General features: G+C 37.8%; 43 protein-coding genes, 1 tRNA gene and 1 pseudogene (1 of these 45 running past the window's edge). 21 read left to right on the top strand and 24 right to left on the bottom strand.

The features are described 5' to 3' along the window. Nucleotides 1-12: 12 nt before the first annotated feature. The 3 genes from pgi to ACFINH_RS03575 form a co-directional block, all read right to left on the bottom strand. A complete protein-coding gene (pgi, locus tag ACFINH_RS03585) occupies nt 13-1,677 on the bottom strand; it encodes a glucose-6-phosphate isomerase (RefSeq protein ID WP_375612841.1) in 1,665 nt (554 codons plus the stop codon). Nucleotides 1,678-1,866: 189 nt separating this feature from the next. Continuing rightward, entirely contained in the window at nt 1,867-5,001 is a 3,135-nt protein-coding gene (locus tag ACFINH_RS03580) for an efflux RND transporter permease subunit (protein WP_375632166.1), read from the bottom strand. Next, on the bottom strand, nt 4,998-6,137 hold the full coding sequence (locus ACFINH_RS03575) for an efflux RND transporter periplasmic adaptor subunit (protein ID WP_375612839.1): 1,140 nt from the start codon (nt 6,135-6,137) through the stop codon (nt 4,998-5,000). The genes ACFINH_RS03580 and ACFINH_RS03575 overlap by 4 nt, the downstream gene beginning before the upstream one ends. A gap of 368 nt (nt 6,138-6,505) precedes the next feature. On the opposite strand from ACFINH_RS03575, the gene ACFINH_RS03570 reads away from it, so the two are divergent. The 4 genes from ACFINH_RS03570 (at nt 6,506) to ACFINH_RS03555 (ending at nt 11,610) form a co-directional block, all read left to right on the top strand. Next, nucleotides 6,506-6,582: transfer RNA gene (locus ACFINH_RS03570), tRNA-Arg, on the top strand. A gap of 754 nt (nt 6,583-7,336) precedes the next feature. Then, nucleotides 7,337-9,010 (top strand): formate--tetrahydrofolate ligase, encoded by a 1,674-nt coding sequence (locus ACFINH_RS03565; protein WP_375632165.1) that lies wholly within the window; start codon nt 7,337-7,339, stop codon nt 9,008-9,010. 185 nt (nt 9,011-9,195) lie between these two features. Beyond that, the gene (gene rpsU / locus ACFINH_RS03560; protein ID WP_012754552.1) at nt 9,196-9,429 is read left to right on the top strand and encodes a 30S ribosomal protein S21; all 234 of its coding nucleotides are present in this window, start codon (nt 9,196-9,198) and stop codon (nt 9,427-9,429) included. 1,620 nt (nt 9,430-11,049) lie between these two features. Beyond that, nucleotides 11,050-11,610, top strand: a complete 561-nt coding sequence (locus tag ACFINH_RS03555; RefSeq protein WP_375632164.1) for an SH3 domain-containing protein — start codon at nt 11,050-11,052, stop codon at nt 11,608-11,610. A gap of 46 nt (nt 11,611-11,656) precedes the next feature. Here the strand turns inward: ACFINH_RS03555 and irrA are convergent, their stop codons facing one another. After that, nucleotides 11,657-12,169 (bottom strand): iron response transcriptional regulator IrrA, encoded by a 513-nt coding sequence (gene irrA, locus ACFINH_RS03550; RefSeq protein WP_375612837.1) that lies wholly within the window; start codon nt 12,167-12,169, stop codon nt 11,657-11,659. A gap of 232 nt (nt 12,170-12,401) precedes the next feature. On the opposite strand from irrA, the gene fabA reads away from it, so the two are divergent. From fabA to fabI, 3 genes are read left to right on the top strand one after another with little or no spacing between them, the layout of a single operon-like run. After that, a complete protein-coding gene (gene fabA / locus ACFINH_RS03545) occupies nt 12,402-12,911 on the top strand; it encodes a 3-hydroxyacyl-[acyl-carrier-protein] dehydratase FabA (protein WP_375612836.1) in 510 nt (169 codons plus the stop codon). Between the two features lie 57 nt (nt 12,912-12,968). Beyond that, entirely contained in the window at nt 12,969-14,189 is a 1,221-nt protein-coding gene (gene fabB / locus ACFINH_RS03540) for a beta-ketoacyl-ACP synthase I (protein WP_375628420.1), read from the top strand. Nucleotides 14,190-14,237: 48 nt separating this feature from the next. Next, a complete protein-coding gene (gene fabI, locus ACFINH_RS03535) occupies nt 14,238-15,056 on the top strand; it encodes an enoyl-ACP reductase FabI (protein WP_375610038.1) in 819 nt (272 codons plus the stop codon). Nucleotides 15,057-16,903: 1,847 nt separating this feature from the next. On the opposite strand, the gene gpsA is transcribed toward fabI, so the two are convergent. The 11 genes from gpsA to acnA form a co-directional block, all read right to left on the bottom strand. After that, the gene (gene gpsA / locus ACFINH_RS03530; protein ID WP_375632163.1) at nt 16,904-17,911 is read right to left on the bottom strand and encodes an NAD(P)H-dependent glycerol-3-phosphate dehydrogenase; all 1,008 of its coding nucleotides are present in this window, start codon (nt 17,909-17,911) and stop codon (nt 16,904-16,906) included. Nucleotides 17,912-18,309: 398 nt separating this feature from the next. Next, nucleotides 18,310-19,098 carry a cytochrome o ubiquinol oxidase subunit IV gene (gene cyoD / locus ACFINH_RS03525; RefSeq protein ID WP_375632162.1) on the bottom strand — a complete coding sequence of 263 codons (789 nt, stop codon included), beginning with the start codon at nt 19,096-19,098 and terminating at the stop codon, nt 18,310-18,312. Further along, entirely contained in the window at nt 19,098-19,766 is a 669-nt protein-coding gene (locus tag ACFINH_RS03520; protein WP_375632161.1) for a cytochrome (ubi)quinol oxidase subunit III, read from the bottom strand. The genes cyoD and ACFINH_RS03520 overlap by 1 nt, the downstream gene beginning before the upstream one ends. After that, nucleotides 19,763-21,781, bottom strand: a complete 2,019-nt coding sequence (gene cyoB / locus ACFINH_RS03515) for a cytochrome o ubiquinol oxidase subunit I (RefSeq protein WP_375611433.1) — start codon at nt 21,779-21,781, stop codon at nt 19,763-19,765. Before cyoB ends, ACFINH_RS03520 begins: the two co-directional genes overlap by 4 nt. 76 nt (nt 21,782-21,857) lie before the next feature. Continuing rightward, nucleotides 21,858-22,829, bottom strand: coding sequence for a ubiquinol oxidase subunit II (gene cyoA, locus ACFINH_RS03510; protein WP_375611432.1), 972 nt, complete (start codon nt 22,827-22,829; stop codon nt 21,858-21,860). 130 nt (nt 22,830-22,959) lie between these two features. Further along, on the bottom strand, nt 22,960-23,412 hold the full coding sequence (aroQ, locus tag ACFINH_RS03505) for a type II 3-dehydroquinate dehydratase (RefSeq protein WP_375632160.1): 453 nt from the start codon (nt 23,410-23,412) through the stop codon (nt 22,960-22,962). Between the two features lie 53 nt (nt 23,413-23,465). Beyond that, nucleotides 23,466-24,599, bottom strand: coding sequence for a DNA replication/repair protein RecF (recF, locus tag ACFINH_RS03500; RefSeq protein ID WP_375632159.1), 1,134 nt, complete (start codon nt 24,597-24,599; stop codon nt 23,466-23,468). A 20-nt stretch (nt 24,600-24,619) separates the two neighbouring features. Then, a complete protein-coding gene (gene dnaN, locus ACFINH_RS03495) occupies nt 24,620-25,741 on the bottom strand; it encodes a DNA polymerase III subunit beta (protein ID WP_375612831.1) in 1,122 nt (373 codons plus the stop codon). A 186-nt stretch (nt 25,742-25,927) separates the two neighbouring features. Beyond that, nucleotides 25,928-27,499, bottom strand: coding sequence for a chromosomal replication initiator protein DnaA (gene dnaA / locus ACFINH_RS03490; protein WP_375632158.1), 1,572 nt, complete (start codon nt 27,497-27,499; stop codon nt 25,928-25,930). Nucleotides 27,500-28,202: 703 nt separating this feature from the next. Continuing rightward, entirely contained in the window at nt 28,203-28,469 is a 267-nt protein-coding gene (rpsT, locus tag ACFINH_RS03485) for a 30S ribosomal protein S20 (RefSeq protein ID WP_273790272.1), read from the bottom strand. Between the two features lie 237 nt (nt 28,470-28,706). Beyond that, complete coding sequence (gene acnA, locus ACFINH_RS03480) at nt 28,707-31,394, bottom strand: aconitate hydratase AcnA (RefSeq protein WP_375632157.1); 2,688 nt, start codon at nt 31,392-31,394, stop codon at nt 28,707-28,709. Nucleotides 31,395-31,689: 295 nt separating this feature from the next. Here acnA and ccmA point away from each other — a divergent pair, with 295 nt between their 5' ends. The 4 genes from ccmA (at nt 31,690) to ACFINH_RS03460 (ending at nt 34,610) form a co-directional block, all read left to right on the top strand. Further along, complete coding sequence (gene ccmA / locus ACFINH_RS03475; RefSeq protein WP_375611428.1) at nt 31,690-32,301, top strand: heme ABC exporter ATP-binding protein CcmA; 612 nt, start codon at nt 31,690-31,692, stop codon at nt 32,299-32,301. Between the two features lie 11 nt (nt 32,302-32,312). Next, complete coding sequence (ccmB, locus tag ACFINH_RS03470) at nt 32,313-32,978, top strand: heme exporter protein CcmB (protein ID WP_375611427.1); 666 nt, start codon at nt 32,313-32,315, stop codon at nt 32,976-32,978. A 46-nt stretch (nt 32,979-33,024) separates the two neighbouring features. Then, nucleotides 33,025-33,804: a heme ABC transporter permease gene (locus ACFINH_RS03465; RefSeq protein ID WP_375611426.1), complete on the top strand. Its 780-nt coding sequence runs from the start codon at nt 33,025-33,027 to the stop codon at nt 33,802-33,804. Between the two features lie 191 nt (nt 33,805-33,995). Continuing rightward, on the top strand, nt 33,996-34,610 hold the full coding sequence (locus ACFINH_RS03460) for a DsbE family thiol:disulfide interchange protein (RefSeq protein ID WP_375632173.1): 615 nt from the start codon (nt 33,996-33,998) through the stop codon (nt 34,608-34,610). Nucleotides 34,611-35,521: 911 nt separating this feature from the next. Here the strand turns inward: ACFINH_RS03460 and ACFINH_RS03455 are convergent. The 3 genes from ACFINH_RS03455 to ACFINH_RS03445 are packed head-to-tail and all read right to left on the bottom strand — an operon-like array spanning nt 35,522 to nt 38,706. Next, nucleotides 35,522-36,523: an Hsp33 family molecular chaperone gene (locus tag ACFINH_RS03455; RefSeq protein ID WP_375632156.1), complete on the bottom strand. Its 1,002-nt coding sequence runs from the start codon at nt 36,521-36,523 to the stop codon at nt 35,522-35,524. A gap of 36 nt (nt 36,524-36,559) precedes the next feature. Continuing rightward, nucleotides 36,560-37,495, bottom strand: a complete 936-nt coding sequence (gene argF / locus ACFINH_RS03450; RefSeq protein ID WP_375629244.1) for an ornithine carbamoyltransferase — start codon at nt 37,493-37,495, stop codon at nt 36,560-36,562. Further along, nucleotides 37,492-38,706, bottom strand: coding sequence for an aspartate aminotransferase family protein (locus tag ACFINH_RS03445; protein ID WP_375632172.1), 1,215 nt, complete (start codon nt 38,704-38,706; stop codon nt 37,492-37,494). Before ACFINH_RS03445 ends, argF begins: the two co-directional genes overlap by 4 nt. 488 nt (nt 38,707-39,194) lie before the next feature. Here ACFINH_RS03445 and ACFINH_RS03440 point away from each other — a divergent pair, with 488 nt between their 5' ends. Further along, entirely contained in the window at nt 39,195-39,731 is a 537-nt protein-coding gene (locus ACFINH_RS03440; RefSeq protein ID WP_375617530.1) for a GcrA family cell cycle regulator, read from the top strand. Between the two features lie 538 nt (nt 39,732-40,269). Further along, nucleotides 40,270-40,518 (top strand): annotated as a pseudogene (locus ACFINH_RS03435) (Arm DNA-binding domain-containing protein); the annotation flags it as partial. Between the two features lie 135 nt (nt 40,519-40,653). Here ACFINH_RS03435 and ACFINH_RS03430 read toward each other — a convergent pair. Then, nucleotides 40,654-41,244, bottom strand: coding sequence for a Smr/MutS family protein (locus ACFINH_RS03430; RefSeq protein WP_375632155.1), 591 nt, complete (start codon nt 41,242-41,244; stop codon nt 40,654-40,656). A gap of 52 nt (nt 41,245-41,296) precedes the next feature. Beyond that, nucleotides 41,297-41,989 (bottom strand): Tim44/TimA family putative adaptor protein, encoded by a 693-nt coding sequence (locus tag ACFINH_RS03425; RefSeq protein ID WP_375612823.1) that lies wholly within the window; start codon nt 41,987-41,989, stop codon nt 41,297-41,299. 175 nt (nt 41,990-42,164) lie between these two features. Here ACFINH_RS03425 and ACFINH_RS03420 point away from each other — a divergent pair, with 175 nt between their 5' ends. Both ACFINH_RS03420 and secB read left to right on the top strand, forming a co-directional pair. Continuing rightward, entirely contained in the window at nt 42,165-42,659 is a 495-nt protein-coding gene (locus tag ACFINH_RS03420) for an FxsA family protein (RefSeq protein WP_375632154.1), read from the top strand. 142 nt (nt 42,660-42,801) lie between these two features. Then, nucleotides 42,802-43,278: a protein-export chaperone SecB gene (secB, locus tag ACFINH_RS03415; protein ID WP_375632153.1), complete on the top strand. Its 477-nt coding sequence runs from the start codon at nt 42,802-42,804 to the stop codon at nt 43,276-43,278. A 68-nt stretch (nt 43,279-43,346) separates the two neighbouring features. Here secB and ACFINH_RS03410 read toward each other — a convergent pair whose 3' ends face one another. Further along, nucleotides 43,347-45,647 carry an NADP-dependent malic enzyme gene (locus ACFINH_RS03410; protein WP_375632152.1) on the bottom strand — a complete coding sequence of 767 codons (2,301 nt, stop codon included), beginning with the start codon at nt 45,645-45,647 and terminating at the stop codon, nt 43,347-43,349. A 195-nt stretch (nt 45,648-45,842) separates the two neighbouring features. Here ACFINH_RS03410 and mutS point away from each other — a divergent pair, with 195 nt between their 5' ends. Continuing rightward, nucleotides 45,843-48,587 (top strand): DNA mismatch repair protein MutS, encoded by a 2,745-nt coding sequence (gene mutS / locus ACFINH_RS03405; RefSeq protein WP_375632151.1) that lies wholly within the window; start codon nt 45,843-45,845, stop codon nt 48,585-48,587. Nucleotides 48,588-49,635: 1,048 nt separating this feature from the next. Here the strand turns inward: mutS and ilvD are convergent. The 3 genes from ilvD to ACFINH_RS03390 all read right to left on the bottom strand — a co-directional run bounded on the left by ilvD (nt 49,636) and on the right by ACFINH_RS03390 (nt 53,155). Continuing rightward, the gene (gene ilvD / locus ACFINH_RS03400; protein ID WP_375611414.1) at nt 49,636-51,474 is read right to left on the bottom strand and encodes a dihydroxy-acid dehydratase; all 1,839 of its coding nucleotides are present in this window, start codon (nt 51,472-51,474) and stop codon (nt 49,636-49,638) included. A 971-nt stretch (nt 51,475-52,445) separates the two neighbouring features. Beyond that, nucleotides 52,446-52,697 (bottom strand): DUF1150 domain-containing protein, encoded by a 252-nt coding sequence (locus ACFINH_RS03395; protein ID WP_012754519.1) that lies wholly within the window; start codon nt 52,695-52,697, stop codon nt 52,446-52,448. Between the two features lie 26 nt (nt 52,698-52,723). Next, nucleotides 52,724-53,155, bottom strand: a complete 432-nt coding sequence (locus ACFINH_RS03390) for an Hsp20 family protein (RefSeq protein WP_375632150.1) — start codon at nt 53,153-53,155, stop codon at nt 52,724-52,726. 120 nt (nt 53,156-53,275) lie between these two features. Here ACFINH_RS03390 and nth point away from each other — a divergent pair, with 120 nt between their 5' ends. The 5 genes from nth to pheT form a co-directional block, all read left to right on the top strand. After that, nucleotides 53,276-54,016 (top strand): endonuclease III, encoded by a 741-nt coding sequence (gene nth, locus ACFINH_RS03385; RefSeq protein ID WP_375612818.1) that lies wholly within the window; start codon nt 53,276-53,278, stop codon nt 54,014-54,016. 155 nt (nt 54,017-54,171) lie between these two features. After that, nucleotides 54,172-54,375: a 50S ribosomal protein L35 gene (gene rpmI, locus ACFINH_RS03380; protein ID WP_183193590.1), complete on the top strand. Its 204-nt coding sequence runs from the start codon at nt 54,172-54,174 to the stop codon at nt 54,373-54,375. Between the two features lie 33 nt (nt 54,376-54,408). Continuing rightward, complete coding sequence (gene rplT / locus ACFINH_RS03375; RefSeq protein ID WP_375632149.1) at nt 54,409-54,810, top strand: 50S ribosomal protein L20; 402 nt, start codon at nt 54,409-54,411, stop codon at nt 54,808-54,810. Between the two features lie 94 nt (nt 54,811-54,904). Continuing rightward, a complete protein-coding gene (gene pheS, locus ACFINH_RS03370) occupies nt 54,905-55,987 on the top strand; it encodes a phenylalanine--tRNA ligase subunit alpha (protein ID WP_375632148.1) in 1,083 nt (360 codons plus the stop codon). A gap of 32 nt (nt 55,988-56,019) precedes the next feature. Continuing rightward, nucleotides 56,020-57,671, top strand: partial view of a phenylalanine--tRNA ligase subunit beta gene (pheT, locus tag ACFINH_RS03365; protein ID WP_375632147.1) — the 5' portion only. Its footprint extends 763 nt past the window's final position; the window shows 1,652 of its 2,415 coding nt (coding positions 1-1,652); its start codon is at nt 56,020-56,022; its stop codon lies off the right edge, out of view.

Below are 57,671 nucleotides of genomic sequence, written 5' to 3'. Positions count from 1 at the left end.
TGTAAAATTATATTATTTTGCACGTCTTGCTTGAATATGTGCTAGCAACCCTAATGTTGAACTATCACGATTATCCGCTTTACTTTCTCCACGAAGAATTGGTAGTAACTCGTTTGCTAATTCTTTACCAAGTTCAACACCCCATTGATCAAATGAATTAATATTCATTAAAATCCCTTCAACAAAAGTGCGATGTTCATAAAGCGCAATAAGACGACCGAGTGCAAAAGGTGTTAATGAATCTTGAACCAGCGTAATGCTGGGACGGTTTCCTTTAAAACTTCTATGACGTGCTAAATGGTCTGCTTCACCCTCATCAACTCCATTTTTTATCAAGATATGCCGAGCATCTTCAAGACTACGCCCCTTCATCAAGGCTTTTGATTGTGCTAAACCGTTTGCTAGCAACATCTCATACATAGAATGTAATTTTTTCTCATGCCCTTTTATAAATAAAATAAATTCTACAGGAATAATATCTGTTCCTTGATGCAGAAGCTGAAAAAAAGCATGTTGACTATTTGTTCCTGAATCCCCCCAAACAATTGGACCACTTGAAAAACTTAATGGTTTTCCATCCAGCGAGACTTGTTTACCATTTGATTCCATATCAAGCTGTTGTAAATAAGCTGGAAAATGTATTAAACGCTGTGCATAAGGAATGATCGAACGTGATGAATAACCACAAATAACACGATGCCAGAATCCTAAAAGAGCAAAACGAATAGGAATATTTTTATGCAAAGGCATAGTTTTAAAATGTTGATCCATTTGCAAAGCACCATTGAGAAATTGGCGAAAATTTCCACCACCTATTGCAAACATAACAACAAGTCCAATGGCTGACCAAATTGAATAACGTCCTCCAACCCAATTCCAAAATTTAAAAACTCTTGTGGAATCTATGCCAAATTCTGCCACTTTATCAAGCGCACTTGAAACAGCAACAAAATGCGTACAAACGGCTTCTTCTCCTAAATGTGAACAAATCCACTGACGTGCAACTTGAGCATTGACCATTGTTTCAGCCGTTGTAAAAGTTTTAGAAGCAATGACAAACAGCGTTGTTGCTGGATTCAAAATAGAGAGAGTATCAGAAATATGGGCACTGTCAGCATTCGAAACAAAATGACACTGTGGACCATCATGATAAGGTTTTAAAGCATATGTGACCATTGCAGGACCAAGATCAGAACCACCAATACCAATATTGACAATATCACTTATTCTCTCGCCACTGCTTCCCTTATAGCTTCCATCACGCACCTTTTCAGAAAATCTTTCCATATCTTCAAGGACGTCTTGAATATCGCGAATAAGATTATGACCATCCAACATGAAAATTTCATCAGCAGGTAAACGTAATGCAATATGAAGAACTGAGCGTTTTTCAGTTGTATTAATCGCCTTACCAGAAAACATTGCATCACGCCGGCCTAACACATCTGCTGCGACCGCTAAATCATCTAGAAGTTGCAATGTTTTAAATGTCACACCACATTTTGAAAAATCGAAAAGAAGATCATCAAGTCTGAGGGAAAAATGGGAAAAACGCTGTTCATCTTCTACAAAATGCCGACGAATATCATAGACCCCATCCTTTGCGGCATGGTTTCTTAAAGCTTTTAATGTGGCTTCAAAAGCCATTTCATTTCGAATCGAAAAGCTATCTCCCATAAGCTTATCCTATACGGTTATTGATAATGAAATCTATGCCCAAACAATAACAAAGCAGAAAACACCTCCTTTATTGCTCGCTATTTTCACTGCTCACATAAAAATGAAGGAATATACAAAATAAAAGGATAAGATCCGAAAATGATATTTTTACAAGAATAAACTTTCAAATCTTTTCTATCATATACATCATTTAACTTGATTGAGTTCTTTTGTTAAACGTAAATCTTCTTCTGCTTTTGGTCTTATAAAACGCCCTAAAAAAAGATAAACAACCGGTGTGACATAAAGCGTAAAAATAGTTGCTAAACCTAAGCCACCAACGATAACCCAACCTAAGGCTATACGAGCTTCTGCGCCAGCACCTTTGGCCAAAACCAAAGGAATACCTCCTAAAATGGCACAAATCATTGTCATACAAACTGGACGAAGGCGAATGTTTGCTGCTTCTTCTACGGCTTCACGCACGCTTCTTCCCTGATCGCGTAATTGATCTGCAAATTCAACAATGAGAATACCATTTTTTGCCATAACACCAATTAACAAAATTAATCCAATTTGGCTGTAAATATTAAGACTTACACCACTTAATAGCATAGCAATTACAGCACAACCAATCCCTAATGGGACAGTGGCCATAATAATGAATCCTGAAATAAAGCTTTCAAACTGAGCAGCCAAAATCAACAAAATAATCAAAAAAGCAATGCCAAAAACAATCATAAAATTGGAAGATGTTTCGTTAAGCGTTTCGGCTTCCCCTAAGGGAACCAAGTAAGTTCCTTTCGATAACAAAGGAGAAGCAATTTTCTGTACAGTTTGGTAAGCTTCCCCTAAAGCGATATCTGGAGCAAGATTTGCGCTTAAAATAACAGCACTCATGCGTTTTTCCCGTTTTAATTGAGGAGCAATAGCTTTTTCATGTAAACGCGCAATAACCGATAAAGGAACATATCGATTGTCTTTGGTTTTTAAAAAAATATTTTCTAAATCGCTAGGACTCTTCATAGAATTTGTACGCGATATCAATTTAACATCGTAAGAATGATCATCCACGTTAATGGAACCAATCTTTTTACCATCCAACATTGTTTGTAATGTATCGCCCAAATTGGTGATATCAATCCCTAAATCGGAGGCTTTTTTTCGATTGATTTCAATAAAAAATTGCGGTTGTGTTGCATCAACAGTAAGGCGTGGGCGAATAAAACGCGGATCATCTTGTAAAGCACTTACCAGCTTATCAGCAATGGGTTGTAATATTGCATAATCATTGCCAAGAATTGCAAATTGCAACCCTTGCCCAGTTCCGCTCACACCTAGAGAATTTCCCTGCGCAGCAAACACAAAAACTGCGGGAAACTGTTTAACCTTTGCATTAATATCTTTCACGATTTCTTGCTGACTCCGTAAACGTTTATCCCAAGATGAAAGCAATAAAATCAAAAAAGCAGTATTGGGTGAACCGCCAGCACCCGCAATAGAGTAACTGTTAGCAATCTCCCCTGCATCACGTAATGGCTGTAGACTTGCTTCAATTTGCTCTATTTGCTCGTTCAAATATTGTGTTGAAATACCTTGTGGTCCATTAATAACCAAAAAGATCACAGCTCTGTCTTCTGCTGGCGTTAATTCCTGTTGTAGCTTCGTATAGCCTCCAACACAAAGACCCGCAAAAATAAGTGAAGCAAAAACAACAGCCCAAGGCTTTTCTAAACACTTATGCAAACTGTAAGTATATGCCTTATGAAAAAAAGTACCTAATTTATATAAAAAAGCAAAATGATGGGACTTTTCCTCTTTTTCCTCAATATGTTCTTTGAGAAAACGCGAAGCCAACATTGGACAAAGCGTTAAGGCAACAACTGAAGAAAGCAAAATAGAAATTGCCAAAACAAAACCAAATTCTCTAAAAAGACCTCCAACTTGCCCAGGAAGAAAGGAAATAGGAACAAACACAGCCACTAATGTCAATGTTGTTGCTAAAACAGCAAAAAACACTTCACGTGTTCCTATCACCGCTGCTGCTCTGGAACCTAATCCCATATTGCGCCACCGAACAATATTCTCAAGAACAACAATGGCATCATCCACAACAAGCCCTGTTGCTAAAACAAGTCCTAAAAATGTGAGAATATTCAATGAAAACCCTACAAGATAAATAGCCGCAATGGTACCAATCAAAGCGACAGGAAGAGATAAAGCAGGTATCAGCGTTACACGAATGTCTCTGAGAAAAAGAAAAATGACCAAGATAACGCTCAAAATAGCAATGACCAACGCAACTTCAACCTCATGAAGAGCGCTTTTAATAAAAATTGCATCGTCATTAATAACGTCTATATTTACAGAAGAAGGAACAATACTTTTGAGATTATCAACAACGGCTCTCACACCTTCAGAAATATTAAGAGTGTTGGATTGTGCTTTACGCACGATACCTAATCCAATACCTGTCTTTCCATTGATACGAAGAATAACTGTTTCTATATCCGGCGATAAAGTAACATGCGCAACATCACCAAGATGCACATGAGGCTTTAAAACAACTTGTTCAAAAGATTCTGGTGTTGTTAAACGTGCAGTAGCACGTACAACTAAAGTTTGCTTAGAATTGCGTAATGACCCTACTGGCACATCTGTTGTCATATCAGCAAGAACACGTGAAATATCTGCTACAGTTAATCCATAACTTGCAAGTTTTGCTTGATCTATATCAATCTGAAAAATCTTTGTGCGAGCACTATCGACCTGTACATCACCAACACCATCAACAGCAGAAATAGCATCAACAATCTGATCGTTTACAATCGTGGTTAAATCATCAACACTCATTGTTGGTGACGTCACAACCAAATACATCATGGCAGCAGCATTCGAATCTGCTTTAATAATCAAAGGCGAATCCGCATCTTTCGGTAAAGAATAGGTAACACGAGAGAGAGCATCACGAATATCAGATGCTGCAACATTCAAATCAACACCGACATTAAAGTTAATCTTCACACGGGAGCGTCCAAAAGAAGACGTTGAAGAAATCGTCTTAACACCTGAAACACGAGAAACAGCATCTTCTATAACTTTTGTAACTTCACGATCAATTGTTTCTGCCGATGCACCAGAAAACATCGTCACAATCGTTGTTACAGGAGTATCAACATCGGGTAATTCTCTTACATCAACATTTAACCATGCTGCAAATCCTGCAATAATGATCATAGCATTCAAAACAAGAGTAAAAACCGGTCTGCGAATAAATAAGGTAATGAGACCACCTTGCTCCACCTTTGACATAGGCTGTTTTGTGCTCAATTCTTGGCTCATTGTATATCCGTTCCATAACCTACTGATAATTGCTGTTGATGAGACTTTGGATCATCAATAGTTACTTTACTTCCTGGATAAAGCATTTGCACCCCTTGAATGACAACTTGATCACCATTTTCTAGGGGAGCTTTCACGAAAACATGATCGGCTTTATGCTGAATAATTGTTACGGGAATAGACTCTACTTTTCCTTCTCTCACACGCCAAACGAATGACCCTTTACTATTCCATTGAACTGCAAGAGGATTAACGACAGGAAAAGAACCACCATGAAACTGCAAGGAAACAGAAAAGGACATACCAGACATGAGCGTATCTTTTTCATTATTGATTTCAACCTGAACATGAAGTGTGCGACTTTCTGGATCAACGATATTATCAATCGCATAAATATGACCAACAAAAGATCTATCTGGCTGCGCGATTAACGTTGCCGTTACCTCATCTCCTTTATGGATGCGCGACACATATCGTTCAGGGGCCCATATATCGACCAAAATACGTTCTCTATTCTCAATACGGCCTATTACAGTATTAAGGGTCACGTTATTCCCCGCATCAACGGGCAAAATACCAACAACTCCAGGAATCGGTGCTCGAATTGTTCGCCGATCGAGATCTAATTCAGCATTACGCAAAACTAAATTTGCGTTATCCAACTCTAAGCGTGCCATAATTTCTTGAACTTCCGTTGCTGTATTGCTGGCGCGTAATTTAAGAATACGCGAAAGCGTCAACGCATTGTTATCACGTTGCACTTTTGCTTTTGCAGCCGCTATTTCTTCTTTTTTAGAATCAAGCTTTGCAATCACATCATCAGCTTGTACTTTTGTACCCGCTGATACAAAAAGCTTATCAATAACACCTGAGGATAAAGGGGTAAGCTCGACTTCTGCAAGAGCTTTTCCACTCCCAAGAACGTTAAGTTGTTCATAAAGATCTTGAACTTTTACAAGATCAACGACAACATTTACCGGTGGCCTTCCCATTTTTTCATTTGAAGCTTTATCCGATACTCTTGTTTTATCCACCATAGAAATGGGTTGGTCTGCACTCTTTTTTCCAGCCCAATAAGTAACCGTTAAAACAACGATTAAAAACACTAATGGAAAGCTCTTTTTTAATAACGCCATACATCCGCCCTTGCTGTGTCATGTTCATCTGAAATAGTTTTCAACAGTAATATCGGCGTTTTACACAAAAACCCAACAGCGGGTGTGTATATCTTACCCCCACCGCAAAAAACACATCTCATCTCTGCTTGACTATCTTTCATAGATTAAAACGTCAAGTTAACTATCGTTCATATTGCTTTGTATGGTCATGACAAAAAAATGTTCATATCAAAACCAACTGAAGCCATAATATATTATATCCTTTTTTAAAATATATCATAAAAAAAGAGAGATTTTTTTTATGACGACTCAAGTTTCACTTGCATTTCTTTAATGAAACGATTAGGAACCCTTTGTCTTAGACAATGTAAAAAATTGAAATGTATGCACCCGTAGCTCAGCTGGATAGAGCACCAGACTACGAATCTGGGGGTCAGGAGTTCGAATCTCTTCGGGTGCGCCATCTATCAATATCTTCTTATAAAGTCAGACTTTTTAAATTCTTTATTTTGTGATTTATTTTTACCTATCTTTGTATTTTGTTATTTCATTCTGTTGTGAGTCGTTTCTTTAGCCATTTGCTAGAATAAGATGTTATGAGTCCTTCAATTCAGCTCTAAGGTGCTTTTATTAGCTTATAATCGTAGCGATTGCATGAGTAGCGTATGTTGTTGTTTTCTTTTATCAATCTATGCGCTTGTTTTTGGTCTCTTCCGGATTATACTCTCTACTCAGTTAGGTAATTTTTTACGTGCTTATTTCTAATTGTTCCATAACTGGATGTTTCTGGATATTTTATTCATAGCAGTCCCATCTTAAGAGGGACTTCAGATGTGCCGCCATAAATTCCGGTTTACCACCATGTGAAACTTTTTCAGTGTGTTGTTGGAAAGAATAAATAAACTACTTCTCAAACGTACTACTATGAAACACTTATGGTATCCATTAATGTCATCAGCATTTGTTGCAAACCAAAGCTTCTTTTCGCAATATTTTTAATTGAATTAAACGTATTTTTACTGCTTAAAAGCAAAAAGATTCTTTTTCCTAAAAAACAATAAAACTCTTCTTGTGCTTCTTTAGCATTATCTCTTGCATGGCATATCATCGATTTCTATGATATCTTAATATTTTTCTGTTCTCTATGAATTTTTCCAATTAATCCATAGAGTACAGATCTCAAACATTAATAAAAGCTGAATTTAAAGAATTTTTCCATGCCTAAAACTGATATTGAAATTGCTCGCACTGCTAAAAAGCAACATATTATTGAAATTGCACAAAAAATTGGTATTTCACATGAAAATCTCATTCCCTATGGTCATGATAAAGCTAAAATTTCTTCTGAATACATAAAATCGCTTAATAAAAATCCAGATGGTAAACTTATCCTTGTCACAGCTATCAATCCCACACCTGCCGGAGAAGGCAAAACAACAACAACAGTTGGACTAAGTGATGCTCTTAATCTTATTGGTAAAAAAACAATAGCTACCTTGAGAGAACCATCTTTAGGTCCCTGTTTTGGTGTAAAAGGTGGTGCTGCTGGTGGTGGTTATGCGCAAGTCATTCCAATGGATGACCTTAATTTACATTTTACCGGTGATTTTCATGCTATTACAGCTGCTCATAATCTTCTTGCCGCAATGATAGATAATCATCTTTATTGGGGAAATACTCTAAACATTGATCCACGTCGCATTGTTTGGAAACGCGTTCTTGATATGAATGACCGTGTATTGCGCGATATTGTCATTTCATTGGGGGGCATAACAAATGGTTTTCCACGTCAAACAGGTTTTGATATTACTGTTGCATCAGAAATTATGGCGCTTCTTTGTCTCTCTGAAAATTTAGAAAACCTTACACAACGACTCAAAAAAATTATTGTTGCTTATCGTTATGATAAAACGCCCATCACCGTTGCTGATCTCAATGCGGAAGGTGCAATGGCAGTTCTTCTCAAAGATGCTATACAACCCAATCTCGTACAGACAATTGAAAATAATCCTGTTCTCGTTCATGGAGGACCTTTTGCCAACATTGCTCATGGTTGCAATTCAGTTATAGCAACAAAAACTGCTTTAAAACTTGCTGATTATGTTGTCACAGAAGCAGGGTTTGGAGCAGATCTTGGAGCAGAAAAGTTCTTCAATATCAAATGTAGGCAAGCAGGTATTGTACCAAATGCTACAGTGATCGTCGCAACTATTCGTGCATTAAAAATGAATGGTGGTCTGGATAAAAATAACCTGACAGAAGAAAATATCACCGCTTTAGAAAAAGGAGCTGCCAATCTTTTACGACACATAAAAAATATGAAGCACTACGGTATTCCTTGTGTTGTGGCTATCAATCATTTTGACAGCGATAGCGATGCTGAAATAAAAACATTACAAAAAATAGTTGCAACAACTGGACACAAAGCTATTATCTGTAAGCATTGGGAACAAGGTGGAAAAGGCGCTATAGAACTTGCACAAGAACTCGTTACCTTGATTGAAAAGCACGATTCTGATTTTAAAGTTCTCTATCAAGATGATATTCCACTCGTTCAAAAAATTAATTGTATTATAACAAAGCTATACGGTGGACGTGGCGCCATCATCTCAGCCCCTATTCTCAAACAACTTGAAACTTGGGAAAAAGAAGGTTTTGGCGTCTACCCTATTTGTATGGCCAAAACACCTTATTCTTTTTCTTCTGATCCCAAGCAATACGGAGCTCCTGTTGATTTTGAAATTCCCATACGAGAAGTTCGTCTCTGTGCGGGAGCCGGTTTTATTGTTGTCATTTGTGGAGATGTTATGACCATGCCGGGACTACCCCATTATCCCACGGCGGAAAAAATTCATCTTGACGAAAATGATCAAATACAAGGACTTTCATAAGTTTATAATCATGAAATCTATCATTCATTATAAAAAGCATTTTATTACAAAAAAAATAGAATTTTTAAAAGCGATATAGACAAATGTCTTATTTATATGATATAAGTTTTTGTCCTTTTGGATATGCCTTTAAAAGGACGTAGGTTTTCCTATTATTTGTGACACTGAAAAAAGCAGGATAAATAGTGCAAGTACTCGTTCGTGATAATAATGTTGATCAAGCGCTCCGCGCGTTGAAAAAAAAGATGCAGCGTGAAGGTATCTTCCGTGAAATGAAAATGCGTAGTTATTATGAGAAGCCATCTGAGAAGCGTGCTCGTGAAAAAGCTGAGGCTATTCGTCGTACACGTAAGCTTGCTCGTAAGCGTGCACAAAGAGAAGGTTTTGTTAGTAACGGACGGACTGTTGCGGTAAAGTAATGTGCTTTATGATATTATATAATTGCATAAGCAATAGATAGTAAGCTACTAGAAAATTTTATCTTCATAGGCAATTGCGATGAATTGCTTGTGTAGGTTTTTATGTACAATGTTATCTAATATGTTAGTTATTTGAAAATAATAAGGTTTCTATCATAGAGGTGGTTTTTATTTCACTCTTATATTTCAAAAAATAGATAACAAACTACACTTTAGATATTAAAGCGACTTTTTCCTATGTAAATTGAGTGCGGGGTGTTTTATTATCACTTTTTGCTATAATTTTCTCCTTCTGGATATCTCTTAAATAACTGCTTCTTATGTGCAAATTTCATGATGAATTTCTTTTTTGTCATTAAATATTCTACATCTTTCGATCATCCTAGGTCTGATTACAAAACAAAAATAACTATCGCAATATGCGATTGTGTGTAAATATATGATATTAAATGCATAATCCTCTTTACCTTCAGTTATGTAACAAAACGATATAATTCCATAACTTTTATATCTCTTGATTCTGTCTCTCTAAAGGATGACGAATTTCAACCACTGCACTACAGATTCTTTTTTCTTGATAAAATTCTTCTATTCATCACTTATGTAATTACCCTCATCAGTGTATCGAATAAGCCTTTCTATTTCATTCAACTTTCTTCTATACTGAGTTAGAGAAAAAGAAAATTGACAATAAACAGAGAAAATACTGTATTTTAATATGGATGAATGTGCCTTTTATTACCATTTTTGATGGAAATGTTTTTAAAATTTAAATAACGAGTTAAAGTTTTTAACGCGGAGATTTATTATTATAAGTAATCGTTTTTCATATTAAGTAATAATTCTGAATAACGTAAAGTTTCTCAACACTTTCTCATATTGAATCAATCAAGATTATCTTCTTGTACATCATAAGCGGGATTCGTATGCAAATAGAATAAAAGCTATTTAAGAAAAAACAAAAATGCTTCTTATAAACACTATAAATAATAGGAACTGCATAACATTGAAAGCTGGTAAATAGAACGATGGAGCCAGCTTATCTACCATACGGATAAGCATTATCATGGCATAAGATTAGAGTGTAGAAAATTTTATAAATGAATTATCACGAAAAAGTGTCCTGTTAAAATTAGCCCTTCATATATCAATCTACTCTATAATGTTGCTCATATTTTTACGCTTAAATGTTTTATTTATCGTATTATTTTGTTCATTCAAAACTTCTTTTCAAGCCACACAATAATCCCTTTCTGAACAGCTCTTTGTTCATAGTATGCATACATGCACTTTTACTTTGAGAAACAAACTCAGAAAAGAGATGCAATACTTTAGCCCTAATTTCCTGTACAAAAACTGCCTATGGCTCCAATATACTTTACTGTTTTATCACGCTTACAGCTACATAAAAATCTAATGTTTATTTATATCTACCCCCTCATAAACAAGATAAGCACTAAGAAATACAAACCTTTTGTTTTCCTTATTTTGATATTTTTGTAGCAATTTTTTCATCGTTTAGATCTCTTTAACGAGCAATGTGTCATACTTTTTATCAGTTTCCAGTCTTATCTTTCAGATTTTAAATTTCCAATATATGACGAAATAAAGGAGTTCGGTGTGCAAAATTCTCGTTGGTTTCGCGTTTCAATACTCATATCATGTATCTTAATAGCAACAGTCATTGTATTGGGTTCACCTCATTTGTTGCATGCACAAACATTTAATCAAAATTTAGGGCCCAGTGGTTTACCACTTCCGCGATTTGCTTCGATTAAACCCACCAGCGTTAATGTACGCGTCGGACCAGGAAGCAACTATTCTATCATTTTCACCTACAAAAAGAAGGGCTTACCTATTGAAATCATTCAAGAATATGATCAATGGCGCAAAATTCGTGATGCAGAAGGCGATGAGGGATGGGTGTATCAATCGCTTTTATCGGGAAAGCGAACTGCTATAACTATTCCATGGCAAAAAGATAAAACAAAAAGGCTGATGCTACGAAAAAACCCCACCGACAACGCAGAACTTGTGGCGGAAGTAGAACCTAACGTCATTGGTAACATCCGCCAATGTGATGGACAATGGTGCGAAATAAACATTAATAATACGCGCGGATGGCTTCAGCAACCCCAGTTATGGGGAATCTATCCTGATGAAAAAGTAAAAGGTTGGTGAATACTCAGACTCAACAAGTTTAATTTTTATTCCTCATTAAATATCCTCACTGCCTATCGCAAGATTGATTTTTTGGTTTCAATCGCACGATTAAATCAACATGTGAAATTTCCATACCTTCTGGTGGCTTAGGCAAATTTCTAATAATGGGAGCTTCTTCCAAATTATAAGGAATATCAAGAATACGATTTTCACCTTCTATATAAAAATGGTAGTGATCAGAGGTATTGGTATCAAACCAAGTTTTTGAACCTTCTACGGCAATAATCCGTAATAATCCCGCTTCCGTAAATTGATGAAGCGTATTATAAACCGTTGCTAAAGATACAGGTACACCTGCCCTCACCGCTTCCTCATAGAGCTCTTCAGCAGTAATATGACGATTTCCTTGAGAAAAAATCATATGTGCAAGCTCCAACCGCTGACGTGTTGGACGCAGACCATTTTGACGCAAATGTTTTTCTAACATAGAAATGGAATAATATTGCACAATTTTTCCACACTCTTTTGTGAACTGCTGCTCTTCATTCATATCTAAATTGTCTGCACTCACTGACATAATTACAAACCCAAATATATTCCTGCTAAATAAGATCAAAATACAAAAAAATGGGAATAGTATGGTGTAATCTTGTATTCCATTTTTAAATAATTACCTATGTAGAATACATAAAAAAAGGCTTTTGTCATTAAAAATGATATAAAATCATTTCCCTCTCTTTAAAATTTGCTCTAAAAGTAGGTTGGGAAAAGCGCAGAAATAAAGATATATGCAAATAAATGGAGTAACAATGGCTGAACAAAAGTCTCGCTACACTTATGAAGAGCTTCTAAGCTGCGCTCGCGGCGAAATGTTTGGTAGAGGTAATGCGCAATTGCCAGCACCGCCAATGTTAATGATTCATCGAATCACTCAAATTAGTGAAACTGATGGTAAATACAATAAAGGAATGGTTCGCGCCGAATTTGACATTACACCTGACATGTGGTTCTTTAATTGTCACTTTATAGGCGATCCCGTCATGCCAGGATGTCTCGGACTGGATGGTATGTGGCAATTAACAGGTTTTTTTCTTGGTTGGCTAGGCGAACCAGGCAAAGGAAGAGCAATATCAACAGGTGAAGTAAAGTTATCAGGGATGGTAACTCCACAAACCAAAATTCTTGAATATGAAATAGATTTTAAGCGTATTCGACGTGGAAATTTAGTCTTAGGAATAGCTGATGGGTGGCTAAAAGCAGATGGAGAGACTATTTATAAGGCGAACGATTTACGCGTTGCTTTATTCAAAGAAGATTGAACGTTATTTCCGTCAGAAAGAACTTTTCACTATTCTGTATGGAACGAGGAGGTATGAATGCGTCGAGTTGTTGTAACCGGAATGGGAATTGTCTCCGCAATTGGAAATAACCCTGGAGCTGTTTTAACCAGTTTACGTGAAGCAAAATCCGGAATTTCTTACGCACCTCAATATGCTGAATTAGGCTTTCGTAGCAGAGTTTATGGCAAGCCCGATATTAATATAGAAGAACTCGTAGATCGACGTGCTCTACGTTTTCATGGGCGTGGAACAGCATGGAATCACATCGCCATGGATCAAGCAATTGCTGATGCGGGTCTAGAACCGCATGAAGTATCGAACGAACACACGGGTATTATTATGGGTTCTGGAGGTGCTTCAACACATTCAATCGTAGAAGCTGCTGACATTACACGCCAAAAAGGTCCAAAACGTGTTGGACCTTTTGTTGTCCCTAAAGCGATGAGTTCCACAGCATCTGCAACATTAGCAACTTTCTTTAAAATAAAGGGGATTAATTATTCAATCTCTTCAGCTTGTGCTACCTCCAATCATTGTATTGGTAATGCTTACGAAATGATTCAATATGGTAAACAGAAGCGCATCTTTGCCGGTGGCTGCGAAGATTTGGATTGGACACTATCTGTTTTATTCGATGCCATGGGCGCTATGTCCAGCAGATATAATGACATTCCTCACAAAGCTTCACGTGCTTATGATGTTAATCGTGATGGTTTTGTCATTGCTGGAGGTGCTGGCGTTTTAGTCCTTGAAGATTTAGAACTTGCTAAAGCACGTGGTGCAAAAATCTACGGAGAAATCGTTGGATACGGTGCGACATCCGATGGACATGATATGGTTGCCCCATCAGGAGAGGGAGCAGAACGATGCATGCGCATGGCCCTTGCAACAGTCGATAATAAAATTGATTATATCAATCCCCATGCGACAGCAACTCCTGTTGGTGATCCTCCTGAGATAGAAGCTATCCGTCGTGTCTTTGGAGCAGGTGATCAATGCCCCCCCATTTCCGCTACCAAGTCTCTAACAGGACATTCCTTGGGAGCAGCAGGTGTTCACGAAGCAATCTATACATTGTTAATGATGAATCATAATTTTATTTGTGAAAGTGCCCATATTGAAGAACTTGATCCAGCTTTTGCTGATATGCCAATCGTTCGTGAACGACGTGATCATCAACAACTGAATACCGTATTGTCGAATACTTTTGGCTTTGGCGGTACCAATGCAACGCTTGTTTTCCAACGTTATGTATAAACAAAAGCTCTTAGTAATTGAAAAAAGTACGGTCTTACGGAGAATAATATGAAAGGTTTGATGGAGGGCAAACGCGGCCTTATTATGGGAATTGCGAATGACCATTCAATTGCTTGGGGCATTGCCTGTCAGCTCGCACAAGCAGGAGCGGAATTAGCGTTGACTTATCAAGGAAATGCTTTTGGAAAACGTGTTCATCCCCTAGCAGATAAACTTGGCTGCAAATTAGTGCTAGAGTGTGACGTTGAAAAAAGTGAAAATATTGATTACGTCTTTGAGCAACTTGAAAAAGAATGGAAAACAATTGATTTTATTGTCCATGCCATTGGTTTTTCAGATAAAACTCAGCTAAAAGGGCGTTACGTTGATGTTACAACACGTGAAAACTTTCAACGCACGATGGTTATTTCAGCTTATTCCTTTACTGAAATTGCCCAGCGCGCGGGTAAGCTTATGCCCAATGGAGGAACACTTTTAACTCTTACCTATGGTGCTTCACAGCAAGTTGTGCCTAATTATAACATCATGGGTGTTGCTAAAGCAGCTTTAGAAGCTATGGTACGTTATTTAGCAGCGGACTTTGGTCCTCAAAATATTCGTGTCAATGCGATTTCCGCTGGTCCTGTTAGAACTTTAGCAGGTAATGGTATTGCAGCTGCACGGGCAATATTTTCACATCAACGCCGTAATGCCCCATTACGGCGTACCGTAGATATTCATGAAATTGGAAAATCTGCTCTTTATCTACTCTCTGACTTATCATCAGGTGTTACAGGTGAAATCCATTATGTTGATTCAGGCTATAACATCATGTCTATGCCAATACTTGAAGAACTGAAAAAAAGTGACGATTCCCAAGAAGAATAAAATTTATTTCATTGCACTAAAAAAGAAAATCAATCATGTACATAGTGCTTTAATCGGGTATTGAGTACTTTCTCAGCTATATAATAGTGTATTGACTTATAATAATATGACGTAAGGAATATGTGCAAATGTTTGTAAGAATAAGTCAATACAAAATCAGATGTACGATGCCTTGTTTCGCAAAATATTTTATAAAAGCCGGAATATTTCTTCAATCCATGGTTGATAAAGTGTGTATTTTATGACGTTATTTACCTTATTAAAGCATACGCTTTTGCCATTGCTTATAAATCAATATCCAACCCTCATGCCACCGCAGTTTGAAACAGAGATTAGAGAATTATTAAAACCCTTAGTTTCAGCTTTTGTGTAGCAAATTGAAAAAAATATTCCTACCGTTTGATTTATTCTTGAAACGCAAATACAATCTAATTTAGGATGAATATGAAGGCGTAAAGAAATCAATCATTAATCTTACTATTGTTCTTTAATGAAAGCATTGCTCTGATGTGTCAGGTAAAATAGAACACCCAAAAACACTATAGCTGTTTCTCCTTCATGCATTTTTTAAAGATATCTCTCAATGCACGCCATTCCATTTCACAATGGTACCTGTAGAACGTATAAAAAATCCTTGTGAAGTACATAAAATCCTTTTTTTACCACCATTTTAATGTTTATACAGATGACAAACCAACACCGTCATTTTACTTGCCATGTTCTAATATTGAAACAACCCTTGACACTTGAGATGATTCATTAGAAGTATCTTTAATAATTTTTATCCACATACTAACCCGCTTGTGACAAGCAAACATATATTTTTAATTAACTCAATACAAAAATAAAATGAATCATTTATATAAATCAATTTTTTATCTTTATAATCACATTATTTTTCAGTTTAAATGACAGCCACAAACAAGTACAATAACATTTTTTCAATCTTAGACTTTCAAAGTTATAATTCCAAAAATCATTTCTTGCATATAAAAAACAGAATTGACATGTGAGAAAATAAAAGGCTTAAATATCTCTACTGAACAGCTTCAAGTGCCAAGAGCTGTCTCACAACATTTGGGGGTGTAATGATGCTCGTCTTCCTCCTTCATAAACATAAAGATGGGGATGTGCACAATAGCTTTATCGGTTACACTATTCACGGTCGCCGTCGCAAATTGGACTTAGGAGTTTTAAGAGAGGTCTCTTTAAAACAAGCACGTGAATATATAACAGCAATCGTGTTTTTTTGGACGTTCTATTTTACCTGACACGTCAGAGAAATGCTTTCATTAGAAAATGAGAAAAATAAAGGTGTGAGATAATCTCCATTATTTAAAAGATATTGCTTTAGATAGCGTAAAACTGAATTTAAAAATGATTGTAGAAATGGGAACAGATTTTCAGCTTTAAAATTTCATCTTCTTCCCAAATTAGATTGTCTTCTTGTTTTAAAGAATTACAAAAACAGAGTTTCACAATATCCCTGCCCCGATATTCTTAGCTTATACGGTTACATAAATAAGATGATTCTACCTAATGAGTCTTGTATTATTCTGTTTGCAAATATCATTGTGAGATGAATTTAAGAGACAATAAAAATATCTTGTTCATTACATTACATAAACATGTGTAAGTGGAAACGATAATTTATCTTCAAAGAGATAGCTCTGAGACAAAAGCCAAAACTTTTATATTTCAGCCATGTTTCATAAAGAATCGAATGATATGAATCTATAATTTTCTGGAATATGACCGCCTTATACAACCATCAATAAAATCTATTTTATATGTCTATCATAACATGTTTCTATTTTTTACGATTGGAATTATTAAAAAACAGGATATCATTGAATTTCGTCCTTGAGGGCGCGGCTTAGTAATGTGTTTGCCGCTTCAGTTATATTTTTACCACAATAGAGAATTTGATAAATTTGTTCTACAATGGGCATTTCTACCCCAATACGCTGCGCCAACGTATATACTTCCTTGGTATTTAAGTATCCTTCCACAACCTGACCAATTTGTTTTTCTGCTTCTTTTATATCTATTCCTTTACCAAGAAGTATTCCAAAACGGCGATTACGCGACTGATTATCAGTACATGTCAAAACCAGATCACCTAAGCCTGTCATTCCCATAAATGTGGAAAGCTCAGCACCCATAGCCCCCCCTAAACGACTGATTTCAGCTAGTCCTCGTGTGATAAGAGCTATTCGTGCATTTGCCCCAAAACCTATGCCATCTGATATTCCTGCACCAATAGCAATAACATTTTTGACTGCCCCCCCTAATTGAACACCAATCATATCTGAACTTTTATAAACTCTAAAACTTTTGTCACAATGAAAAAGTTGCTGCAATTCTTTACCAAACTCAACATCAGAAGCTGCTATCGTCATTGCAGTAGGCCAACCAATAGCTAGTTCTTGCGCAAAAGTTGGTCCAGAAAAAACAGCTAAAGGAATTTTTTCACCTAAAATCTCACGAGCAACCTCTTGTAAGAAACGTCCAGTACCATGTTCTAAACCTTTTGTAGCCCAAATAACGCGTGAATGCTGATCTAAATAAGGCTGAATATTATACAAAACTTGATGAAATACATGGCTTGGAACAGCGATTAATATATTGTGACTTGCCGTTATTGCAGTTTCAAGGGAAGCTTCAAGTAATAAATTTTCAGGAAATCGAACATCGGGTAAATATACTTGATTACAACGTTGTTCCTGTAATTCTTTGATATGTTGAGGACTATATCCCCAAAGTAAAATATTATGACCATTACGGGCAAGAGCTATCGCTAATGCAGTACCAAAAGAACCAGCACCTATAACTGTCATTGCAACGGTTTTCATTAAATTTTCTGATTATTCTCTAAATTTTTGATTTCAATTGCATATTATTATTACAAATAATTTTAATGCTATCTTTAATATAAATTCTTTAAATCTAAAAATATTACTGCTTCGTAGCTTTTTATCTCACACAACATAAAAACTTGTTTCGCACATTCTCTTTCTTTGTAGTAAATTTTACAAATATCACTTTTTGTATATTCTACAAATAGCTATTTGTCTCAAAAATTAAAGCTTGACTAAATACCCCACGGACTTTCTCTTTTAAATTAAAAGTATATTCAAAATAATGATACTCATTCCACTGATATCTTGTACTTATCTCCTGCTTTATATCCTACAAATTTCTTCTACGAAGCTGATACATGCCGCATCAGCTCCGTAGATATTTCTAACAACTACTCCACAGGAAACTGCGTATTTGGATCTTGCTCCATGGGCATTTCTGAACCAGGTGCTTGATCTACAGGAGTTTGCGTACTTAGACCCTGCCCCATAGGCATTTCTGAACCAGGTGCTTGATCTACAGGAGTTTGCGTACTTAGACCCTGCCCCATGGGCATTTCTGAACCAGGTGCTTGATCTACAGGAGTTTGCGTACTTAGACCCTGCCCCATGGGCATTTCTGAACCAGGTGCTTGATCTACAGGAGTTTGCGTACTTAGACCCTGCCCCATAGGCATTTCTGAACCAGGTGCTTGATCTACAGGAGTTTGCGTACTTGCACCTTGCTCCATCGAAACCTCTGAGCCCTGTATCTTTTCTGGCTGTTTTCTTACAGATATATCTTTGTTTGATAACTGCTCAGACACTGAAGAATCATCTCTACTTGATATTTCCGGTTCAATAACACGTCCTGAACCACCCATCATATTATAATTCAAATGAGAAATAGCCCACCAAGTTCCCCCAATAATAACAAAAACGCAAATAACAGCAAACCACAACGCGCTTAAATTCCACTTGGCGTCTGGACCAGAATTCAAGTGCAAAAAGAAAACAATTTGTACTATAATCTGAATAATCGCCATCCCAATAAGATACGCAACCTTTGTACTAACTGCCCAACTTTCCATCATTCCATACATCACAGGAATAAAAGAACCCAAAGTGAAAAATACAGCCAGAATAAAACCAACCAAATAGGAACCAGTACTGGGACCATGTGTTTCATTTTGCACGCTCATCACAACGCTCCTAATAGATAAACCATGGTGAAAACACCAATCCACACAATATCAAGTAAATGCCAAAAAATGGAAAGACATGCTAAACGTGTTTTATTGTTCTGATCCAAGCCATTACGACGAAGATGAAAAAACATCACAACCATCCAAAGAAGGCCAACACTTACGTGAAGTCCATGAGTGCCAACCAAAGCAAAAAATGCTGACCAATAAGCAGAGAGAATTTCCCGTCCAAAAAGCTGTAAACCTGTTGCAGGATCAATACCCGCATAAGCATTTGGATCGAAATAAAAAACCTCACTCAAAAGTTCATGAAATTCGTAAAGTTCCATACCAATGAAGCAACACCCCAATACAAAGGTAACAGCCATCCATAAACGCACACCACTGATGTTATTTTTATGTGCTTGTACCATTGCAAAGCCATAAGTGACGGATGAAATCAACAAGAAAGCAGTCTCAACCAAAACAAACTTTAAATCTATAAACTCACTGCCCGCTTTACCACCACCATAAGAAGCAGAAAATACAGCAAAACTTGAAAACAGTGTCGAAAACAGGATTAAGTCTGAAAGAATATAGACCCAAAAACCAAACGTCATTACCGAGCTACTATCGTGGTGAAGTTCATCTATAGTACTCGCGTTATTCATTGTTACAGCACTCATACTGTCACTCCTTGTTCTTTAAGAACAGCCGTAAAGGCATCTTCAGTTTTTTGCACTTCTTCAGCTGGAATATAGTAACCATGATGATCACCTGTTAATGAATGACACACAAGCGTTGCAATAAAACCAACCAGTCCAACCGCAACAAGCCACCAAATATGCCAAACAAGCGCAAAACCAACAACTAATGAGAAGAAGCCAGCAATAATTCCAGCCGATGTATTCGATGGCATATGAATTTTTGTAAATCCACTTGTTGGCCGTTGATAACCACTTTTCTTCATATTCCAATAAGCATCATCAGACTGTATCTTTGGAAGGAGGGCAAAATTATAAGAAGGAGGCGGTGAAGAGGTAAACCATTCAAGTGTACGTGCATCACCCCAAGAATCATTTAATGTTACCGGTAAGTGCCCTTTATGCTTAATACCGTACCAAATCGCCAAAACAACCTGTAGCACAAAACAAAGGATACCAAGTAAGATAATACAAGCACCCAATGCAGCAATAATAAACATAGGCTGCCAACTAGGTTCCATGTAATGCTGAAGACGACGCGTCGCCCCCATTAAACCAAGCGCATAAACGGGGAAAAAGGCAAGGTAAAAACCAATAAACCAACACCAAAAAGATGTAATACCTAGTATGCGATTTGGTTTATAACCAAAAACTTTTGGAAACCAAAATGCAATCCCCGCTAAGTACGCAAAAACCACACCTCCAATAATTGTATGATGGAAATGTGCTATCAAAAAGAGCGAATTATGAAACTGCCAATCAGCAGGAACAATAGATAATAAAACACCTGTTAATCCACCACCAACAAATGTAAAGATCATACCCATGCACCAAAGCATAGGAGGCTCAAAGCGAATCCGACCTCTATACATCGTAAGCAGCCAATTAAAAACTTTTACACCGGTTGGAACTGCAATAATCATCGTAGCAATACTAAAGAAGGTATTTACAGCTTCACCCCCACCCATTGTGAAGAAATGATGGCCCCAAACAAGAAGCGAAAGAATCAAAATAACCAACATGGCCCATATCATTGAAGTATAACCAAAGAGGCGTTTTGAAGAAAAAGTTGATACAACTTCAGAAACAATTCCAAAAGCAGGAACAACCAAAACATAAACCTCAGGATGACCAAAAACCCAAACATAGTTAATCCATACCATCGGATTTCCGCCACCAACATTGGTAAAGAAATTCATGTTCAAATAACGATCACATGCCAAGAGTGCAAATGCTACAGCCAAAACAGGATAAATGACTACAATAAGAACATTGCTGACAAAAGCACTCCAACAAAAAATAGGCATTCTCATCATTGTCATTCCAGGAGCACGCATTTTAATCATCGTTGCAATAAAATTCACTGATCCCATTGTTGTTGCAATACCAGAAAGCTGAAGTGACCATAAATAATAATCTACCCCTGTATCTGGACTCGTTTGCAATTCTGTAAAAGGTGGATACATCAACCAACCACCACGACCAAAATTCCCAACACCTAGGGATATGTTAATCAATATCGCCCCTGCAGCCGTAATCCAAAAACCTAGATTATTTGCAAAGGGAAAAGCAACATCACGCGCACCAATTTGAAGTGGTATAAGATAATTAAAAAGACCAAATAAAATAGGCGTGGCCATGAAAAAAATCATGATCGTACCATGCGCCGAAAAAATTTGATCAAAATGCTCAGGGGGCAAATAACCTGCTGTTTCACTCCCAAGAGCTAAAGCTTGATGCGTTCGCATCATAAGTGCGTCCGCAAAACCGCGAACAAGCATAATAATTCCAAGAACGATGTACATAATACCTATGCGTTTATGGTCAACCGTTGTAATCCAATTTCGCCATAGAATCCCCCACCACCCAAGTACTGTTAGAGCAATAACAGCAATTAAACCAACCAAAACAATCGCAATACATGTATACAAAACGATCGGTTCATGTGCAAGCGCATGAAAAGCACCTGCCGTAGGATCTGTAAGTCTTCCAAACATTTCTCAACCCATTTCAAATGAAATTCAAGTTTAAAAGAAACCTTTGTTAAAAGGGCTCTTTACTTTATTGACTCTGTTAAATAACATCAGGATCAAATACTGAACATAGTGCACCCCATAGCGTCTGAGCAGCAGCACGTTTCATTAAATCTTCATTACATACCGTCTTTTCATCGACACATCGATTAACAACACGATAGTAAAGCCGCTTCTCAACAGGTGCAAAATAACGAACTTCAGCATCTTTTTCCTTCGCAGCAATATCACCCATACGAGGCGCAATAGAAAGTTGACGATAAGATGAACGATCAAGTACTCGACCATTAGCCCGAGCTTTTACAATCCAATCCTCAAAATCCTGCAAAGACACAGAATGCCACTTAAACCGCATACCCGAAAAACCATCACCACTATAATTTGCTGAGGCTCCTTTGAATACTCCTTGCTCTTCAGCGACCAAATGCAACTTAGCATTCATCTGCGGCATAGCGTAAAGAACTGTACCCAATTTGGGAACCCAAAAAGCATTGACAGAATTCTCTGACGTCAATTGCAATAAAACTTGACGTCCTTCAGGCGCATAAATCTCATTAATCGATGCAACACCGTATTCAGGATAAATAAAAAGCCATTTCCAATCAAGAGCAACAGCATCAATCTGTAATGGCTTTCCTTCACCTACAACTTCCACTGGAAGAGGATTTGTAGGTTCAAGCTTATAGGTATAATAAGCTGTTAATGAACCTAAAACCATTACAATTACAACTGGAATACCCCACATCAATGCTTCAATTTTATTTGAATGTGCCCAATCAGGAGAATAGTCCGCTTTCATATTCGATGCACGATATTTTATAGCTAAAAATACCACACTCACCATAACTGGGATAACAATACAAAGCATCACCACCACACAAACAACGATCAAAATGAGCTGTTGACGTGCAACATAACCTGATGGCTGCATAACATCAATTTTACAACCAGACAAAAGCAGTGCTCCCCCTAAAATCACAAGCATTTCTAATTGTCTAACAAAGCTTTTCATCTCTATTTACCCCCGTCATACGCACTAAAAACTGTCATAAATATATACCTCACATTGTACAGATTTGAAAATAATTATCAAGAGAATTAAATGCCTATATTACTCTTATTAAATGCTTACTCTTTACCTATCACAATTTAATTGTTTTGCTTAATTGTTTTGCAATATACTCAAGTGCAAACCGATATCCATCACCTCCACACCCAGTTATGATAGCGTCTACACCTGCAGATGTATAAGAATGGTGACGAAAAGCTTCACGCTGATAAATATGAGATAAATGAACTTCTACTTTCGGCCCTGAAAACATTTTTAGGGCATCAAGAAGTGCAACAGATGTATGACTGTAAGCCGCTGGGTTAATGATCAATCCAGAACTTGCCTCTATTGCTTCTTGTATCCATGCCACTAATTGCCCTTCACAATTACTTTGATAAAAATTTATTATGATATCATTTTTTTTTGCCCATTCTCTGCATCTTTTTTCAATATCTTCTAGAGTTTCAGTTCCATAAATTTCTGGCTCACGTTGACCTAGAAAATTTAAATTAGGACCATTTAAAATCGTTATTATCTCTGACATAGCAAGCCTTTTCTTTCAGATCTATCACTTATTAAAAAATATTTAGCATGTTTTTACGGCAATAAAGCGCCATCCTTAATCTCAAAGAATTCTGCGCGTCCTTTTAAGTCATCAAATAAAAGACGATCTGTTCCTGTCATAAATGTTTGTACAGCTAAATCATCAAGAATATCAAATAGAGCAGCACGTCGATGCGAATCAAGATGGGCAGCCATTTCATCAAGAAGAAGAATGGGAGATCTTTCCGACATCATACTTGTTAGACGTGCATGACACAAAACTAAACCTGTTAGCAGCGCTTTTTGTTCACCTGTTGAACAAGATGTTGCTGCTCTATTTTTATCAGCATAAAAAACCTGCAAATCTGCACGATGTGGTCCTTCTAACGTCCGACCAGCAGCACGATCCATTGCGCGATTATGCCGCAATCGATCACAAAATTGTTCTTCAACTTCAGTTGCTGATATTTCACTAAGAGCTGTTTCTAAAAAACCATCAATTTGCAAAAAAGCTCGTGGAAAAGGTATCTGTGAGGGCATTTGTGTAAACATGTCATTTAAAAGACGAATAACATCAACACGCGCCGCAGAAATAGCTGTCGCCAATTCTGCCATTTGCTTTTCTAAAGCATCAAACCAAGCACAATCTTCATTTCCATCTAAAAACAAACGATTACGTGCGCGCATAGCTCTATCATAATCGGCTATGCGGCGCCTATGCAAGGGATCAATCGCCAAAACCATACGGTCTAAAAAACTACGGCGCTCAAGTGAAGGACCTGTAAAAAGACCATCCATAGACGGTGTTAGGACACTAATATGACAATAATCTGTTAGGCAATCACTCGACTCATTCACACCATTAATATGGACCTTTCGACTGTTATCGCTAACCTCAAAAGCTGTACCAATCTTTACTTCACCATAAAGAGCGCATTCAAGACGCGCAAATACAACAAATCCTCCACCACCACCATCTACAAAACTAACGTCAGAATAAACAGCACGCCGCAAACCACGACCAGGAGAAAGAAAAGATAACGCCTCTAAAAGATTCGTCTTACCAGCACCATTATGGCCAGTAAAAACCACATGCTGACCAGAAAAATGAATATTGAAAAAAGAATAATTGCGATAACGTAAAAGCTTCAGCTGCCTCACTGCCACTTTGTGCACATGACTGGCCATGCATTGCAAAACAACTGCCCCTAAACGCGAATAGGCATCAGTACATAGAGCACATCCGCATCATCATTATCACGAATCAGAGCTGGTGCTCCAGCCTCAGCCAACATAAAAACCATCTCATCACTTGAAAGCTGCCCAGCAATATCCAAAAGATAACGTGAATTAAATCCTATCTCAAGCGGTTCAGATGCATAAGTTACTGATAATTGATCTTCTGCACTGCCCGAATCTGGGCTATTAACAACAAGCCTTAACTGTCCATGCTCAATCGTTAATTTAACTGCACGCCCCCGATCACTTGAAATCGTTGAAACACGATCAACTGCAGAAGAAAAGTCCTGCCTATTAACAATTAATTCTTTATCATTTCCAAGAGGGATAACACGTTGATAATCTGGAAATGTTCCATCAATTAATTTTGATGTAAAAATCACAGAGCCTATAGAAAAACGAATTTTTGTCTCCGAAAGCTCTATACATACATCGCTATCATTTTCTTCTGAAAGAAGTTTTTGCAATTCTCCTACAGCTTTACGGGGAACAATAACACCAGGCATTCCCTCAACTCCCGAAGGAGCTTCCATCTCAACTTGTGCCAAACGATGACCATCAGTTGCAACCAAACGCAATTTCAAAACACCATCATTAATAATATGGAAATAAATACCATTAAGATAATAACGGGTTTCTTCAGTAGAAATGGCAAATTGTGTACAATCAAGTAAATGTTTTAAGCCTGATGCCGATAAAGAAAAACGATAACCAAACTGCCCAGGAAGTGACTCTGGAAAGTCTGACTTCGGAAGACATTGAAGCTGAAAATGTGCACACCCCGAAACCACGGACATTGTACCTGCTTGATTCTCATCGACGGACAATACAACTTCATTGCTATCAGGAAGTTTTCGAATGATATCATAGAGCAAATGTGCCGGAACAGTTGTTGCTCCAGCTTGTTTAACATTAACTGCAAAAGATTCCATAACCTCTAAATCAAGGTCTGTTGCTTTTAACTGTACACGGCCATTTTCTGCATCAATCAACACATTCGATAAAATAGGAACAGTATTACGGCGCTCTACCACTCGGTGAACCCGACCAAGAGACTTGAGAAATTGACTGCGATCAACTGTAATACGCATAAAAGCCCCGTATGATTTACTAAAAACTATAAGAATTCTTTAGACTTAAAGAATAGACCCTCTTTAAGAATCGCCTGCTAGAGTTTATTAAACCTCTCTTAAAATGGCAAGTCACTCCTGCATAAGAAAAAATAAATCTTTTCATTAAATTCTTTAAAGTCTCTCCAAAGAAAGAAACGATAAACACTATACAGCCTGTTCTCCAATCAACCGCTTAAGCAACTCAAGTTCCTTAGCCAAGGTCTGATCACCACAAACCAAATCTTCAATTTTACGCACAGCGTGTAAAACTGTTGTATGATCACGCCCACCAAAACGGCGCCCAATTTCTGGCAACGAGCGAGGAGTTAATACTTTTGCTAAATACATTGCAACTTGCCGTGGCTTCACAACCGTACGTGTTCGACGATTAGATAACAAGTCCTGTTTAGAAACATTATAATGGCGTGCTACCGTACGCTGAATTTCTTCAATCCGAATACGCTTAGGTTCACCAGGACGTGTCAAGTGACCTAATAACTCATCAATCCGCTCTAAAGATAAATCAGACTCAAAAGATTGACGAAACAAGAGCTGATTAAACGCACCTTCAATATCACGCCCCGACCCTAAAACCGTTTTCGCAATATATTCCAAGATATCATCAGAAATTGATACCATGCCATCATCTTGTTGTGCCACCTTCAACCGCTGGCGCAACATTTGCAAACGCATTTCATAATCTGGTGCTTCAATTTCAAGAGCTACCCCTCCCTGAAGACGAGAGCGAACGCGAAGATCAAGCGATTCTAATTCTGCTGGTGGACGATCTGCAGCGACAACAACCTGTTTTGCACTATCAAGCAACATATTAAGCAAATGGCAAAACTCATGTTGTATCGACTTACCCTGCAAAAACTGCATATCATCAATAATCAAAAGGTCGATATCACGAAGCTGTTCTTTAAAAGAAAGAGCATCATTATCACGAATAGCTGTTGCAAAACGCCACATAAAATATTCAGCAGTTAAATAAATAACGCGCGCAGACGTTAAACGCTTCAATGCAGAAGCAGCAATCGCTTGAAGCAAATGTGTTTTTCCTAAGCCAACAGATGCGTGAATAAAAAGAGGATTAAAACGTAAGGCACTTTTATGCCCCTCTGCAATGGAACGCGCAGCTGCTAAAGCAACACGATTAGAAGCCCCCTCAACAAAACTTTCAAAAGTATAGCGAGAATCAAGTGGAGATCCAAAAACTCCCGTTTGAGAATTCTTAACTAAATGCTCTGCGCAACTTTCAACAAAAGATGAAGTCGTCTGCTCCTCTAGTACAACAGGAGGAACACTTCTTTTACAAACGACATCTCTTGAAACGCGTTCCATACCACGAACAATAACTTCAACACGAAGAATTGCTGAATTCTCTTGTTTCCATAAATGAGTCAAAAGAGAACCATAGTGATTATTAATCCATGAACGTAAAAAAGCAGTAGGAACAGAAAGCTTTACAAGAGTATGACTATATTCAGCAAGCTTCACACGTCCAAACCAACTGGTATAAGCCTCAACACCAACCTGCACCTTTAATTGCGCCATAACACGTATAAAAGCCGCCGCACTTTCCTCCTCTGAAACAATAGAATGCCCTATAGAAGCATTTCTACAAACGTTCTCATCACTTTCCGTCATCCTATTCTTTATTATGTTCTCTGCCGACAGGATATTTACCGAAACCCTTTTAAAGGAACTAGCTTTAGAGTTCAATTTATCCACCATCTTCCATCCTGATAAAAATAAAATTTTGTCCTGCCAAACAACTAAAATAAATCTAGCGAAGGCAAAACGCCCTACCCCAAATAAGATTACTCACCCTCCCCTAGGATAGCCTCATCACAACCCTACTAACAAAGATGACCAATAAGATTTACTTGCACTCATGATATGACCCACCCTTCTAAAATGGTAAACATATCCATTAAGAAAACTAAAAAACCGTCAGAAAACCTCTCCAACACAAAAGTTTCGAAAAGCCTAAATCAAAACATCTTGTATTCAACAAAATACAGAATAATGCGCTGATGTGACCCCTTCATGCTTCTTAGTCTTCATAAGAACCATACAAAACAGCAGAGGTAAAATGCAAGAGGTCAAAATAAAATCAAAAAACCCGAAAAAAATGCTTATATTAATGAAGACTGAAAAAAAATATTGATTCAATTCATTTTTTTTCTCTAAATTTACCAATAATTAAAGAATCTCTTCAGATTTAAAAAAAAAAATAAAATGCTTGACAAAAAAGACTCTGTACAAATCCACAAAGCTTGTGGATAACCATACCTCCCTCTATAAACTTTCTCTCCTTTTTCAAGTGGAGAATCATTATCGATTCTTATTTTCAATAGAAACTTTTTGAAATAATAAACAAAAAGCCAGCATCCTCATGGATACTGGCTTTGTTCTCAATTAAAGGAGAAAAAGCTTAAACGCTGAGAGCCTTCAAACGTTTAGCTAAACGCGATACTTTCCTCGCAGCAGCATTTTTATGAAAAACCCCTTTAGAAACTGCACGCATAATTTCAGGCTCAAAATTCTTAAATGCAATCTCTGCAGATGCCTTATCGCCACCCGCTAAAGCATCATCAAACTTACGTATAAAAGTACGAACGCGTGAACGGCGGGCCTTATTAACCTGTGTGCGCGCCGCAACCTTGCGCACCGCTTTTCGAGCAGAAGGTGTATTCGCCATAAATATAATCTCTCTTTCAACACCTTGGTAAAATGAGTCTCAATAACAACTCTACCAATATAAATAAATCCAACCCAAGCAAAACTATAAAGCTGCCTATAACCGTGTGGGTTATAGCGCAATCCTAAAGCTAACGTCAATTAGATTTTCAAAGATAGCCATAAAAAAACGAAGCCAAACTCTTTGATCCGCAACTTTATAGCTTAATAATAGATATTCCTTAACAAACAAAAGAATTTAAACGGCTAACTTACGCAAGACATATTGCAAAATTCCACCATGATGCAAATAATCTAGCTCATCTTCAGTATCAACACGGCATAATAATGGAACGGTTTTTACCGTACCATCAGAAAAAGTAATTTTCGCTACAGTCTTTTGACGAGGTTTCAAGTTATGAATCCCTTCAATTGTCACCTTTTCATCTCCCTTTAAGCCTAAAGATTTCCAACTTAGCCCCTCCTCAAAAACAAAAGGGACAATGCCCATACCAACAAGATTAGAGCGATGAATCCTTTCAAAAGACTGCACAATCACTGCTTTGACACCAAGAAGATTGGTCCCCTTGGCAGCCCAATCGCGAGATGATCCATTACCATATTCAATACCTGCAAAAACAACGAGTGGAATACCTTCTTGTTTATACGCCATTGCTGCATCGTAAATGGTTTGTTCTACCGCTGACGGATAATGAACCGTATAACCTCCTTCTCGACCATTTTCCCCTAACATGAAATTACGAATGCGAATATTGGCAAAGGTCCCACGCACCATAACTTCATGATTCCCACGACGCGTTCCATACTGATTAAAATCAGCCACTTTAACACCATGATCCATTAAATATTTTCCGGCAGGAGAAGCTGCTTTAATAGAACCAGCAGGAGAAATATGATCCGTCGTGATTTTATCACCAAATAAACCTAAAATCCGTGCATCTTTAATATCTGGTAAGATATCAGGTGTTTTCTGCATATCATCGAAATAAGGTGGATTGCGTACATAGGTGGATTGCTCATCCCAAGAATAGGTAGAACCCGTAGGAATCTGAACTTTTTGCCAATTTTCATCTCCCTTAAAAACATCTGCATACTTTTCGGCAAAAACCTTCCGCGTGACATTTTTTTCGATAAACTCCTGTATTTCTTGAGAAGTTGGCCAAATATCTCTCAAATAAATGGGGTGGCCATTTGAATCTTTACCTAGAGGCTCCTTGGTTAAATCTTTACACACCGTCCCGATGAGCGCATGTGCAACAACTAACGGTGGTGAAGCTAAATAATTCGCTTGCACATCAGGGGAAACACGCCCTTCAAAATTACGATTTCCTGAAAGAACCGCAGATGCAATTATACCATTGTCATTAATCGTTTTGGAAATAGCTGGATGCAAAGGACCAGAATTACCAATACATGTTGTGCACCCAAATCCTACTAAGTTAAATCCTAATGCATCTAAATCTTTTTGCAGACCCGAATTTTGAAGGTAAGCTTCAACGACTTGTGAACCAGGTGCAAGAGAAGTTTTTACCCATGGTTTACTCTTAAGACCCTTTGCCACAGCATTTCGTGCCAAAAGACCCGCAGCAATAAGAACACTTGGATTCGATGTATTCGTACACGACGTAATCGCAGCGATCACCACATCACCGTGACCAAGCGTATATTCTTCACCCTCAACCTGATAACGCTTATCTTGTCCAGAAGTCTTCTTATAGTCTTCGACCAATGCCTTCTCAAAACCCTGCCCAACATTTTCCAATGCAATACGTCCTTCAGGACGTTTAGGACCAGCCATAGAAGGAACAACGGTTCCCATATCTAATTCAATTGTATCACTAAAAATGGGATGAGCCACCATTTCATCATGCCACATCCCTTGTGCTTTGGTGTAAGCCTCCACTAAGGCAATCCGACTTTCATCACGCCCTGTCATATTGAGATAACGCACTGTCTCCTTATCAATTGGGAAAAAACCACACGTTGCTCCATATTCAGGTGCCATATTTCCAATCGTTGCCCGATCAGCAAGCGTCATATGCTCCAAACCAGGACCAAAAAACTCAACAAATTTACCGACAACACCCTTCCGACGTAGCATTTGGGTCACCGTTAATACGAGATCGGTGGCTGTTACACCTTCCTTAAGTTTACCTGTTAGACGAAAACCAATCACTTCAGGTAACAACATAGAAACAGGTTGGCCTAACATTGCTGCTTCTGCTTCAATACCACCCACACCCCAACCTAAAACCCCTAAACCATTTACCATAGTCGTATGCGAATCAGTTCCCACACAGGTGTCAGGATAAATCGTCTCACAGCCCTCTTCATTCTTCATCCATACACATTGTGCTAAATATTCTAAGTTAACCTGATGACAAATCCCTGTTCCTGGAGGAACAACGCGAAAATTTTGAAAGGCTTGTTGCCCCCATTTAAGGAAACGATAGCGTTCACCATTGCGTTCATATTCATGCTCAACGTTTTCCTTAAAAGCCATGGAATTGCCAAAAGCATCAACAATAACTGAGTGATCAATGATGAGATCAACGGGAATGAGAGGATTGATTTTTTCAGCGTTACCGCCAAGTTTAACCATAGCATCACGCATTGCAGAAAGATCAACAACTGCTGGAACACCTGTAAAATCCTGCATAAGAACACGTGCAGGACGGTAAGCAATTTCTGCCCCAGCGCTCCCTTTGTCGTTTAACCACTTAGCAACATTGAAGATATCCTCTTTTTTAACTGTGCGACCATCTTCGAATCGCAATAAATTTTCGAGAATAACTTTCATCGAAAACGGTAAACGAGAAACACCTTCAAGTCCGTTCTTCTCCGCTTCAATCAAGCTATAATAAGTATATTCTTTGCCACCAACATTTAATACTCTACGACAATTAAAGCTATCAATTTGAGTCATGACTGTCCACCCTCATACTATAACCACCCAATTTCCAGGAATGAACAACACAAACTACGAGTCAAGGTCGCAGCTTGAGCGCAGACGCAATTACCTCCGCCATCCATTTCCCCCTCCACCCTCTAGGCATAATGCGGAAATCAGCGCCAGAAACCATTTTACACCAGATATTGATGTAAGGTATCCCTTATAGAACTATTTCTAGAACTATTCTAGGTACAATTGCATAAAAAATGTGTTTTTTATTCTATAATGCAATAAAGAATATGAAAATAAAAACAAAATAGGCAATCACATGGTGTTATCAGGCAAAGATTTAGCCGCTTACAGAAACGAGGAAATTCTGTTTCAAGGTCTTTCTTTTTGTTTATTTTCACAGCAACTTATGACAATCACCGGTCCTAATGGTATCGGAAAGTCTACATTACTCCGAATCATTGTCGGTCTTCTTGAGGCTGCTGAAGGTCATATAATACTTAAAGACCATGATCAAATATACCCTGTTGCAACTGCTTGTCATTATCTTGGTCCTCAAAATGCTATGAAACCTCTCTTATCTGTCATTGATAATTTGCAATTTTGGGCAGATTTTTACGGTCAACATTTACGTTTTGCGCATGAAGCTCTTGCCGATATTGGTCTTTCTAACCTTGAACATTTACCCTTTAACGCTCTGTCAACTGGACAACAAAGACGCGTAGCTATTGCGCGCCTTTTGCTCTCCTATCGTCCTCTTTGGATTTTAGATGAACCAATATCTGGGCTTGATAACCATGCTCAAAAACTCCTTGCTCGTATTTTCCAGCGTCATCTCAATCAAGGTGGTATGATTATCGCTGCAACTCATAATTCCATAGGCATTCCAGAAAACCATAAAATCGCTCTGGAAAAATTTTTACCTCTCTAGGAGAGAATAAAATGAAAGCACTGTTCTGGCGTGATCTTAAACTATTATTAGCGCTACAAGCCACTTCACTAACAGGATTATTGTTTTTTATCGCTGTTGTTGTCATAACCCCCTTTGCCATTGGACCAGATCCCAAAACTCTTGCACAAATAGGACCAGGTATATTGTGGTTTGGAGCCCTTCTTGCAGGACTCCTCAATCTGAACAAACTTTTCCAAATCGATCGCGATGATGGTAATCTCGACCAATTTATCCTTTCAGGAAAAAGACAAAGTTTTACACTAATTGTCTTTACAAAATGTCTTGCCCATTGGGTAGGAACAATGCTTCCTCTTATTTTTGCCACACCTATTTTAGCCCTCATGCTCCATTTAGATGTAGTAATAACTTTTACAACAATACTTACCCTTTTATGCGGAACACCAGCTATTATTTTTATTGGTGCTATAGGCGCTGCACTCGCAACCTCATTGTTGCACAGTACTTTGCTTATTTTTATCATTATCTTGCCGTGGATCATTCCAATTATGATTTTTGGTGTTTCCGCTGCTACAGCCCCAATAAACCCAAATACCTCTTTTCTCACTTCTCTAGCTCTTCTCAGCGCTTTTTCACTTCTTTTGAGTCTCTTTAGCTCTTTTGTTGCTGCGATAACGCTTAAACTTTTATCAGAATAATAAAAGATGATTGCCGCATAGCAAAACTCTGCCTATTATGAATTTTATGAATAAACTATCTCGTACATATAAAATCAGGTTACTCCCTGCAAGTTTCACCCTTTTCATGAAAATAAGCAGAGTCGTCTTACCTTGGTTGGCCGGCATAACATTGTGTTTCCTTATCTTAGGGCTTATTCTAGTGATGCATTCCCCTGATGACTATCAACAAGGCATTACTGTTAAGATTATGTACCTTCATGTACCCTTTGCGTGGTTGTCTACATTCTGCTATGTAACGATGAGTGCAGCGGCTTTAGGAAATCTGATTTGGAAATATCATCTTGCTGATGTAGCACTTAAATGTGGAGCGCCTATTGGGGCAATTTTTACCGCCTTGGCTCTCATGACAGGAGCGCTTTGGGGGCGACCTACATGGGGAACATGGTGGGTCTGGGATGCACGATTAACATCAGTTTTAATTCTGCTTTTTATCTATCTCTCCATTATCCTGCTTGGGCGTGCTTTTGACAACCAAGTAAAAGCCGCTCGTGCTACTGCAATTCTTACACTTGTTGGATTTGTTAATATCCCTGTTATTAAATTTTCCGTTAATTGGTGGAATACATTGCATCAACCAGCATCATTGTTACGTGCTGGAGGATCAACAATCGACAATGCTATGTTATGGCCCCTTATAACAATGCTCTTTTGTTTCATCTTTATGTTTATTGCTCTTTATTTGATGGCTATGCGAAATGAAATCAATCGTCATTATATCCGAATACTTCAGATTAAAAAATCCCGTCGTGCACAACAACAGGACGCTTCATCATGCTCGACCTAAATGGCATCCACGGCGGACTTTTAGGAAATCTATCTCAGAAAATTGATTTTTTCCTGAGCACCCTTAAACACGAGCAAATTGTTGTTTTAAGCTATGTGCTTTCTGCAATATCCCTCTTATGTCTTATTGGATATATTCTTTGCAAAGCTCTATACCAAAAAAAAATTCTCCAACAACTAAACAAAAAAGAGCTGTCACAAAAAGAAAAGTATAATGAAAAACATCCCTCCAAACTTAAAAAAAATATATCTTTGCCTGTTCTGCTTGTTTTTTTTGGACCATTTGTTCTTTTTCTTCTTCTCATGATGTTTTTTTTCAACTTTATGGATAAAAAACACCTTCAAGATTCTTCTCTTCTCCCAAACGCATTGGCTGAAAAACCTGCTCCCAATATTCATCTTCCTCTTCTTGATAAAGAAAGTTATCTCAATTCAAAACAGTTTAAAGGACGGGTTACATTGGTTAATTTTTGGGGCTCTTGGTGTTTGCCCTGTCGCGAAGAGCATCCTATTCTTATGCAAATTGCACAAGATAAACGTTTTGATCTGATTGGTATTAATTACAAAGACAATAAAACAAACGCCCTGCGCTTTTTAAACGGTTTTGGTAATCCTTTTAAATTTATTGGCTTTGATGATTCAGGATATACAGCCATTGATTGGGGAATATATGGACCTCCAGAAACCTTTCTCTTGAATAAAGAGAGCATCATTATTGCCAAACATGTTGGTCCCTTAACATGGCAAATTTATCAAAAAAAAATTCTACCAAAAATTGAACAAGCGATTATGACAGAAGAAAAATAATGCAGGTTTGTAAAAACATAACGTTTTATCATGCTATGTATGCTATTTTATTTATACGGACCATCATTCTTCTTAGAAAAATTTTACAAGAGTATTATCATTGTTGATTCAAAAACATGTGTAAAGAAATATCTGTAGAACAAACCTCCAAAATATGACAAAAATTTTAAGTAGTTTTCATTTTTCTTTAGAGATTAAATATCTGTTTGGGAGCTTTATTTTTGATTATTTGGACAAAATAATATTGCTATAGAACCATCGTTAGCTTAGTGACAGCAACCAACTATTGTTTTCAAAATCATATAGTATTTTTTCTCCGCTTTTTTTATCTGAAATACACATTGTTATGAGGGGACTTCACCACTATTCTCATCTTTATAAAATAATAAATCTGCTCTTTTGCAGCGTCATTGTTATATTTATTCCCATTACACTTATCTGTTCGTAATAGACTCCATAAGTCTATATTGAATCTATACATTCTTATTCTCTCGATAATTTCCCTTATGATTATAACTAATAAGCTTTATTGAGTCTTAATAAGATAAATTCGAGTAAGAAAATATGACTACAATCAAAAAGTCTCATTTAACAGAGAAGATAAGTTATGAGTACATAATCAATTTATCAATGAAAATTATAAAAGAATTCATTGTAAGAAATAAACTTTTGAGATGTAAAAAGTACAAAAGAAGCTTTTTCGAGAGGAGAAAATATATTTTACAGAGAACTCTTTTTTAAGCACTCTATGACGTAATTACCGATCTCAACAGAACGATCACTCGTATACACTAAAAAAACTCTAAGACAAGAAATATTCTAGAAGTTCATATGAGCTTATGCGTAAACTTTTATGACGCAAATAAAATAGGCTTTTGTTGTAATCATCATTTTTTATGAAAAATGTTTGATTATGTTTTTTCTTCTAAAAATTCTTGCGGTGTAAAACAATATGTTTTTGAGCAAAATTCACATGTGACTGAAATATATTTATTTTTAACCATTTTATTGCGTTCATCAATAGAAAAGCCTTCTAGGATTCCTTTAATTTTTTCGTGTGAACAAGAACATTGATCGACAAGAGAAAAAGGGTTAAAAACTCTAACACCTTGTTCATGGAAAAGACGGAACAAGAGCTGTTTACTACCGACTTGGGGATCTGTTAATTCTGAACTTTCAATCGTTGCCATGAGTATTTTAGCTTCCTGCCATTGGTTATCCAATTGGGTATGAGTTTTCGTTTCTTCTCGCTTTTGATGAGGGGTATCTATTTTATGATGAGACGATTCTTGGGGTAAAAGTTGGATCAAAATACCTCCAGCTCGCCAGCTTTTCTGCGGTTTTCCTTGTTGGTCACGATTAATTAATATGGCCACAGCCAAACGAATATCGGTAGGAATTTGCTCTGATTGATCAAAATACATACGAGAAGCTTCTTGTAAATTTGATCCATCTAATGCAACTATCCCTTGATAGGGTTGCATATGGGGACCTTGATCAATTGTGAAAGCTAAAGTGCCTTTTCCTAAAAGTGTTTCTGAAGAGGTTTGACCATTGTCTATGGCTTGTTTAAGCTGTTCTTTATCAAAACGAGCGTATCCACGTAAACTGGAAGGAGGCGAAAAATCGCACACCAACATATTAACTGGTCCATCGGAATGAGTTTGTAAAATAAATTTTCTCGTAAGTTTTAGAGAAGTTCCAAGCAGAACCGTTAAAAGTAAAGCTTCTGCTAGAAGATAAGAAACCGGTTCAGGGTATTGATGTCTTGTGAGAATAGAATTTAAAGTTTCCCCAAGTTGTACGGCACGTCCACGGATATCAAGTTCTTCAACTTGAAAGGGAATAACACTATCATCTTCATGCAAGAAGTTGTTGTTGAGAGAGGCTTCATCTTTAGCTTGTTCACTCATAGCTTTGCCTTTTTTATATAATTTGTTGTAGGGAGGCTATTGTGGAGAGAAAAACGCATCTTGTAAACACCAAGAAAGAATTGCTTTTTGAGCATGAAGACGATTTTCAGCCTCATCGAAAACAACGGAGTGCGGTCCATCAATCACAGAATCAACCACTTCTTCACCACGATGAGCAGGAAGACAATGCATAAAAAGAGCATCAGGTTTTGCTAATTTCATGAGAGATTCATTGACTTGATAAGGCTGAAAAATAGAACGACTGCGAGCACGAAATTCTTGTCCCATGGAGACCCATGTGTCGGTCATAATACAATCAGCATCTTGAGCTGCTTTTTGGGGATCATGGGTTAGCATAAGATGTGCTCCTCGCTCACGTGCCCAATGTATAAATTTTTCCTGTGGTTCACTGCCCTTTGGAGTAGCAATACGCAAATGAAAACCAAAAAGAGCTGCGGCTTCAATTAAGGAATGGAGCACATTATTACCATCCCCCATCCACGCAAATATTTTACCAGAAATAGGCCCTCTATGTTCCTCATAGGTTAAGATATCTGCTAGAATTTGGCAAGGATGTGTATCATCTGTAAGGGCATTAATGACAGGAATTTGTGCATATTGCGCCAATTCGAGCATACGTTGGTGTTTCGTTGTTCGCAATATCACAATATCCACAAAACGGGATAAAACGCGCGCCGTATCAGCTATGGTTTCACTATGACCAAGTTGCATCTCTGAACCCGTGAGCATGATCGTATCTCCGCCAAGCTGGCGCATACTGATATCGAATGAAATACGGGTTCGTGTGGATGGTTTTTCAAAAATCATCGCGAGTGTTTTACCTATAAAAGGTTTTGAACCTTTTCCTGCCTTAAAAGATGCTTTAAGAATTTTTGCATAATCAATCAGTGCACGTGCCATTGCTGGCGTTAAAATGGATAAATCCGTGAAATGACGAAGAGCATTTGTCATATGTGTGATATTTGTCTTTCTTTATTTATTTGCGAAAGATAGGAAATTGCTTTTTCAATACGATGTAAACTTTCATCTATTTCTTCTTCCCTAATGATAAGAGGAGGCAATAAGCGCACAACATTGTTGTTGGCTGCAACGCTTAAGAGATATTCATTTTCCAAAGCATTAACGACAAGATTTGAAGGCACAATACACTGAATACCCAACATAAGCCCCATCCCCTGAACTGCGCAGATAATATCAGGATAGATATTGAGAATGTGCAAAAGTCCACTTTTTAGTTTATCCCCCATACGCTGAACATGGTTAAGAAAACTTGGCTCTAACAAAACATCAAGAACACTATTTCCTACAGCCATTCCAAGAAGATTTCCTCCAAAGGTTGAGCCATGTGTCCCAAGTGTCATGCTTTTTGCAACTTTATCCGTTGCAAGGCAAGCACCTAATGGAAATCCCCCTCCTAATCCTTTTGCGAGGGTAAGAATATCAGGCGTGATATCACTCCATTCATAAGCAAAAAGCTTTCCTGTTCGTCCTATACCCGTTTGGACTTCATCTAAAATCAATAACAGACCATTATCATCGCATATTTTGCGCAAAAATCTTAAATATTCATGAGGGACCGTTCGTATTCCTCCTTCTCCTTGAATAGGTTCAATAAGAATAGCGGCGGTATTTTTATTAATAGCGTTACGCAAAGCGACTTCATCACAAAAAGGTACTTGAATAAATCCACCAGCTTTAGGTCCAAAGCCTTCAAGATATTTTTCATGCCCAGTCGCAGCAAGCGCAGCAAGTGTACGTCCATGAAATGCCCCTTCAAAAGTAATTATTTCAATGCGTTCTGAATGACCAGAAGCATAGTAATAATGGCGTGCCGTTTTGAATGCGCACTCCAATGCTTCAGTACCTGAATTGCAGAAAAAAACCTTATCCGCAAAACTATTTGCACAAAGCCGCGTGGCAAAAGATGCCTGTTCAGGAGATTGAAAAATATTAGAAATATGCCAAAGTTTTTCAGCTTGTATTTTGAGCGTATCAACCAATTTTGGATGTGAATACCCTAATGCGTTAACAGCAATACCAGATGTGAAATCAAGATAATGTTCTCCTTTATCGGAAATAAGCCATACACCATGCCCTTGTTCAAAATGCAAATTTCGTCTTGCGAAGCATTCATAAAGTGGTTGTATAGAGACGGCATCCATCATAATTCCCTTTATATTTTAGTCTTTTCAATATATATGTACAAAGCAACACTACAAATAAAACAGCATGGTATATTTCGTTACGGTGCTTTCAACATTTCATTACGATTAGTGATTACACCTATAGAATAGATCATTACACCAATTGAAAAAAAGTCAATGAAGGTTCTACAAATAAGCATTTTGGGAAAAAGCCTTAAACAAAAGTGAAAGTTTAACCTATGATTGATTTGCAAGTTGGGGAAAACATTCTAAATAAACTCTTCAAGAGGTAAAGACTCTTGTCATAGAGTGAGTGCATATTGTAATTTACAATATAATAAGCAAGATGATGTGTTTTGATTTGTAAATCCACAGGTTGGATGATTTTTTTATGCTCACGTAGAGTGTAAAGTTCTTTCATTCAGCGTAATGAAAACATTATTTAAACATTTGAAGATGCAACGGGGGAGAGCATCTTAGTGACGTAATCGGAATGGAGTGCTGGTATGGGTTGGACATGTGAACGCGTTGAGCTTCTTAAAAAGCTTTGGAGTGAAGGGTTAAGTGCAAGTCAAATTGCTGCTCAATTAGGTGGGGTCAGCAGAAATGCAGTCATCGGCAAAGTACATCGATTAAAGTTACCAGGACGTGGTAAGACAGCACAAGGAAGCACGCGTGCGCAAAAAACTCCCGTGGGAAGTAGCAGCCCATCATCTCCACGTGTGCGTCGCAACACATCCACGGTATCGCCAATAAACACATCATCTGTAAGTATTGAAGAAACCGCTTTAAAGACAGAATTTGTAGTGGAAGATGTAAAAGAAGTTGATATGTCCACAAAATCCAATGTAGTTGTGCCTATATCACGTCAACTTAATCTTCTACAATTGAGTGAAAATACATGTAGATGGCCGGTTGGCGATCCATTATCAGCAGATTTTCATTTTTGTGGTGCAGATTCTGATGAAAATAGCCCCTATTGTGCCTTTCATGCTAAGCTAGCATTTCAACCAATATCTGAAAGACGTCGGATAAGAGTGTAATATCCTCAATTGAATCTCGTATTCTACGCCTTCTGCGCTTCGCTATTAAATTTTAATTATCGAATTATTATGAGAAAGAAATTTAATGGAGCTTTTAATAAATGAAAAAATTTCTTCATGAAACTATTCAACGAAACTGTATCTTTTGGTGCTATTGCGCAGCTGTGTGTTGTAAAGTTATATTCCTGTTTATTTTCACAATTTTCTTTAATTTAGTTGTACTGCTTTTAACACTATCCATAGTGACATCTTTTGAATAAGCTAGTTTCTCAATTTCTCATGTTTTTATTCTTCGTGTATTTATATAGAGTAATGCTGTGGTTTATAAAAATAATTTATCGCTTTGCAACCTGAATGAGATGAATGAGATCCATTTATATCTCTCTCATTTTAAGTCCTCTTATATTGAAACAATCAAAATCTTTTGTTTGGGCGTCACGAGCGAGATGAGAACTGTGGAGAGTTAAAAACACTTAAAGAAAAGCATGCCTCTTATAAATGCTTTCAAGTGCCAAGGACTTAAAGGGTTGTTGCAACATTGGGAGATGGCAAAGTGTATGATGATGCCAGATTGCCCTTTTATTAAGTATAAAGATAGGGGATGCTTCATGGATTTATCATTATACTCTTCACGGATGCCGTCGCAAAATAGGCTTGGGAGCGTTGAGAGATGTTTCTTTAAAACAAGCCTGTGAATATATGCAATTCAATATCATTCTGTTTTGCGTGAGGGATGTGCCCCGTTAAAGAATGCGATAAACAAAAGCGTGAAGCAATACGTAGAATGTAAAATAATATCTTTATAATTTTTTATAAAAAATTATAAAGAAGGGAATATTGTATTCAAGGCTCTTACGAAATATACAAAAACAATAAATTATAAGTATAAATAAATATAAAATCTAGAGCGACCACAATAACATCACTTTCCTTCTCCCGACACAAAACGGCGCAACCAAACATAAAGCGCACCTTCTCCGCCATGCTGACGCGCTGCTTGCTCAAACGCGTGGACATAATATCGAAAAGCTGGTGTTGATAACCAATACGGAACAAATCTATACAAAGCTCCATCGCTCCCAACGGATCGTCCTTTTCCTGTAATCACAAGGACATAACGCAATCCTCTCTGCTGAGAGGACTGTAGAAATTTTTTTAAGAAAAAATAAGCTTCTTCCTGCATATAACCATGGAGATCAAGACGCGCCTCAAGAGGACAACGACCTTGGGAAATTTTACGATATGCAACATGATCAAAGAAATGAATCTTTTGTGCTTGTGTAACTGACCTCTTTTCTCTTTTAATAATTGTCGAGGGTTGTTGATTTTCCTGAGACAATGAGGAGATTTGAGTTACAGGCTGTTTTTTATCATTAATATTTGCAATAGTTTCTGAAGTAGAAGAGAGCATCTTACCGTGAAGCGGTGTTATCGTACGACAAACCATCTCCCATAAAAGACGATCTTGTGAAGCCAATAAATCTCTTTTTTGTCTCCATTTACTTGAGGACATTTTAATTTCTCATAAATCATTGAATGCTTATGGAAGAAAAACAAAAAGTATTTTAATTTTCATTTTCTGTAGCAAAAAGCTTCCAGTTGGGATCTGACGATAAACTATTGCGAACAAAAGTCCAAATATCCCTGATTTCTACAATAGCATCAGGATCACCGTCTATACGCTCGCCCTGTTCATTATAAGTAACAGAAATCATCTCACTGACAATACGTATCGTTAAAAGTTCATCTTTTTCTTGTATTGCCGCCGCAACAAATTCAGCCTTATTAATTCCAACAAAAGTGAATTCTATTCTTTCTTTATTTTTTTCTCGTTGCTCAATAGCCATACAAAAGCTCTCAAAAACATCCTGACAAAGCAAGCTTTTAAGTTGATTGCGATCACCTTTGGCAAAAGCTGTTACAATCATTTCATACGCAATTTGTGCACCTTTTATAAAAAGTTGAGGAGAAAAATGAGGATCAATTCTATGAAATTCCCGCAAATTTTTATTCAAAACACTCCCCTCCGGTGAAATTTTATCAATTTCACTAAAGTCGTCTTTTTGTGAATTTTTCTGATGAGGGAACGAAACAATATTATCAGCCGTTTCTGCTTCAACTTGTTTTTTAGAACGTCGTGAATAAGGATCAAAGGGTGGCTTTTCAAACCCAATTCGTTTCCCTAATACATTACGGAGTTGCACAAAAATAACAACCATAACAACAAGAGCTATGACAAGTATAACGTCAAATTCCATAGGCGCTGTCAATCTCCAAAGCTTAAGTCTCTAATAAACATTGCAGTCAATACCATTTATCAATAAATATGTAAAATAAGGAATCTTATCATTCAAATATTTTTATAGATTTTGTATTTAAACGGAGTTCTCTTAAGAATTTCTCCCCCCTACTCATCTAGAAGGAAACTTTCATGTGATAAAACTTTATTCTATAAATCCTCGTTTTTTTGTTGTTATCTTTCTTTGCATTCTTTTAATCGAGATTGCTGGTTTTATCTTTGTTGGTCAAGAAATTGGTATTTTGGCAACCTTGAGTTTGGTTATTCTCACAACCATAGTTGGGGTTGTTTTATTGCGAATTCAAGGGATTAGCCTTTTAAAAAATATACAAAATGAACTTATCCAAGGACGCACATTAGAGAATAATATTATTAATGATGCTTTCATCATGTTTAGTGCAATTTTACTTATTCTTCCCGGCTTTGTCACTGATCTCTTGGGAATATTACTTCTTATTAAACCAATTCGCTCTGTTGCTTGGCATTTCTTTGCATCATTAAAAAACAAAATGAATCCCAATACTAAAAGAAAAAATAACTCTGAAAAAATAATTGATCTTAAAGCAGAAGATTACACAATTCATGATACGACAGAATCTCCATGGCGCAAAAATGATGATAACCATTGAAATGCCTAAAAAATCTGTAACAAACTAAAAAAATATTCAAGATAAAGAGCGCATTTCTTGCAACCTTTTGCAAGGCGTGATAACCAATCTGGTCTTTAGATCTAAAATAAATATACATATTATAATGGAAGAGGTTTGTCGTATGGCCGAAGATGAAATGAATAACAGTGGTGGAGAGCCGGTTTTTGCTGTATTAACTCAATATTTAAAAGATTTATCATTCGAAAACCCTGGTGCTCCTCGTTCATTACGTACACGTGAAAAATCACCACAAATTGATATCAATATTAACGTCAATGCTAACCCAATTGGTGATGACAATTATGATGTCGTTTTGTCTCTCTCCGTCAAAGCCAATGATGAAACTGAAACCTTATTTCATGTAGAACTTATTTACGGTGGTGTTTTCCACCTTAAAAACATTCCACAAGAACATGTTATGCCACTGGTCTTTATTGAATGTCCCCGTCTTTTATTTCCATTTGCTCGCCAAATTATATCTGATGCTACTCAAAGTGGTGGTTTTCCACCTTTGTGGATTGATCCTATTGATTTTGCAGCACTCTTCCAAAAGCGTCTTTCTGAAGAGCAAAAAGACAATCAAATACAGCCCTCTTAAAAAATTTATTTTTTTGCTATCAAAAAGCCCCTTGATATATTATTGGTATATTAGGGGCTTTTTTTCCTTTAGACGACTTTTGCGGCATGATAAGCTGCAAGCATTGCAATATTGACAACATCTGTATCGCTCCCACTAAACGGTACAATTTGGACAGATTTTTCCAATCCAATTAAAATAGGACCAATGATAGTTGCTTCACCGAGTTCTTGTAACATTTTGCTTGCAATGGAAGATGCGTGATATCCAGGCATAACCAAAATGTTAGCAGGCTCCGTTAATCCCATAAATGGATATTGCTGCATCAATTTGGAATTGAGTGCCACATCAGCACTCATTTCTCCATCAAACTCAAAATCAACTTTGCGTTCATGCAAAATATTAATCGCATCCTGAATTTGCTGCGTCGTCTTCCCTTTCATATAACCAAATGTAGAAAATGCTAAAAATGCTACCCGTGGTTGATATCCAAATCCTCGCACAAATGAAGCTGCTTGTTCAGCTATATCTGCAAGTTCTTCAGCATTAGGATTTTCATAAACGGCTGTATCCGTAATAAACACAATTCGTCCACGGCAAATAGCCATTGAAATACCAATCAATCGTTCTTTTGGTTTTTCATCAATTGCACGACGTATATCGATCAACGCTGTTTCATAATTGCGTGTCACCCCTGTAACCATTGCATCAGCATCTCCTAGTGCCACCATACACGCAGCAAAATAATTGCGATCATTATTGATACGACGATGACAATCACGCAACAGCCAACCTTGACGCTGCATTTTTTTATAAAGATAATTCGCATAAGCATCTGTACGGCAAGAAAGCTTAGCATTCATAATAGAAATACCTTCACGCTCCAGATCAATTCCAGCGATAACAGCCGCTTCTCTTACTTGCTCTTCACGACCAACCAAAATTGCTTGTCCTAATTTTTGATGAACATAGGAAACGGCTGCCCGCATAACTTGCTCTTCTTCACCTTCTGCAAAGACAATTTGTTTTGGCGCTTGACGAACATGGTTATAAACCCCACGCATCATCGAGGAAGTAGGATCACGTCTCGCATTCAAATCGCGCTCATAGGACTCTAAATCATTTATGTTCTTTTGCGCAACACCGCTTTCCATTGCTGCTTTTGCTACCGCTATTGAAACAACCGTAAATAAACGCGGATCAAAAGGAACAGGGATGATATAGTTAGGACCAAACTTTAATCGCTTTCCATGATAAGCTTCTGCAACGCTGTCAGGCACTTCTTCATGCGCTAAATTAGCAAGAGCCTTTGCCGCAGCAATCTTCATGTCTTCATTAATAACTCTTGCACGCACATCAAGCGCACCACGAAATATATAAGGAAAACAAAGAACATTATTAATCTGATTTGGATAATCGGAACGTCCTGTTGCGACAATGGCATCATGACGCACTTGCATAACCTCTTCCGGCGTAATTTCTGGATCGGGATTAGCCATAGCAAAAATGATCGGCTGGGGTGCCATGGATCTTACCATTTCAGGAGTAAGAGCACCTTTAGCAGAAACCCCAAAAAATATATCTGCACCTTCCATTGCTTCCATAAGCGTACGTTTATCTGTTTGAATAGCATGCGCAGATTTCCACTGATTCATTCCCTCTTTGCGGCCTTCATAGACCACACCCTTTGTGTCACATAATATGATATTTTCGGAACGAAAGCCCATCGCTTTAATCAATTCAATACAAGCAATCCCTGCAGAACCAGCACCATTACAAACTAACCGCGTATTTTGCATATCACGCCCTGTTAAAGTCAAAGCATTGAGAACACCCGCAGCAACAATAATCGCTGTACCGTGTTGATCATCGTGAAAAACAGGTATATTCATCACCTCGCGTAGGCGGCTTTCAATCATAAAGCACTCTGGCGCCTTAATGTCTTCAAGATTAATTCCACCAAAAGAAGGTTCTAAATGGCGCACCAAATTGATAAAACTTTCTGTATCGTTTATATCAATTTCTAAATCAATGGAATCAATATCCGCAAAACGCTTAAACAGCACTGCTTTGCCTTCCATGACCGGCTTAGAGGCAAGTGCACCTAAATTGCCTAACCCTAAAATAGCGGTTCCATTTGAAATAACAGCAACAAGATTACCTTTTGCTGTATAATCATAAGCTAGCGCTGGATTTTGAGCAATTGCCTTAACTGGAACTGCAACACCTGGTGAATAAGCAAGTGCTAAATCATGCTGTGTTGCCATAGACTTTGTTGCAACAATCTCAAGCTTTCCTGGTCGACCACGACTATGAAAATCTAGAGCTTCTCTTTCGCTCGCACTGTAAACAGTTTGAGACATTTTCTGATCTTGCTCGCTCTTTTTCATCTCACTTTATTTTCTCCAAAAACAGTGTAAATTTTGCTTGATAATGCGTATAGTCATTAAATTTGATTCATATATTAGAAATCGCTATTCTTGCCTTAGCAAATCTGATGATGCGTTGCAATTTAGAGATAAATAGATATTGAAGTAAACAAAAAAGAGTAAAAACTTCACTTAAAGGAAACAGGCCTCGTACAAATGGATAAAAAAAACAATCATAAAAATAATTTAATTCCACAGCCTGCCTCCCCATCTGCTTCCTCTCAAGAACGTCTTACACCTATGATGGAGCAGTACATAGAAATCAAAGCCGTCCATCATGATTCCCTTCTCTTTTACCGAATGGGGGATTTTTATGAATTATTTTTTAATGATGCGATTGAAGCTGCTCAGGCTTTAGGAATCACACTCACAGCACGCGGAAAACATTTAGGACAAGATATTCCTATGTGTGGTGTTCCCGTTCATGCTGCAGATGATTATTTACAAAAACTGATTGCTTGTGGTTACCGAGTTGCTGTTTGTGAACAAATAGAAGATCCTGCTGAAGCAAAAAAACGTGGCTCAAAATCTGTTGTTCGGCGTGATGTTGTTCGTCTTGTAACACCTGGAACAATAACAGAAGAAAAACTCCTTGATCCAACACGCGCAAATTATTTGATGACACTTTCCCGTATAAAAACTAGCGATGGAGAGGAATTTGCTCTTTCTTGGATTGATATCTCAACAGGCATATTTCGTGTAACAGAGAGTCGCCAAGAAAAACTTTTAGCAGATATTATGCGTGTGGATCCACAAGAAATCATTGTTTCTGATTCATTTTTTCATGATAAATCTCACAAGTCACTTTTTAGTGTTCTTGATCGTATCGTTTCACCTCAACCTGCTTGTCTCTTTGATGCACTCACCGCTGAACGCGATATTTGCAATTATTTTAAACTCTCAACTCTTGAAGGCGTTGCCGATTATTCACGCTGTGAACTCTCTGCAATTGTAGCTGCTATTCGTTATATCGAAAAAACACAAATCACGCATCGCCCTCCCCTCATGCAGCCTGAACGCCAAAATGAAAGTGCAACTCTTTTTATTGATGCCGCAACCAGACTAAGCCTTGAACTTATTCGAACGACATCAGGTCAACGGGATGGAAGTTTATTAAAAGCTATTGATCGCACTGTAACAGGAGGAGGATCACGCCTTCTTATTGACCGCCTTATTGCTCCCCTCACCACTCCTTCAGCTATTGATACGCGTTTGGATTCTATCGATTTTTTTCTACGTAATCCTTCTCTTGCAGAAGCGATAAAGCTTATTTTAAAGGGGGGACCAGATATGCCCCGCGCCGTTTCACGTTTGGCTCTTGGACGAGGAGGTCCCCGTGATATGGCGACAATCCAGCGTGGCTTTGAAATCATTCGTGAATTGCATCAACTTCTTGATAATGAGCTTCTGCCTCAAGAAATAAGTGATGTACAACAGGTGTTCTCAAAATTACCCACAGCGTTATACTTTCATTTAGAACAGGCATTAGCTGATGATCTCCCACTTCTTAAACGTGATGGTGGTTTTATTCGTTCTAATTATCATAAAGAGCTCGATGAAATGCGTGCTTTACGTGATGAATCTCGCCGTGTCATTGCTGAACTTCAAGCGCAATATGCCCAAGAAACAGATATTAAGACGCTTAAAATAAAGCATAATAATATTCTAGGTTATTTCATTGAAGTAACCAGCACACAAGCATCTGCTCTTACAAATAATCCAGAAGCTAAAGCACGTTTTATTCATCGGCAAACAATGGCAAATGCTATGCGTTTTACGACAACAGAGCTTGCTGACCTTGAAAGCCGTATTGCCCATGCTGCCAATCACGCATTGACACTTGAACTAGAGATTTTTGATATTCTCGTTCAGGAAATTACCGAACAAGTTGATTTTATTCGTAAAGCCTCTGAAGCACTTGCTATTTTAGATGTCTCTGTCGCTTTAGCATATCTTGCTGAAGAACAAGGATATTGCCGCCCTAAAATTGATCTTTCACTTACCTTTCGCATTACAGCAGGACGCCATCCTGTCGTCGAGCAAGCACTCCGCAAACAAGCCGCAGAACCCTTTATTGCCAATAATTGTGATCTCTCTGTGCAAGAAAATCAGCAATATGCAGCAATCTGGCTGTTGACAGGGCCTAATATGGGAGGAAAATCAACTTTTTTGCGGCAAAATGCTCTTATTGCTATTATGGCGCAAATGGGGTCCTTCGTTCCAGCAACTTCAGCACATATTGGTGTCGTTGATCGCCTATTTAGTCGCGTTGGGGCTTCCGATGATCTTGCACGAGGGCGCTCAACCTTTATGATGGAAATGGTTGAAACAGCAACGATTCTCAATCATGCTAGCCACCATTCCCTTGTTATTCTTGATGAAATAGGACGTGGAACATCAACCTTTGATGGACTTTCTATTGCTTGGGCTGCTGTTGAATATCTCCATGAAGTTAACCATTGTCGTGCTATTCTTGCTACCCATTTTCATGAAATGACTGCACTTACCGAAAAACTTGACAGACTGCATAATGTAACCATGAAAGTCAAAAATTGGGATGGTGATGTAGTTTTTCTTCATGAGGTCACACCAGGAGCCGCTGACCGTTCCTATGGTGTACAAGTCGCAAAGCTTGCTGGACTTCCCCCAGCCGTTATTACACGAGCAACAGATGTACTCCATCAATTAGAACAAGGCGAAATGGCTGGAAAAGGACATAAACTCATTGATGATTTACCACTCTTTTCTCTTAAAGCAACATCTCCCGTCAATGAAGCAAAAAACAAACATTGTATACTTCACGAAGCTTTAAAAAATATTCATCCCGATGAACTCTCTCCTAAACAAGCTTTAGAAGCAATTTACCACCTCAAACAGCTTGAAAAGAGTAACCCTTTATAGAAAACAGATGTTATTTTTTATTAAAAAACCTTCTTAATAGGAGATAACGTAACCATTTTTGATATACCACAGCATAAACAGTTATTTATCGTATTCCCATCGCTTTTCTACATAATATATTTTGATAAGTGTAATTGCCTATAGGCAAAACCCTATGCATTATATTTCATATTCCCTTAGATTAATATTGGCTCTTATACAAAAAATTGGTCAAGATCGGCTATTTTTACAAGATAGTCGTTTTTTGTAAAGATTGTCATGAAATCTCCTCCACCTTGCAAATACGCCATATTTAATGAATTGTGCTTTTTCACGATCAATATTATTGTTATCATAGCAATATTTTTAGTTTAAAACTGTCAGTGTTGGAATACCATCCCATTTTGCATAATAAATTCATGGATAATGGGTCTCGTATTTTCTTCACATTTTAAGTTATTCTTCACATTTTAAGTTATAAAGAGCTCTTTTACTGTTTTCATATGAAACATATAATCAGATATATCACAGCTGTACTTTATTTTCATAAACATCCTTCAACTCCTTCCCACACCTTAATGGATAAGGATTTTCATTCGAATCAAGTCTGCAAATAGTCCAGCTTCTAACGGATTTTCCTTGACTTCCTAATCATGTGCTTCTCTTAAACTCAAAGCTTTACAAACAAGTCTAAGAATATTCACCACACACTAAAAACACACTTAATATTTAAGGAAGATGCCGTATATCACAGTCCTAAATGACAGTGTTTTACGGTACAACAAGATAATGCCACCAGTACAATAAATATCTTTCATAAATATGAGTAATAAGAAATCATAATCTCATATAAGATTGGAATATGATATGAAAAGTAATTATACTGTATCTGTCTTACATAGCTGCTAAAATAAGCAATCTACCGCAGTTTTTAGTTGTATTGATAGCTTTTTAATCATACTCATCATGACTCGAAATATTCTGATAAGTTCATAAACTCATAAAATAATTAGCTTAGAATATCGTGCAAAAGATGCAAAAAATCAGAGCACTATCTCTATTCAACTCATCAAATATTACGTACTGCACCCTTTGCAGCAGATGTGGTCATCGCTGCATAGGCTTTGAGAGCCTTTGAAACTTTACGCTGACGCTTCTCAATCGGTTGCCAAGCGCCTTTTCCTTTTGCTTCCATCTTAGAACGGCGCTGCTTCATCTCAACGTCATCCACCAACATATGAATTCTACGATTTGGAATATCAATTTCTATGATATCCCCCTCTTCCACCAACGCAATTTCTCCTCCTTCAGCAGCTTCTGGTGAAATATGTCCTATTGAGAGCCCTGAACTTCCACCTGAAAAACGTCCATCTGTAACAAGTGCACAAACCTTGCCTAATCCTTTAGATTTGAGATAACTCGTTGGATAAAGCATTTCTTGCATTCCAGGTCCACCACGTGGGCCTTCATAACGGATTAAAACAATTTCACCTGTTTTAATCTTATCAGTTAATATAGCTGAAACAGCTGAATCTTGGCTTTCAAAAATTCTTGCCGGACCTTTAAAAGTTAAAATTGATTGATCAACGCCTGCTGTTTTTACAATGCAGCCATCTTTTGCAAGATTCCCATAAAGAACTGCCAATCCTCCATCTTGTGAATATGCGTGTTCCCTATCGCGAATCACACCTTTTTCACGATCAAGGTCAAGGGTCTCATAGCGACAAGATTGACTAAAAGCTGTCTGTGTTGGAATACCACCTGGAGCGGCACGATAAAATGCATGAACTGTTGGCTCATTAGTTTGCTTTACATCCCAGCGGTAAAGAGCTTCTTTCATTGTTTTTGCGTGAACCGTATAAGTTGATGTATCAATGAGTCCTGCCGCATCCAGTTCACCTAAAAGCCCCATAATACCACCAGCGCGATGAACATCTTCCATATGTACATTTGCAACAGCAGGAGCAACCTTACATAAAACAGGAACACAACGTGAAAGATGATCAATATCCGTCATGGTAAAATCCACCTCACCTTCTTGCGCTGCAGCTAAAAGATGCAGTACTGTATTGGTTGATCCCCCCATGGCAATATCAACGGTCATTGCATTTTCAAAAGCCTTGCGTGAAGCAATAGAGCGCGGCAAAACTGTTTCATCATCTTCTTCATAATAACGTTTAACCAATGCAACAATCTGTTTTCCAGCTTCTTCAAAAAGCATTCGTCGATCTGCATGTGTTGCTAACATTGATCCATTTCCGGGAAGAGAAAGCCCCAATGCTTCCGTTAAGCAATTCATAGAATTGGCCGTAAACATTCCTGAACAAGAACCACATGTAGGACAAGCAGCACGCTCCATTTCAGCAACTTCTTCTTCTGAATTTTGTTCTGAAGCTGCTGCAACCATGGCATCGACCAAATCAACCGTTAGATCTTGATCCTTCCATTTAATCTTACCTGCTTCCATAGGACCGCCTGAAACAAAGATTGTCGGAATATTCAACCGTAAAGCAGCCATTAACATACCAGGTGTAATTTTGTCACAATTAGAAATACAAACAAGTGCATCTGCACAGTGTGCATTAACCATATACTCTACAGAATCAGCAATGATTTCACGTGAGGGCAACGAATAGAGCATTCCATCGTGCCCCATCGCAATTCCATCATCTACAGCAATGGTATTAAATTCTTTCGCAACACCACCGGCAACTGCTATCTGTTGTGCGACTAATTGCCCAAGATCTTTTAAATGGACATGCCCTGGTACAAATTGTGTAAAAGAATTCGCAATCGCAATAATGGGTTTACCAAAATCAGTATCTTTCATCCCTGTTGCACGCCAAAGTCCGCGGGCTCCTGCCATATTACGCCCGTGGGTTGATATTCTTGAACGGTAAGAAGGCATTATTTTTTTCCCCTCAAATAATTCCATTTTGCTTGTTGTGCTGTAACTTCATTATAAAAACAAGAGCTTTAATATTCAAAAGAGAAAAATACCTTGTACTGCGGCATTTGAAGCACAAAATTAAAAGCTCTGCATAAACTTTTTCATAAAGCCTTTGTTTTTTATTACCTGTTAATCAACATCTAATCCCTGTGCAAGTCCACGTTTGAGACAAATATCAAAACGCTTCAGTATGACACGAACTGTTCCAGATTTTTGTATGCCAGATTTGGTTAGCATATTGCATCTATCTGTTTGCGTAACTTCTGGAATTGGAAAGAATATAAAGAAATCGTGATAAAAATCTATCATCTCCTTATAATTCAGCTTTACACCTTTCAAACGCATTCATAAAAATATCTTTTAAATAATGATGACGCATTATCTCATGCTTTTGTTTTTACACTCTTCAATAGAGCTACTCCCCTAAGGAAGAACAAAACACACCAAACAAAATACACTTGTATAGCCTTTATACTCATTTTAAAGAGACATCTTTCAATGCACTCGAGCCCATTTCACGATAGCGCCTATGAATGGTATAACAGCCCCCGTGAATAATATAAATCTATAAGGGACATCTTCACACTTATGAAGAAGAAAACTGACACCATCATACATTTTTTTATCCCCATATCGTGAACGTCCTTGGTAATTGAGACAATTAAAAAGAGATATTTTTATTCCTTTTTTCAAGTGTTTTTATCCACATGGCTCTCCCTGCTTATGACATCAAGCAAGTGACTTTAATTGTTTCAATATAAGAAGATCTCAAATGAGAGAACCTTATGATATTCGGGACTCTCATTCCAGTTGTAAAAAATTAATTATGAATATAAATCAATACTTAATCTAATTATAACTCACATTACACCCTTTACGAAAAAACAGATAGAATTTATAAAGAGTACAGCTTTTTCTCGTAAGGTAATCTAGTGCAGAGTTACAATTTGTAGTTCATGCTCATTGGCTCCAGCAAGGGCGATAGAACGCTCATCGGATAAAATGATAGGATAACCTGTTTCACCAAAGAGAGCCCATATCGTAATGCCTGGGGTCATTGGTGGAAGATCTGGAAAGTTTTTAGCCAGATCATCTGTACAAACTTTTTTTAAATAGGCAATCTGTCCCGCATCAGAGTAGGATGTGTTCTGAAACGACAAGTTTTGTTTGTGTTCTCCCATTTCACTGTTCCTTTACGCCTTAACTTTTATGACTCACCACTACTGACTTTAATTGGAATCTGTTTTATTTCTTTTTTTAATTTTGGTTGATACAGATTAATTGATAAAAGACCATTTTTCAACTCTGCATTTGTAACATGCATCCCTTCCGCGAGAACAAAGATTCGCTGGAATTGTCGCGCAGCTATACCGCGATATAAATATTGATGATTTTGGTTGTCTGTTTGTTTACCATGAATAACCAATTGATTATCATCGAGTAAAATATTAAGATGGTTAATCTTAAATCCAGCAACAGCCAAAGTTATCCGGATATGATTTGCATCATCACTTTTATGCAAACGTTCAATATTATAGGCTGGGTAAGCCTCATCAGCTTTACCGATACGTTGCAATATTTTTTCTACGGTTTCAAACCCTAAAAGAAAAGGATTGGAGAAAGGCGTCACATGTGTCATTCATGAGTATCCTCTTTAAAATGGCTTTACTTGACCAAACTCTATAAAAGTGTTCGCTGCACTCCTCTCATATGGCGAGCGTGAATGATAACTTCAAGAGAGAAGATTTAAGAGAGTTCAATGCCTCAAAGTAACATAAAATTATCAAAGGTGCGAAATTTATCTAGTATATTGTATAATAAAGATGAAATTGCGGAAATATTTCGCCGTTTTTCTGTGCAACGCCCAACACCTAAGAGTGATCTTAACTACATAAATACTTTTACACTTTTAGTTGCCGTTGTGCTTTCGGCTCAAGCGACAGATGTAAGCGTTAATAAAGCGACAAAAGAATTATTTTGCCTTGCTGATCAACCGGAAAAAATGGTTGCATTAGGGGAAGAAGAAATAGCAAATCATATCCGTTCAATTGGCCTTTGGCGTGCAAAAGCACGTAATGTTTATGCGCTTTGCAACTGTTTAATTGATTATTATGGCGGTCAAGTACCCGATACGCGTGAAGCACTCATGGCCCTTCCTGGAGTGGGGCGCAAAACGGCTAATGTGGTCTTGAATGTTGCTTTTGGTCAGCCTACATTGGCAGTAGATACACATATTTTTCGCTTAAGCAATCGTCTTGGTTTGGCGCCTGGAAAAACACCAGAAATTGTTGAGAAAAAATTATTAAAGATTATACCGGTTCATTATATTCGCCATGCGCATCATTGGCTGATTTTACATGGTCGCTATATTTGTCAAGCCCGTAAACCACAATGTACGCAATGCATTATTGCCGATTTATGTAAAGCAGCCATCAAAACAAATGCAATTCCAGCACCTTTGGTTGAGCTTCAAGGCAATGGAGCGCCGATTTTTTTGTAATACGGTCTTGCTATTTTGTGTATACTAGCTTATGAAAACGTCTTTAAGAGCCGCCCGGCAGGGCATGCCGTGGCTGTTTAAATGCTTGTTCAAGCGTTGGTCCGCTTGAGTGAATAAAATGTTTGATTGAATAAATTAATGTACGGAGTAGCAAAATGCCCAAGATGAAGACCAAATCATCCGCTAAAAAGCGGTTTAAAATCACTGCGTCAGGCAAAATTAAAGTAGCAGCTGCCGGTAAGCGCCACGGCATGATTAAGCGTTCGAATAAATTTATTCGCGATGCACGTGGAACAATGGTTTTGTGTGAACAAGATGCTAAAAAAGTCATTCAGCATTATTTGCCGAATGGTATTTAAACCTTACGCTTTTGATTTTGAGGAGATTATAATATGGCTCGTGTGAAAAGAGGTGTGACAGCACACGCTAAGCACAAAAAAGTTCTTAAACAGGCTGAAGGTTTTTACGGTCGTCGTAAAAATACCATTCGTGCAGCTAAAGCAGCGGTTGATCGTTCAAAGCAATACGCTTATCGTGATCGCAAAAATAGGAAACGTACTTTCCGTGCTTTGTGGATTCAGAGAATTAATGCGGCTGTTCGCGCAGAAGGTTTAACTTATGGACGTTTTATTGATGGCTTATCAAAAGCCGGTATTGAGGTTGATCGTAAGGTTCTTTCAGATATAGCAATCCATGAGGCAGAAGCATTTTCTGCTTTAGTAACTTCGGCAAAAAAAGCTTTAGAATATTTAAAAGATACGACACCTAATGCTTTCGAAGGCGCTGTCAAATAAGCCAGTCGTGTTCTCTTAAAGCATTCATTTATTCGAGGTCCCGTGCTGGCTATTGCGAGTGCGGGTTTTTCTTTATTAAAAAATAGGCAAAAATATGAATGATATTGAGCGTCTGGAACAAGAAATTTGTTTAGCCTTAGAGGCAGCAGGTGATGAACAAGCACTTGAAGAAGTGCGTATTGCAGCATTGGGTAAAAAAGGTAGTATCTCTGAAAAATTAAAAGAATTAGGAAAAATGGATGCTGGCGAGCGCCATAAAGTTGGACCAGTTCTTAATGGATTAAAAAATCGCATTTTAGAATTATGGGCACAAAAGCGTGATCTTCTGAAAAGACAGGCAATGGATGCCCGTCTTTCTCGTGAAAAAGTTGATGTTACCTTGCCTGTTCGCTCTTCACCTATAGAACGGGGACGCATTCATCCTATTTCACAAGTGATTGAGGAAATTATTGCCATTTATACAAAGTTGGGTTTTTCTCTTGCAGAGGGACCTGATATTGAAACAGATTATTATAATTTTACAGCATTGAATTTTCCTGAAGGGCATCCAGCGCGTGAAATGCATGATACCTTTTTTTTTGATGTTGATAAAATGGGAGAACGAAAATTATTGCGAACCCATACATCACCCGTACAAATTCGCACACTAGAAAAACAAAAAGCACCGATACGAATCATTATTCCTGGAAAAACTTACCGCATGGATTCGGATGCAACACATTCTCCCATGTTCCATCAGGTCGAGGGTCTTGTCATTGATAAAACCTCCACCATTGCCCATATGATGTGGCTGCATGAAACTTTTTGTAAAGCATTTTTTGAAGTTCCCTCTGTAAAAATGCGTTTTCGTCCCTCTTTTTTCCCTTTTACCGAACCATCTATGGAGGTAGATATTCAATGTGATCGTTCTGGTTCAGAAGTAAAGTTCGGAGAAGGACAGGATTGGTTGGAAATTTTAGGATGCGGAATGGTGCATCCCCAAGTGTTGAAAAATGTTGGTTTAGATCCAGATGAATATCAAGGTTTTGCATGGGGTATGGGCATTGATCGTATTGCCATGTTGAAATACGGTATGCCTGATTTGCGGGCTTTTTTTGATGCTGACCTGCGTTGGTTAGACCATTATGGCTTTCGTTGCTTTGATATGCCTGCTTTTTTTCCTAATAGAAATGTGTGATCTTAGTCATCGCTTTCATGTGAGGTTTTAAAATGAAGTTTACATTGTCCTGGTTAAAAGATCACTTAGAAACAAATGCATCTTTGAATGAAATTTGTGAAAAATTAACCGCTATAGGTCTTGAGGTTGATTACGTTGATGATCGGTCTTCTTTAAAAGGTTTTGTGATTGCAAAAGTTTTAACAGCAATAAAGCATCCTGATGCAGATAAACTTCAAATTTTATCAGTCGATACAGGGACTTCCACACCTGTTCAAGTTGTCTGTGGAGCACCAAATGCACGCGCAGGTCTTGTTGGTGTTCTGGCACTACCAGGCACTTATATTCCAGGACTTGATGTAACATTATCTGTAGGAAAAATCCGAGGTGTTGAAAGTTTTGGGATGATGTGTTCACAAGCGGAGCTTGAATTATCAAATGAGCATGATGGGATTATTGAACTTCCAGAAGATAGTCCTATTGGAGGTTCATTTGCAGCTTATGCTGGTTTAGATGATCCGGTTATTGATATTGGTTTGACCCCTAATCGTTCCGATTGCACAGGTGTTCGTGGTATTGCACGTGATCTTGCTGCCGCTGGAATGGGAAAATTAAAAGAATTATCCCTGTCAAAATTTGATCCTTCCTTTGAAACACCTCTCGATGTTTCATTAGATTTTTCGCAAGATTCATCATTATGTTTAGGTTTTGCTTGGCGTGAAGTGCGCAATGTTCAAAATGGTGCATCACCACAGTGGATGCAACAGCGTTTGAATGCAATTGGTCTGAGACCGATTAATGCGCTTGTTGATATGACCAATTACATCAGTTTTGACCTTGGTCGTCCACTCCATGTTTTTGATGCAGATAAAATTAAAGGTAATTTGTGTGTACGTTGCGCGCGTGAAGGAGAGCAGCTTCAAGCACTGAACGGAAAAATCTATCATCTGGGCGCTAAGAATTGTGTCATTGCAGACGACGAGGGGGTTGTTTCGATTGCCGGTATCATGGGCGGAGAAAGAACGAGTTGTGATGAAACAACACATCGCGTTATTATTGAATCGGCGCTTTGGGATGCGCGAAGCATTGCACAAACAGGAAGAGCATTAGGTCTTATCAGTGATGCACGTTATCGATTTGAACGAGGTGTTGATCCGGCTTTTATAGACACAGGACTTGAGATTGCAACAGAATTGGTCTTACGTCTTTGTAGTGGTGAAGTATCTAAAAAGAGGATCATTGGCTATCAGCAACAAGAAATCAAACAGATCGCTTTTCCTTTTTCTGAAATTAAACGTTTAACAAATTTGGAAATAGAACCTGAAAAAGTCATCTCTATTTTAACAAAACTTGGATTTTTTGTTGAAGGAAAAGGAGAAGTCGTTACGGTAAAAGTACCATCATGGCGCCCTGATATTATGGGTAAAGCCGATTTGGTGGAAGAGGTTATGAGAATTTATGGGTTAGATGAAATTAAACCTATTCCTTTGGAAAACTTTGCAGAAGGAAAAGATCAAATTTTAACATGCGCACAAATTCGTTCACGTGCTACACGTTTGGCTCTAGTGCAACGTGGTATGAAAGAAGCGGTGACATGGTCTTTTATTTCTGAAAAACAAGCTCTTGCTTTTGGAGGAGGTCAAGAAGAGCTTAAATTAGTTAATCCTATTGCTGCTGATATGTCAATGATGCGTCCTTCCCTTTT

Origin of the sequence: Bartonella sp. AA74HLJMH, assembly GCF_042197045.1 — a bacterium.
Classification (GTDB): Bacteria; Pseudomonadota; Alphaproteobacteria; order Rhizobiales; family Rhizobiaceae; genus Bartonella.
Note: the sequence above shows the minus strand (reverse complement) of the source record. Positions and strands in the feature narration are given on the sequence as shown.

Coding starts and splice junctions, on each gene's coding strand:
- pgi (WP_375612841.1), bottom strand. CDS start 1,677: ATGGGAGATAGCTTTTCGATTCGAAATGAAATGGCTTTTGAAGCCACA.
- ACFINH_RS03580 (WP_375632166.1), bottom strand. CDS start 5,001: ATGAGCCAAGAATTGAGCACAAAACAGCCTATGTCAAAGGTGGAGCAA.
- ACFINH_RS03575 (WP_375612839.1), bottom strand. CDS start 6,137: ATGGCGTTATTAAAAAAGAGCTTTCCATTAGTGTTTTTAATCGTTGTT.
- ACFINH_RS03565 (WP_375632165.1), top strand. CDS start 7,337: ATGCCTAAAACTGATATTGAAATTGCTCGCACTGCTAAAAAGCAACAT.
- irrA (WP_375612837.1), bottom strand. CDS start 12,169: ATGTCAGTGAGTGCAGACAATTTAGATATGAATGAAGAGCAGCAGTTC.
- fabA (WP_375612836.1), top strand. CDS start 12,402: ATGGCTGAACAAAAGTCTCGCTACACTTATGAAGAGCTTCTAAGCTGC.
- fabB (WP_375628420.1), top strand. CDS start 12,969: ATGCGTCGAGTTGTTGTAACCGGAATGGGAATTGTCTCCGCAATTGGA.
- fabI (WP_375610038.1), top strand. CDS start 14,238: ATGAAAGGTTTGATGGAGGGCAAACGCGGCCTTATTATGGGAATTGCG.
- gpsA (WP_375632163.1), bottom strand. CDS start 17,911: ATGAAAACCGTTGCAATGACAGTTATAGGTGCTGGTTCTTTTGGTACT.
- cyoD (WP_375632162.1), bottom strand. CDS start 19,098: ATGAGCGTGCAAAATGAAACACATGGTCCCAGTACTGGTTCCTATTTG.
- ACFINH_RS03520 (WP_375632161.1), bottom strand. CDS start 19,766: ATGAGTGCTGTAACAATGAATAACGCGAGTACTATAGATGAACTTCAC.
- cyoB (WP_375611433.1), bottom strand. CDS start 21,781: ATGTTTGGAAGACTTACAGATCCTACGGCAGGTGCTTTTCATGCGCTT.
- cyoA (WP_375611432.1), bottom strand. CDS start 22,829: ATGAAAAGCTTTGTTAGACAATTAGAAATGCTTGTGATTTTAGGGGGA.
- aroQ (WP_375632160.1), bottom strand. CDS start 23,412: ATGTCAGAGATAATAACGATTTTAAATGGTCCTAATTTAAATTTTCTA.
- recF (WP_375632159.1), bottom strand. CDS start 24,599: ATGGCCAGTCATGTGCACAAAGTGGCAGTGAGGCAGCTGAAGCTTTTA.
- dnaN (WP_375612831.1), bottom strand. CDS start 25,741: ATGCGTATTACAGTTGATCGCAGTCAATTTCTCAAGTCTCTTGGTCGG.
- dnaA (WP_375632158.1), bottom strand. CDS start 27,499: ATGGTGGATAAATTGAACTCTAAAGCTAGTTCCTTTAAAAGGGTTTCG.
- rpsT (WP_273790272.1), bottom strand. CDS start 28,469: ATGGCGAATACACCTTCTGCTCGAAAAGCGGTGCGCAAGGTTGCGGCG.
- acnA (WP_375632157.1), bottom strand. CDS start 31,394: ATGACTCAAATTGATAGCTTTAATTGTCGTAGAGTATTAAATGTTGGT.
- ccmA (WP_375611428.1), top strand. CDS start 31,690: ATGGTGTTATCAGGCAAAGATTTAGCCGCTTACAGAAACGAGGAAATT.
- ccmB (WP_375611427.1), top strand. CDS start 32,313: ATGAAAGCACTGTTCTGGCGTGATCTTAAACTATTATTAGCGCTACAA.
- ACFINH_RS03465 (WP_375611426.1), top strand. CDS start 33,025: ATGAATAAACTATCTCGTACATATAAAATCAGGTTACTCCCTGCAAGT.
- ACFINH_RS03455 (WP_375632156.1), bottom strand. CDS start 36,523: ATGAGTGAACAAGCTAAAGATGAAGCCTCTCTCAACAACAACTTCTTG.
- argF (WP_375629244.1), bottom strand. CDS start 37,495: ATGACAAATGCTCTTCGTCATTTCACGGATTTATCCATTTTAACGCCA.
- ACFINH_RS03445 (WP_375632172.1), bottom strand. CDS start 38,706: ATGGATGCCGTCTCTATACAACCACTTTATGAATGCTTCGCAAGACGA.
- ACFINH_RS03440 (WP_375617530.1), top strand. CDS start 39,195: ATGGGTTGGACATGTGAACGCGTTGAGCTTCTTAAAAAGCTTTGGAGT.
- ACFINH_RS03430 (WP_375632155.1), bottom strand. CDS start 41,244: ATGTCCTCAAGTAAATGGAGACAAAAAAGAGATTTATTGGCTTCACAA.
- ACFINH_RS03425 (WP_375612823.1), bottom strand. CDS start 41,989: ATGGAATTTGACGTTATACTTGTCATAGCTCTTGTTGTTATGGTTGTT.
- secB (WP_375632153.1), top strand. CDS start 42,802: ATGGCCGAAGATGAAATGAATAACAGTGGTGGAGAGCCGGTTTTTGCT.
- ACFINH_RS03410 (WP_375632152.1), bottom strand. CDS start 45,647: ATGAAAAAGAGCGAGCAAGATCAGAAAATGTCTCAAACTGTTTACAGT.
- mutS (WP_375632151.1), top strand. CDS start 45,843: ATGGATAAAAAAAACAATCATAAAAATAATTTAATTCCACAGCCTGCC.
- ilvD (WP_375611414.1), bottom strand. CDS start 51,474: ATGCCTTCTTACCGTTCAAGAATATCAACCCACGGGCGTAATATGGCA.
- ACFINH_RS03395 (WP_012754519.1), bottom strand. CDS start 52,697: ATGGGAGAACACAAACAAAACTTGTCGTTTCAGAACACATCCTACTCT.
- ACFINH_RS03390 (WP_375632150.1), bottom strand. CDS start 53,155: ATGACACATGTGACGCCTTTCTCCAATCCTTTTCTTTTAGGGTTTGAA.
- nth (WP_375612818.1), top strand. CDS start 53,276: ATGCCTCAAAGTAACATAAAATTATCAAAGGTGCGAAATTTATCTAGT.
- rpmI (WP_183193590.1), top strand. CDS start 54,172: ATGCCCAAGATGAAGACCAAATCATCCGCTAAAAAGCGGTTTAAAATC.
- rplT (WP_375632149.1), top strand. CDS start 54,409: ATGGCTCGTGTGAAAAGAGGTGTGACAGCACACGCTAAGCACAAAAAA.
- pheS (WP_375632148.1), top strand. CDS start 54,905: ATGAATGATATTGAGCGTCTGGAACAAGAAATTTGTTTAGCCTTAGAG.